Here is a 57,671-nt window from a genome sequence, read left to right on the forward strand (position 1 = left end):
GGTCAGGCCGCAGCATGCGCGCGGCGTGTTGCCGGTGTTCATGTTCTTCCACGGCGGTGGATGGATTCTCGGCGACTATCCGACGCATGAACGCCTCGTGCGTGACCTCGTGGTGCAGTCGGGCGCGGCGGCCGTGTTCGTCGAATACACGCCTTCGCCCGAAGCACGCTATCCGGTCGCGATCAACCAGGCCTACGCCGCAACGAAGTGGGTCGCCGCGCATGGCGAGGAAATCGGCGTCGATGGCGCGCGGCTCGCGGTGGTGGGCAACAGCGTGGGCGGCAACATGGCCGCGGTCGTCAGCCAGATGGCGAAGGACCGTAATGGCCCGGCGATCCGCTTCCAGGGCCTCATGTGGCCGGTGACGGACCACGCATTCGACAACGCCTCCTACGACGCTTTCGAAAACGGTTACTTCCTGAGCCGCGACATGATGAAGTGGTTCTGGAATGCCTACATCACCGACGCGACCGACGCAGGCGAGCGCAACCAACGCTACGCATCGCCGCTGCGCGCCACGCTCGACGAGTTGAAGGGCTTGCCGCCCGCGCTGATCCAGACAGCGCAGTTCGACGTGCTGCGCGACGAAGGCGAAGCCTACGGACATCGGCTCGACCAGGCGGGCAACGACGTGACGACGACCCAGTACAGAGGCACGATTCACGACTTCGGCCTGCTCAACGTGCTCGCCGCCGACGCCCCGACACGCGCCGCCATGCAGCAGATGGCGACGGCATTGAAGACGCACCTGCAATAACGCATCCACTAACACGGATATCGAGAGCCAATCATGAACAACGCCAGACAACTGCTTGCCGCTTACCTTGAGTCGATTCGCGACCCGCACGCGGCAGCCGCATTATTCGCCGACGACGGCGTGCTGGAACTGCCGTATCTGAAGTCGCTCGGCATCGACGGCCGTGCGCAGGGACCGGAAGCGATTGAAGGTTTTATCGCTTCACTGCTCGCGAAAGTACCGGATTTCGAATTTAAAAACGTGCGTTTTCTGATCGAAACGCCGGAGCAGGTCTTCGCCGAATATTAAGTGGAAGCGCTCGTGCCGTCGACGGGAAAAATCTATCGGCAGATGTACGCGGGGCGGCTCGCGGCGCGTGACGGCAAGATCGCGCTGTTGCGGGAGGCACTGGATACGGTAAGGGCAGCAGACGCGTTCGCGATGACCCGTGCCGTCTGATGACGACATTGATGAAAGGCCGCTTTGTCGCTGCGGTCCTTGGAGCTGGCATTCCCGATCGCCGGACTCCCGGGTCGCTTGTCTGCCGCGTAGCCGCGTAGTGGTAATCATTGAAAGGCCTCCTGGCCGCCCAGAGAAGGGGCGCAGGGGGCGCCATCTTCCGTGTATGCATGAAGGCCGGTTCAACGCCGGCATCAGCGTTCGTCGGCAGTCTGATAGCGTGTCAGGCCGGGGGGAAAGTGCAGGGCGAACACTCGCGGGTGCCCTGAGACGTTCAGCCGCTCGTTCACGAAGTCGATGTCATCCCGATCATCGACTGACGGCAGGCGGCGGCGCCGCAGTGACATGCGTACATATTCCGGATATCCGCGGTGACATCGCCATCGATTACGAGGCCGCAGTCGATGAAGAGTTCGTCCCCGGCCCGGATGGCGGCGACTGTATGAATAAAAACCCGATCGCCGGCTTCGATTGCTTCGCAGTTCGGTGTGCATGCATGGTTCAGGAAGCGCGCGCTGTTGCCGCCGCGGCTCCCATCAATCACCCGGCCCTGATCCGGATCTCGCATGATGGCGCGGCGCACGCCTTGTGAGCGGCGTGGGGTTCCGAACATGTGCAAGCCTGAACGGGCGGCGAGTCCGATTGCCAGGGAAGCCGTCAACTTGCGCGGGTTCTCAGCGTTTGGTGTGGAAGTCTATCCGGACGATCACGGCGTTTGTTGTGCGCGCAACCGTGCAATCTTCGGCGCAATCATGACGCCTTGGCATGGCGCTTCTGACAATCGTTGACAGTGGGGCAAAGCCAATGCGCATATCATTGAGCTATGCATGCATTGCCACAACAAATATGCTTCCGCTTCCCTTCGCTATCCTGGCCTCGATCCTTCTTGGCGCAGCCCTTTGTGTGCTCGGCCTTCTGCTGCTCGGTTGTCCGATGTAGGGTACCTCGGATGGTGGGGGAGCGAGCATGGCGGAACATGGCGTACAAGGAGCGAATGGGTCATATCGACCCAGAGCGGTCCTCCGATGCATCTTGCTACCAACGACTCGTTTCAAAGCTATTCCGGTCATTCCTTCGAACACCGATGATTCGTGAACGGAAGAGGTGTTGCCCGAAGCATTTGGCCGACCGCTGCCCCACAGCATCGCACGAAATCTACCCCTTGCGGTGGCTCACGGTCCTCCACGCGAACGGAAGCAACCGGCAGCACAGCGCTGCCGGCTCGCGCGAGTCACCACATTCGCGTACCTCGTTCACCCTTTGAGTTTCTCGAAGTCCGGTAGGCCCCAGGACTTGTCGAAGAACGCTTGCGTCGGCGCGTAAAAGCGGAAGTAGGCGAACCAGCCCTTGTCCGGTACGGTCTGTATCCAGTTCGCTTCCTTCCCGGGGGGCGCCGTCGGGCCAAAATAGACGTCGATGGAGCCATCCGCGTTTTTGACGATGTCTTCCTTGCGTGAAGACAGATCGGGCCGTCCCTGCGCGGCAACGACCATTTGCCGCGTGCCCTCGTCGTATGCGGTCACCGACCAGAATTGCTCGACTGGAGGATCAGGCGGAACGTGCAACTTGTAGGTATTGCCGCCACTCAGCCAGTTGCCGTCGCGATCGCTGTACGAGGCAATGTAACGTTGCCCGACGCCGGGTGTCTGCGTCAGCATTCCTTTTGAAACGGCCACTGCTTCGTAGAACCAGGCTGCCCGCTCGTCGAACTGGTCGCAGTCCGCCGCACGTTGATCCACAGAGACGACAAGCGCGTGCTTCCAGTGCGTACCAGGCCAGAAGTCGGGCTCTACCCGCTTGTCGGAAGTGTTCGCCTTGGCCATTGCTTCGCCTACGACCGCAGCGTCTTCGAGGATTTTCTTCTGGCGCGCATCCGGATTGAATGGCTTGCCCTTTTCGATTCCAAGGAAGCGGAGCTGCGGCAGGATCAGGCGATCTCTCTCCATGACGGGCTCGCTCTGAATCACGTTGTTCAGGCTCTCCCAATAGGCCATGCCATGCGGGGGCATTTGACTCCACACTTCGTCGCCGGCTGGACGCACGGCCATGGCCGGCCCTGCGCCACTGGGTGACCACTGGTAGGTCTTAATGCCGGGAACGATCTCGCGGATTTCCTTTTCCTTGTCAGCGCCCAGAAGTCTCACGCCGGCGAATACCGTCCTGCCCGCAGACTGGACGACATAGTAGCCTTCAGGGTCTACCGTCGAGTGACCGGGCGGCAGGATCAGATACTTGCCACCCTGGCCCTGGTCCGGGCCGACTACGCCAAGATCCGCGAGAACACGCTGCCACGCGTCCATGATCATGCCCGCCATCAGGCCCCGCGGAAGTTCCACGACCAATGGCCCGCTCTCCTGCAGATCGATCAGCGTGGCGATATAGGGTGTTGTGTAATTTGGCGTGAGAATGCCGAGTTTTTCCTTGAAGTCGAGATACGAGAGCATCTGGCCGTTTTGCGCCTTGAACACGTCGCGATGGGCCGATCGCCATTGCTCCATGCCGACCGCCGGAATGCCCCAGAGATACGCCTGGCAGGCGCGCTGGAAATCCATTTCATCGTAGAGCTTCTGCACTGTCTCCTGTGACGGATAACCGCTCTCAAAGGCGAGTTTGCCGATGCGCGTGTCGACAATTTCCTGGGCGACACGGCTTGCCGGGCTGCCAGGAAGGGCGCTGAACGTAAAGATGGATGAAAGCGATCTCACTGTAACCTCTTTCAACGAGCGTGTTCAGGGATGACTTCCTTCGCCGGTGAAGTTGCCAGTTAAGTCCTTGGCGGAGCACTCCATTGCGTGCGGCGCCGCTCGACCTTTGTTCCCGGAAGGAGCCGAAGGCAGGGGCAGGAAATCGAGCCTACTTTGCACGTAGAGGCCAGTGACGATCCATAGGGGTTAAGGGCAACTGGATTGCCCTTGAAGGCAATGCAACGTTATCGATCGTGCCGCCATGGACGAAAGGGGCAGATCCTGCATGATCGGGCAACTGAATTGCCCCAACTCCCTATCGCGTCCGTTTCAAACCTCGGTAACACTGCCAGACGACACTCGTCTGCGTGTCGAAAGCAGGATTCGGCCGTCGGCCGCACGCATCAATTGACCGGGTCGGGAACAACGACGTCGAATAGCAACGCAAATCGAGCGACGCTGTTCGCGTTGTCTGTTGCGTCAACTTTCGGAGGCCACACCATGGCACAAACGAGTCGATTCGATGCCCTCGCGAACAGCGCATTCGTCGAAGGACGGCCAACCGCCGAGACGGCGAGCTCGCTCAAGGACGAGTTACTGTTTCAGCGCGCCACCCAGACTTACCTCTGGGCCATGCCCTTGCTCAACACGATGGGCATGCGCGACGGCTTCGCCGACGCATACGGCACCGGCTACAACGTCATGGCGATCTGGGAAAAGCGTCTCGACGCAAAGACGCTGATCACGACGCCAAATTCCGACCTGATCTACGGCATGCTGTTCGTCAATCTCGCCGACACGGGGCCGCTGGTTTTCGATGCGCCGCCAAAGCTGCAAGGCATCCTGCTCGACATGTGGCAACGCCCGGTACCCGGGCCGACGGTCAATGGCATTGCCTACGCCGGCGACCTCGGCCTGCCGGGACCGGACGGTGGCGCGGGCGGCAAATTCCTGATTCTTCCGCCGGGCTACATGGGCGACGTACCTTCGGACTACTACGTATATCGCTCCGGGACGAACAACATCTTCATTTTCCTGCGCTCGTTCTATCAGTCGCTCGACAACATCGGCCCCGCGTCGGATCTCCTCAAGCAATCCGTGCTGTATCCGCTTGGCAAGAAGGACAGCGCGGAGAAGATGAAATTCGTCGACGCTTCGGGCGTGCCGCACGACATGCTGCCGCGCAGTGACGCCACCGCGTTCCGTGATCTCAAGTATCTGGTGGATACCGAAGGCGGCAGCCTCGCCGATCCGGACTGGTTGGGCATGCTTGCCGGCATTGGCATCGTGAAGGACAAGCCGTTCGAGCCCGACGCCAACACGACGAAGATTCTCGACGATGCCGCGAAAACGGGCTACAAGACGAGTCGTGTGATCGGGTTGCAGGCAGGCAGTGAACTTCGTGTCTTCGAAGACCGGCAATGGGTGAATCCGGTCAACAACGTTTCCGCGCGCTGGCCTAACGCCGTCAATGACCTCAGTTTCTCTTCGAACAGCGGCGGCCATCGCGACCTCGATGCGCGCATCTGGTTCTTCACGGACTACTACTCCATCAGTCCCGGCATGGTGTCGATGACAGCGGGTAAAGGCGCCTTCTACATGATCGCGTTCAACGATGAATCGGGCCAGCCGCTGGTGGGGACGCAGAGCTACAGGGTCACGCTGCCCGCGAATATCCCGGCGGAGCTCTTCTGGTCGGTGACGTTGTACGACGCCTCGAATGCATCGGGCCTCCAGAACGGTCAGCCATTCCCGTCGCTAGGCAAGCTCAATCATCCGAAGGAAAACGCGGACGGCAGCACGACGCTTTACGTCGGACCGGAGGCGCCCCAAGGTGAGGATGGCAACTGGCTGGCCACGGCGCCAGGGAAGGGCTTCTTTGCGATCCTGCGGCTCTATGCACCGGCCGAAGCCGCGCTCAACGGCAGCTGGAAGCCAGGCGACTTCGAACGCGTGAAGTGACAGATGCGCGGGCGTGGCCGCGCTGTCGTTGATCGCGTGCAGCCAATCGTCGCCGGGGCCGGGCGCGCGTGTGCGCCCGCGTCACGAGCACTAAAGCGTCAATCCGCCGGGTTCGACCGATACCGGTTGCGATACTCGCGCGGACTGATGCCATGCAGCCGTTTGAATCCGCGGCTGAAATTCGACATCTCGCTGAAGCCCGTGCGTTCCACGATCTCACCGATCGGTAAAGACGTTTGCCGCAGGTACCAGCACGCCAGTTCGCTGCGCACTTCGTCGATCAGGTCCTGGTAAGCGAGATTCTCGGCGCTCAGGCGGCGGGCGAGCGTGCGTTTCGATACCGCGAGTTGCGAGGCGACTTCCTCGAGCGTGGGCCACTGCGGCGCCTGGGCATTGAGCAGTTTGCGGATACGCGCGCCCACGTTGCCGGATATTCTCGTCAGCTCTTCTTCACCCGCCATTGTCATCAGGCGATACAGATCGACGTCGGCGGTCGGTGAGGGCTTGCGCGCCGCGTTGGCCGTAAAGCCGACGCTGAACGCTGCCTCGCCAAAGCGGAAGCACGGCGACATGACGTTGTGGACGCTTCCCAGATCGGCGGGGGCGTGCCACGGAAAGCCGATGAACCCCTCGCTCAATGTGAGCGGTTCGGAAATCGCCCGAAGGATGTTCAGGATCGCGACCGCCGTCGCGTACTGCAGAAAGCGTTCATAGGCGCGCAGGTCGAGGCGCGGGGTCATCTGGATCGTGACCAGCCGGTCGTCTTCGGCGAAACGATAGTTGAAGAGACCGTTGCGCATCGGCACGTAGCGCACGACGGCCTCCATCGCGTCCCGGATCGTCGGGCTCGAGATCGCGGCCATGCCCATCGGACCGTGCGCGCCGCCCGGGATCGCCATACCGACTTCAACACCGGAGAGTGGACGCGTTGCCGCGAGGATCGCGTCGAACGAAGGCAAAAAGTCGATGATCGGGAGAAGCCGCGCGAGTCCCGCCGGCGGCCGCGGACTGGGGAGGTCGCGCTCTTCGAGCAGCCTCGCGAAGATGTGGAAATAGGACGTGTGTATCGCCGGTTCGAACCAGCCCGCCGGCATGTCACGGGCCGCCACCCTGCGATTTCCCCTCCCAGCCGTGCTCATCTTGTCCCCACCCACCATTAATTTTGGCATCTTAGGATAAATTTATGGCACGTACAACCCTGTGCCTGTGCGGGGTGTCCCGTGAGAATGGCCGACAGTTGACCTCGCCCGATTCGCGGCGCGGTAAAGCAAAAACAAAGTCGGAGACACCATGCAATACCCGAGCGCCACGCTTTCGACGGAGGCAGACCATGTCGTCTAATGCCTCGTCCAAAAACCCCATCAAGATTCCCGCGGAAAAAAAGGCCGAACTCTACCGCCTGACGAATCCGCCTGCGCTCGCGTGGCCGACGTTGTGGCTCATGCTCTACATCGTGGTCGGCACCGTTGCCGTCGATGTGGCGGCCTTCAAAGGCTGGATTCCGATGTGGGCCGGCATGCTGCTGAACGTAGCCACGATGTGGCCGGTGTTCCATGTGGCGCACGACGCGCTGCATCGCGCCGCGTCGTCGAATCTCACGCTGAACGAATGGATCGGCCGCATCGGTCTCGTGCTCGTCGTGCCGCACGTCTCGCTCGAAGTGTTCCGCTACTCGCACATGATCCATCACCGCTTCACGAACGATCCGCAGGACCCGGATCATTACGTGCACGGCCCATGGTGGAACATCTGGCTGCGCTGGATGACCTTCGACCTGTACTACGCCTGGTACAACCTGCGCAGCGGCGATCCGCGTGCGAAGAAAACGCTGCGCCAGACCATGCCGTATGTAATCGCGACCATTGCCATCGTGGCCGCGCTCTGCTATTTCGGCCACGCTCGCGAAGTGCTGATGCTGTGGCTGATTCCGTCGCGCATCACGCTCGGTCTCATCGCATTCACGTTCCTTTGGCTGCCGCACCTCGACGGCGACGAGAACGGCAAGCTCGTGCACATCACGACGGCCGCATCGACGAGCAACAACCTGACTGCCGGCACGACCATGCGCCTTGGCCGCGAGCGCGTGCTCGAACCGCTGATGCAGTGGCACAACTATCACCTGATCCACCATCTGTGGCCGACGACACCGTCGTACAACCACCGCGCCGTATGGGAATTGATGGAGCCTGAACTGCGTGCGCGCGATCTGCGCATCCAGCACGGCTTCGACCTTATCCCAACGTTCCACCCCGGCGGCACGACCGCGGCCGGCACGCATTGATTCGAGGCTTCACGTGAAGAAATACCGCTGTTCCTATTGCGCCCATGTGTACGACGAAGCGAAAGGCGATCCGGATTCCGGCATTGCGCCGGGCACGCGCTTCGAAGATATTCCCGACGACTGGAGTTGCCCCGAGTGCGGCGCCGCAAAGTCGGATTACTTCCTGATTGAAGACTGAGACTACGTAGTCAGCAGTTCATAAGGCGAACGGACTGAGATCCGGCCCAAAAAATCGGAGACATCGAATGAGAATCGCAAAGGTAGTCATTGGCCTGCTGATCCTGATTGCAGCGGCTGGCGGGTTGGTCGTCTTCTGGGCGTCGTCGAAGCTCAAGCACGACGATCCGGCCACACCGCGCCCGGAATTCACGCGTTACGAACTCGATTCGGGCGTGGCGGACGGCAGCGCGAAACCCACGCCCGTGGGTTACGCCGTGGACAGCGCAGGCCGCCAGTGGATCCTGCCCGAGATGCCGAATGCGCGTGCGCTCGACATTCATACGGCGGCCAACACGAAGCACGACCTGAGCCTGCATACCTGCTTCTGGCCGGGCCCGCGCGCGCGCAGCGGTGTGTACACCAACGACCAGAACTCGTTTCATTTCGAAAACCAGTTCCCGGATACCGCCACGACCTACGTGCCTACCGCGTTCAAACTGCCGCCCGGCGCGAAGCTCGTGATCAAAGGCCAGTATCCGCACATGCGTCACTGGAACTTCAACACGTACAACGCGAAGGGCCAGCCGCAGGACTCGCTGAGCGACATCGACATCAATCCGGATGCGGGCTCGTCCAATCCGTTCCGCCCCGGCGTGCCGCGTAACGTCGCTGCGCGCAATTACACGGTCTATATCGTGAGCGGTCCGGCGCCCGGGCAACGTGCGGCCAACACGCTCTACACGAATGCGGATGCCGGTGAGGAAGTGTTCCTCTGGATGCGCAACTTTGTGCCCGACAACAGCGTCGATTACGCGGGCGCGGTGCCGCTGCCGGGCATCCAGCTTCAGATGGCCGATGGTTCGGTCCTGAACGAAGACGCCGCCTGCGCCGCCACCGACACGCCGATGCGCGGCAAGCAACTGCCGCACAACGTCAATCCGATCGCGTGGGAGGTGCTGACCCATCTGCCCTGGGTCGATTCGGAGAACCCGGGCGCGTCGGACGCGACCGTGCGTCCGCTGCAGGCCTTCTTCAATCGCAAGCAGGTCGTGCTCGACGCCTTCGTGCCCGCGCTCGCGCCGAAGGATCCGGAACTGCTGGGTGGCTGGTGGAGCAACAAGGCCACGCGCTACGGTTACACGTTCCTGAGCCGCAATTTCGGCAAGGTCTACGTCGTGACGGGGCGTTTGCCGACCACGCCGAAGACGTACAACGGCGAAACGAACAACGACGCCGACGCGCAGGTTCGCTACGTCTCGTTCTGCACGGGCGGATCGCTGGCCGCTGCCACGACGACCGATTGCCTCTACGACGAACAGGTGCAGCGCACGCTCGACAAGGCCGGGCACTATTTCATCGTGGTCACGCGTCCAGAAGATCGTCCGACGAACGCCACCGAGCAGTGCGGCGTGGAATGGATGGACTTCGGCAACGGCGACGGCCTCGTGAGCGGTTCGTCGGAGTGGGCGATCTTCATCAACCGCCACACGATGATCAATCCTTCGTTCAAACAAAGCTGGTTTGCCGTCAAGAAGCCGGGCACCGAAGCCGAAGCCATGGGCGACTATCTGCCGCGCGTCATCAACATGCGCGAGAAGGCGAAGTTCGAAGCGCTCGGGTGCCCGGTCGATACGTCGAAACTCACCGGCATGCTTGCCGCCAACTAATTGCGCCTGAACTGGGCACATCGAGGGGAACGGCTATGACGCATCGCGAGTTCGACTATGTGGTGATTGGCGGGGGCTCGGCGGGCAGCGTGATCGCCGGGCGGTTGAGCGAGGACGCGCGCACGAGCGTCCTCGTGCTGGAGGCGGGCGGCCGCGGCGACAGCGCCGTTGTACGCACGCCGGCAGGGGTCGTCGCGATGCTGCCGACCAAGGTGAACAACTATGGCTTCGAGACCGTTCCGCAGGTCGGGCTGAATGGCAGAAAGGGCTATCAGCCGCGCGGACGTTGTCTCGGCGGCTCCTCGGCCATCAACGCGATGGTCTACATCCGCGGACATCGTTCGGACTACGATCATTGGGCCGCGCTCGGAAATCATGGCTGGTCGTACGAGGACCTGCTGCCGTATTTCATTCGCAGCGAGAACAACGCGAACATTCGCGGCGCCCTGCACGGCAACGACGGGCCGCTGCATGTGAGCGACCTGCGAAGCGGCAATCCGTTCCAGCAGATCTATCTCGATGCGGCGCGCGAAGCCGGTTTTCCGCTGACCGCCGATTTCAATGGCGAGCAGCAGGAGGGCGTCGGCATTTACCAGGTGACGCAGAAGAACGGCGAGCGCTGGAGTGCAGCGCGCGGTTATCTGCATCCGCACATGGGCAAGCGCAGTAATCTGGACGTGCTCGATGGCGCGCAGGTCAACCGAATCGTGTTTTCGGGCAAGCGGGCGACCGGCGTCGAGTACGTGCGCGACGGCGAGACCTTCACCGTCAACGCGCGCAAGGAAGTCGTGTTGTGCGCGGGCGCCTTCCAGTCGCCGCAACTGCTCATGCTGTCGGGCGTGGGTCCGGCGGAGCATCTGCGCCAGCACGGCGTACGGGTGCTGCACGAGTTGCCCGGCGTGGGCGCGAATCTGCAGGACCACCCCGACTTCATTTTCGGGTATCGGGCAAAGAGCCTCGACCTCGTGGGCTTCTCCGCCGGCGGCACGCTGCGCATGGTGCGCGAGACGGCGCGCTATCTGCGCACACGTCAGGGCATGCTCAGCAGCAACTTCGCCGAAGGTGGCGCCTTCCTGAAGACGGATGCGTCGCTCGCGGCACCGGATATTCAGCTTCACTTTGTCGTGAGCCTCGTCGAGGATCATGCGCGCAAGCTGCATCTTGCGCATGGCTATTCGTGCCACGTGTGCCTGCTGCGCCCGCAAAGCCGCGGCACCGTGACGCTCGCCGGCAACGATCCGCGTTCGGCACCGCGGATCGACCCGGCGTTCCTTTCGCACGATGACGATCTCGAACGGCTCGTCGCCGGGTTCAAGATGACGCGCCGTTTGATGGACGCGCAGCCGCTGGCCCGTTTGCGCAGCGGGGATCTGTTCACGGCCGACGTGCGCACCGACGACGACATTCGACGCGTGCTGCGCGAGCGCGTCGATACCGTCTATCACCCGGTGGGCACCTGCAAGATGGGCGTCGACGATATGGCCGTGGTTGATCCGCAACTACGCGTGCGCGGCGTCGCGAACCTGCGCGTCGTGGATGCCTCCATCATGCCGACGCTGATCGGTGGCAACACCAACGCGCCGATCATCGCGATCGCCGAGCGCGCGGTGGATCTCATGCGGGCGACGGCGTAGTCGTCGTGGTCGCCTGCGATTTGAAGAACGCAATTGAAACTGGCTTAGCATCATGAGCAATCAACCCGAGCCCACCTACGTCATCGACCCGGACCGCTGGCCGAATCTCGTGGCGCTGTTCGAGCACGCCATGGAACGTTACGCGGACAAGCCCGCGTTCACGTGTCTCGGGCAAACACTGACCTATCGCGACGTCGATGCGCAGTCGCGCGCGTTTGCCGCGTATCTGCAATCGGAGCTGAAAGTCGGAGCGGGCGACCGCGTGGCCATGATGTTGCCCAACCTGCTCGCGTTTCCGGTCGCCATGATCGCAATCGCGCGCGTGGGCGCTGTGCAGGTCAACGTGAATCCGCTGTACACGGCGCGTGAACTCGAACATCAACTCAACGACGCCCTGGCGACGACGATTGTCGCATTCGGCGGCGTGGCGGCAACGGTCGTGCAGGTCGCGAGCCGCACCGCGCTGCGCAACGTCATCACGGTCGGTGCGCCGGGCGCGACGCCCGGCGTCGAACCCAGCTCGCCGATGGCGCGCGCGGTCGCGTTCGAGTCCGCCATCGAGATCGGCCAAAGCTTGCCGTTCAAGCCAGCCGAGATCGATCGCGACGACCTGATCTTCCTTCAGTACACGGGCGGCACGACGGGTGTGGCGAAGGGCGCCTCGCTCTCGCATCGCAACCTGCTCGCCAATGTCGAGCAATTCAAGTCGATCATCCCGGACAACCGCCGTGAAGGCGAAGAACGCGTCGTGACGGCGATTCCGCTGTATCACATCTTCGCGTTGATGGTGAATTTCATCACCTACTTCTCGCTCGGCGGTCACAACTGGCTCGTGCCGAATCCCCGCGACGTGAATGCGCTCATTGACGTGCTGAAGACTTCGCGCTGCTCGGTTTTTACAGGGGTAAACACGCTGTTCACGGGCCTCGTTGCGCATCCGCGCATCGGTGAAGTCGACTTCTCTTCGCTGCGCATGGCGGGCGGCGGCGGCTCGGCCATCATGGAAGCGACGTCTGCGAAGTGGAAGGCGTTGACCGGGGTGTTCATCCGGGAAGGCTACGGTTTGTCGGAAACGAGCCCTATCGTGAGCTTCAATCCGCCCGATGTGGACAGCTTTAACGGCACGACGGGCCGGCCTTTGCCCGGCACGCGCATCAAGATCCTCAAGGACGACTACGCCGAGGCTGCCAAGGGCGAGACAGGCGAAATCTGCGTGAAGGGTCCGCAGGTCATGCGCGGCTACTGGCGCAAGCCTGAGGCCAACCTGGTGGCCTTCACGGCGGACGGCTATTTCCGCACCGGCGATATCGGCCTGCTCGACGAACGCGGCTTCCTGAAGATCGTGGACCGCAAGAAAGACATGATCATCGTGTCGGGCTTCAACGTGTTTCCGAACGAAATCGAGTCCGTGGTGAGCGCGTGCGCAGGCGTGCAGGAATGCGCATGCGTCGGCGTGAAAGACGAGCGCACGGGCGAGGCGGTCAGCGTCTACGTGGTGCGCGCGCCGGGTTCGACGCTCGAGGCCGACGCATTGATTGCGTGGTGCCGCGAACAGCTCACGGCATACAAGGTGCCGAAACAGATTGTTTTCGTCGACGCCCTGCCGAAGTCGACCGTCGGCAAGGTGCTGCGCAGGGAACTGCGCGCGTAACACCGTGATCTCCAACCTGCGAGAGGAAAATAATGAATGCACCGATGATGCACGCGGACGCGCCGGCCATTCCCGCTGACTTCACTGCCTGCCACGATGCGCAGCGCGAGGCCCATCTTCAGAATCCCGAGCCGGACTATCGCGAGCGGCTCGCCGACCTCGCGTCCCTCGGCCGGCTCATCAAGGACAACCAGCAGGCAATCGTCGAGGCAATCAGCCGTGACTATGGCAACCGTTCCGAGTTCGAGACATTGTTCGGCGAGATCTTCGTCGTGCTCGAAGGGATCAAGTCAACTTCGAAGCACCTGAAGAAGTGGATGAAACCGCAACGACGTCAGGTCGACGTGCTGCTGTATCCGGGCGCGTCGAACACGCTGATTCCGCAGCCGCTCGGCGTTGTCGGCGTGATCGTGCCGTGGAATTTCCCGATCAACCTGACGTTCTCGCCGCTCACGGCCATCTTCGCGGCGGGCAATCGCGCGATGGTGAAAATGTCCGAGAATTCGCAGCATCTCGCGGACCTGCTCATGCGCGTGAGCCCGCGCTATTTTCCCGAGACGAAGCTGAAGTTCTTCGACGACGGCGGCGGTCGTGGACCCGCGTTCTCGTCGATTCCGTTCGACCATCTGCTGTTCACCGGGTCGGGCGCGACGGGCCGTGCGGTGATGGCCAATGCAGCACGCAATCTCACGCCGGTCACGCTCGAACTCGGCGGCAAGGCGCCGGCGATCGTCGGTCCCGACTTTCCCGTGAAGACGGCCGCGGAACGCATCATGTGGGCGAAGATGTTCAACGCGGGCCAGATCTGCTCGAACGTCGATTACGTGTTCCTGCCCGAAGAAGGCGTGACGGAGTTCGTCGGGCATTGCAAGCGGCTCTTCGCGGAACGCTTCCCTGACATCAATGCGAATGACTTCACGTCGATTATCGATGAGCGCTCGTACGAGCGCCTTCAGCACACGCTTGAAGACGCCCGCAACAAGGGCGCGACGCTCGTGAATCTGGCGCAAGGACAGCGGCCGGACCGGAGCGTACGTAAATTTGCGCCGCACCTCGTGCTCAACCCGACCGCTGACATGATCGTGTCGCAGCGCGAAATCTTCGGGCCGATCCTGCCGATCCGCACGTACCGCGACAAGACAGAAGTTGCGCGCTACATCAACGCGCACGACCGGCCGCTCGCGCTGTATCCGTTCACGCGCGACAAGCAACTGCAACGCTTTTATATCTCGCACGTGATGTCGGGCGGCGTGTCCGTGAACGAAGCGATGCTGCACATCGTGCAGCACGACCTGCCGTTTGGCGGCGTCGGCCCCAGCGGGATGGGTCACTACCACTCGCGCGAGGGCTTCACTACGTTCTCGAAGCTGCGACCGGTCTTCCGCCAGGGACCGATGTCGGGCATTCAGATGCTGCTTCAGCCGCCGTATCACGGCAAGGCACTGAAGCTGATCAAACTGCTGATCAAGTTGAAGGGGTAAGTGGGGCAATGGACGAAATGAGTGGGCAGCAAGGCGCGATCACGGTGATCGGTGCAGGCGCGGCGGGCTGGGGCACGATACGCGAGTTCAGAAAGCGCGACGCTGTGACGGAGGTCACACTGATTAGCCTCGATGATGCCGACTTCTATTCGAAACCGGCAATCTCGAACGCGCTCGCGCAAAAGCGCGCTCCCGCGGATCTCGTGACGACGCCGGGCGTGGACCTGGCGGCCACGCTCAACGTGAGGCTCGTCGCGCGGTCGCGGGTGACGTCGATCGATACAACCGGCAGGTCGGTGCAGGTCCAGACGCATGAAGCGGGCGTACTCACGCTGCCCTATAGCTGCCTCGTGCTCGCCACGGGTGCGCAACCGACCCGGGTGCCCGTCGCCGGCGACGAAGACCAGATCGTTTCGGTCAACAACCTCGACGACTACCGCCGGTTCCATGCGCTGCTCGGCTCGACGGCGAAGCGGGTCTTGATTCTGGGCGCGGGCCTTATCGGTTGCGAGTTCGCCGAGGATCTGCTCGCCGCGGGGCATGAAGTGCGGATCGTCGACCCCGCACGGCGTCCACTTGCTTCCATCCTGCCGGAGGCCGCGTCGAGACTCGTGCAGAACGCGCTTGCGCAGCGGGGCGTGCGATGGGATCTCGGCGCGACACTTGCGAAGGTCGAGCAAAAGGCCGGGGGAGCACTGTGCGCCACCCTCTCTACGGGCGAGGCGCATACGGCCGACCTGGTGCTGAGCGCGGTGGGCCTGAGGGCAGACATCGCGCTGCCGCAAGCCGCCGGCATTCGCTGCGAGCGCGGCGTGCTGGTCGACGACCATCTGCGAACGTCTGCGCCCGATGTCTATGCGCTCGGCGACCTCGCACAGTATGGCGCGGCCGGCAATCGCACGCTGCCGTACGTGATGCCGATCATGCACGCTGCGAGAGCACTCGGCGCGACGCTTGCCGGTGAGTCCACCGCAGTGACTTTTCCTGTCATGCCGGTGTTGATCAAGACGCCTTCCGTGCCCACGGTGGTCGTGTCTCCGCGACCGGGCAGCGAAGGCGCATGGCAATCGCTCGGTGAATCGAGCGCCTCGGCGTGGCGTTTCGTCGATGGGGCAGGCAAGCAGCGAGGGTTCGCCTTGCTCGGCGAAAGCGTGGGGCGCCGCATGGAAATGGTGAAATCGATGTCGCCTTGATCCGATCGCGCGTGTGACGGTCTCGATGGAAGTCGAGCCGCACGGGCAGGAACGGTTAAGGAGCGCAGAGTTAGCTGGGTGTTCTTGTTTAGTAGTAAGGATAACAAATCAAATGATCGGGCCTGTATGAAATTGCAGCTCGAATCAGATTGAAAACGAGAAAGACTATTCATCAAAAGAGGAGACGTTATGAGGCAGAAGATCGCCTTGGGCATCACGCTGGCCGCGATTGCGGGCGCGGTTCAGGCACAGTCGTCCGTCACACTGTACGGCACCGTGGATGCCGGCGTGTTGTGGCAGACCTCGTCGGCCGCTTCCTATAGCACGCTGGCAAAGAATCAGGGGGGTGTCGTGCGCTACAAGGACGGCGGCATCTATACGAGCCTTTGGGGTATGCGCGGCGTGGAGGATCTGGGCGGCGGCTACCAGGCGACGTTCCAGTTGCAGGGGAGTTTCGACAGCGGCACCGGCAAGTTCGGCATCGGCGATACCAGCGCACCAACGACGTCGATCTTCAATATGGCCGCGAACTTGGGCATTTCGGGCGGCTTCGGCTCGGTGAAAATCGGTCGGCAGTACGCCCCGATGATCCTTGCGCTGGCCGATACCGATGCACAACATGCCCAATACTTCGGCAGCATCCTCACGGCGCTCCTCGGCCTGAACTCGGCCACGGGCTGGGTGGGTGCGAGCAGCAACGGCTCGATCGGCTCCGTGTACGAAAGCAACGCGATTGTCTATGCTTCGCCGACGTTCGCAGGGTTCAAGGCGACGCTCGAATATGCGCCCGGCGGCGTGGCAGGCAGCATTCAGGGCAACACACGCGAATCGGCGGTGCTTCAGTACAGCAACTACGGACTCAAGGTTGCGGCAATCTACTACGAGGGCCATGACACGAATCCGGGCGCGACCACGGTACTTTCCGGGCTCGCCAACAACCGGTTCATGTCGCTGAGCGCGCTCTATACGATCAAGGGCTTTACGATCAGCGGCGCGCTGGCGAATGGGCGCAATCCTTCGAATACGGCGGCTGGAAATCTCAATCTCTATTCGGGCGGCCTCGGGTATCAGTTCACTCCGGCGTTCTCGGTGTCGTCCGGTGTGTATTACCTCAAGGACATGAACCACTCGTCGAACCGCTCGATCGCGTACGCGATGAACGCGAGCTATAGCCTCTCGAAGTCCACGCTGGTCTATGCGAACGTCGGCTACGTCGACAACCGCGGCACGATGAACCAGGGGCTGGAGTATGGTGCGCCCGTCGCACCGGGTATCGGCACGACGGCGGTCATGGCGGGTTTGCGGCACCGCTTCTGATCGCAGGTGGTTGGATGGACGCGGACCCGATGCATGTGGGGTCCGCGTTCGCGAGAGAGCATGTGCGTTATTGTGCGTGAGTGGGCCGCCATCTTGTGGATATCCACTTCGACTGGCGAACGGCGCACGGAGTGCTGACGAGGCACGTGTGCGCTCCGCACGCCGAACGGCCGCTTTTTCCGGAAGAGCAGCCGCCTGAGCGTCTGGGTTTCGAGCCGCATGAACGGCTCTTACTGGCCGAGAGTACCAGTTCGACGAGTCTCCACTGACCGGACATTGCAATCTTCGAAGGCAGCTTTCGGGTGACTTCTGTGAACGAGTACATTCGGCCACGAAGGGCCACTCGCTCTCGGGCTGTCGGCGACGTTCGAATGACTCACCCGTCCCGTACAGTGTGATAGCCTGGACTCAATCTGACAGTGTTCGGTTTCTCGTGCTGTTGCTCACGGGGCCGAACGGGAGCGTGGCCGCCCGTGTCGCACGCTTGTCTGCCGGCACGCGGACATTGATCTACGAGCCACGCAATAAACAATCGATATCCGGGGGCAATGGAGCGTGCGTCGGCTACGCTCCTCTCGCAGCGCGGCTAGATCGTGATGCTCTTGTACTCGAGATATTCGGCGAGGCCATGGACGCCCAACTCGCGGCCGTTGCCCGACCGCCTGTAGCCGCCGAACGGTGCGGCTGGATTCGCCGCGGCGCCGTTGATGCGCACCGAACCCGCACGCAGGCGTTGCGCCACGCGGCGCGCCCGGTCCGTGTCGCCTGACCAGACGTACGCGGCCAAGCCATATTCGGTATCGTTGGCGATAGCGATGGCTTCTTCCTCGGAGTCGTATGGGATCATGACCAGCACCGGGCCGAAGATCTCTTCGCGTGCGATGGTCGCATCGTTGCTCACGTTGGCGAAGATGGTCGGGCGAACGAAGTAGCCCTTGTTGACACCCTCGGGCAGACCAGGGCCGCCGGCCACCAGTTGTGTCCCATCCTCAATGCCGATTTCGATCATGCGCTGCACTTTCTCGAACTGAGCCCGGCTGGCCATCGCACCCACCTTGCTGTCGGGCGACGCGGGATCGCCGATCGGTAGCGCTGCCGCCGTCGCTGCCGCGATGGCCACCGCCTGGTCCATCAACGTGCGCGGCACCAGCATGCGGGTCGGCGCGACGCACGTCTGTCCGGAATTGATCATCACATTGATCACGCCATCGGATACGGCGGCTTTCAGGTCGGCGTCTTCGAGAATCACGTTCGGCGACTTGCCCCCGAGCTCCTGGAGTACGCGCTTGACTGTCGGCGCGGCATCGGTAGCGACCTGTACGCCTGCGCGTGTGGAACCGGTAATCGAAATCACATCCACGTCGTCGTGCCGGGACAGCGCGGCGCCCACGACGGGCCCCTCGCCGAAGATCATGTTGAACGCGCCAGCCGGTGTGCCGGCTTCATGAATGATTTCGGCGAAGATGCGCGCGTCGAGCGGCGTGACTTCCGATGGTTTCAGCACGACAGTGCAGCCGGCCGCGAGAGCGTAGCCGACCTTGCCCGCGATCGTTCCTGCCGGCCAGTTCCAGGGGGTGATGAGGGCGGCCACGCCGATCGGCTCGCGAGTCACTTCGGCCGAACCGAGCTGCTCGACGAATTCCATCTTTTGGAGGGCCGCGAGCGCGGACTGCAGAATCTGCAGTCCGAGCGGCGCCTGACGGGCCTTGCATAGCCACAGTGGTGCGCCGATGCTCTCGTGGATGGCGTTGGCGATATCGTCGAGCCGGGTCGAATAGTGTTCGATGATGCGCGTGAGTAGCGCCTCTCGCTCTTTGCGGGTGGTGGCCGACCACGCGGGGAACGCGGCCCGTGCCGCGGCTACCGCGCGGTCGACGTCTGCCGTGCTACCCATTGTGAGCTTGCCGATGACCGACTCGGTCGCGGGGTTGACGATGTCGATCGTCGAGCCGCCCACGGCGGGTGCGACCCACTGGCCGCCGATGTAAAACTGATCGAGTTGATGCATGAGAGATTGTTCTCCGGGGATGTCCGCGCGCCGCGTGTTGCGACGGAACGTTGCGGACTATTGGTGTTATTCGTCGAAGACGATGACCGAGCGTGCCAGTTCGCCGCGGCGGAGTTCGTCGAACGCCTCGTTGATCTGGTCGAGCCTGAGGCGGCGCGAGATCATCTGGTCGAGATGCAGCTTGCCCGACAGGTAGAAGTCCACGAGTCGCGGCATGTCCACAGGGAAGCGATTGTGACCCATCGGCGAGCCCTGGACGCGGCGGCCTTGCAGCAACTGATACGGGTCGATTTCAATTTTCTCGCCGGGCTTGACCATGCCGATTACGGTCGCCGAACCCCCGCGGCGCAGCATCGCGTAGGCCTGCTCGACGGTCGTCTTGAGGCCAATGCACTCGAAGGCGTGATGCACGCCACCGTGGGTCATCTCGCAAACAGCCTTGACCGCATCGGCGTCTTTCGCGTTGATGGTGTCCGTGGCGCCGAATTCGCGCGCCAGTGCGAGCTTGCTATTGAGCATGTCGATGGCGATGATCCGGCCGGCGCCGGCTAGCGCGGCCCCGTTGACCGCTGCCAGCCCGATACCGCCGCAACCGATGACAGCCACCGTTTCTCCGGGCGAAACGCGCGCTGTGTTGAATACAGCGCCGGTGCCGGTGGTGACGCCGCAGCCGATCAGCGCCGCGCGATCGAACGGCATATCGCGGCGGATCGCTACGCACGCATGCTCGTGAACGAGCATCTGCTCGGCAAATGCTGAGAGGTTCGCGAATTGCGGGATCGGCTTCTGGCGGTAGGACAGACGCGACTCATCGCCGTCCTTGCGCCTCGTGTCGGGTGATACGCACAGCGAAAGGACGCCGGTCACACAATGCTCGCAATGGCCACAATACGCGGAGAGGCAGGTCACGACGTGATCGCCGGGTTTGACGGTTCGGACTTCCGAACCGACCTGCTCGACGACGCCGGCAGCTTCGTGCCCGAGCACGGCCGGCACGGCGAAGGGATAGATACCGTCGACAAAGTGCAGATCGGAATGGCAGACGCCGACGGCGCGCGTACGGATCAGCACTTCGTGCGGCCCCGGCTTGCTGATCGACACGTCTTCGATCGTCAACGGCTCTCCCGGACTGTGAAAGACTGCTGCCTTCATTGAAGTCTCCTGAATATTATTGGTCGGAGCAATGCGGAGACGGATGAAGTCGCCGGCATCCGTCGTAAGCGTGGGTTGGAGGCACCCCGCGGCATGCTTGTTCAGCACATGTTCCGCGTTCACGTTATCAAATCGCCTCTTCTGTAGAACCTACTCGCCACGGGGGGCAGGACACAGGCAAGACGAACCGCTCTTGCCTCCCTGCTATGGGGGGGAGGGGGCGCGCGTGGAGGGCAATACGATGCTCCGACGCACTGCGTCGATCCGGGCCCGCTTTCCAGAGCACTTTGGCGACGGTACCAGGCGTTGCGTCCAGCGTGCACAAGCCGCGTTGCAAGGCACCCGTGCACCCGGCGCCTGCGGCGCATGGGTCGATTGAGCCTGGCAGATCATCGTATTCTCGAGTCGATAGCCGAACTGACGACTCTCACATTGAAACGGACGTCTCGATATGAAAAAGATAGAAGAGAGACTGGAGATTGGGGCCGTTGTGGGGCAAGAAGGTATCGCGAGTATCGCGGTCACGATTTTCCTGCCTGACGTAAGCCTGTTGCCGGCGCGGCCGGTCGTGATGTTTGCCTTTCCAGGCAGCGGTTACTCGCGTGGATATTTCGACCTGCATATGCCAGGGCACAGCCACTATAGTCAGGCCGAGTACCACTGCCAGAAGGGCTGCATTTTCGTCGCGGTGGATCATCTCGGGGTCGGGGAGAGCGTTGTGACCAACCCTGAGGCGTTGCGGATCGAACAGGTCGTGCAGGCCAACCACGAGACTGTGCAAGCCGTGTTGAAGCGGCTTGCGAGCGCAGACGTGGCACCCGGCTTTCCGCGCGTCGTGAAACCGCTTTGCGTCGGGGCCGGTCAGTCAATGGGAGGCGCATTCGTGATCGCTATGCAAGGGCGGTGCCGGACCTTCGATGCCATCGCAGTGCTCGGATACAGCGTGCCGCGAATCGCGATTCCAGCAAAAGACGGATTTGTCTTCGCCGAGCAAATGCCCACGCAGGATCAGTATCGCTTTGGATTCCACTGGGACGACGAGCCTGAAGAAGTCGTCCGCGTCGATTTCGCGGGCGGCTATCCGATCCGGCAGGTGACACCGGCGTTTGGGAGCAAGACACGCCCGGGTGAGGCGATACGATTTCGTATTCCAAACGTTCTTGGAGAAGACGCTGCGCGGATAGCGCAACCGGTCTTCCTGGCGTTTGGCGAACGAGACGTTAGTTTGAATCCGCATGCGGATCCTGCTTCTTATACGACGAGCCGCGATGTCTCTCTCAATGTGATCTCCTGCATGGCACACATGCACAATTTCGCAAGCACGCGGGAGATTCTGTGGTCGTTGCTGCAAGCCTGGGTGCAGCGACTCGCCGGCGACTTGTGAGGTTTTGCAAGTGCCCCGACTGGGGAAGCTGAAATTCGAAGTGGGTCGCGGCTAAGGATGACCCGATTATCCATAAGAGTCGCGGAAAAGACGCGCGCGAGGAGACAATTCAATGTATTTGACACAAGGCTTGCAGCGTTCCCTCCAACAGCGGCCGAATGAAATCGCCGTGCGCTATCTCGGCCGCAGCCTGACTTTCGCCGAGTTCGGCGAGCGTGTCGCGAGGCTCGCAGGCGCGCTACTTCAGCTTGGCGTGAAGATGGGTGATCGGGTGGCGCTCCTTTCGCTCAACTCTCAGCGCTACCTGGAGTATTCCATGGCGGTGCCCTGGTGCGGTGCCGTCCTCAATCCAGTGAATACCCGCTGGAGTGTGGCCGAGATCGCGTACTCGCTGGATGACTCGGGCACCGCTGTCCTGATCGTTGATGACACATTCAAGGACATTGCGTTCAAGGTGGCAGCGGCGTCGAAGGTGGAATTCCGTCTGGTCTACGCCGGTGACGGGGCTCTGCCTGAGGGCATGATGTCCTACGAGGTGCTGATCGAACAGGCTGAGGCGGTTGAGGATGCATACCGGCACGGTGACGACCTTGCCGGGATTTTTTATACAGGCGGCACGACTGGTTTTCCCAAAGGGGTCATGCTTAGTCACGCGAATCTCGTTTCCGGAGCTGTCAATACGCTGATCAACGGCGCATTCGGGAAGGACGCAAGTTATCTCCACGTGATGCCGATGTTCCATCTGGCGGACTTTGCCGTAACCGTGGCGCTATTCATGACGGGTGGCACACATGTCGTCGCGCCGTCGTTCGATCCAGGTCGCACGCTGGAAACCATCTCGCAGGCGCGCGTGACGAACGCGATGCTTGCACCCACCATGATCCAGATGTGCCTCGACTGGCTCGAGCGCCATTCGGAGCTTGGGGCGCAACTCGACCTTTCGTCGCTGGTAGGGCTGATCTATGGAGCGTCTCCCATGTCGCAGACACTGCTCGCGCGCACGCGCAAGGCCTTTACCAGTGTCCAGCTGATGCAGGGCTATGGCATGACCGAGCTTGCGCCGCTCGCGACGGTGCTGATGCCGGAGCATCACTCGGAGGCGGGAGTCGCGAGCGGCAAGATCCGGTCGGTGGGCACGCCCGTGCCGACGGTGGAACTCAGGATCGTCGACGTCGACGATCGCGAAGTGACGCGTGGCGTCGTTGGCGAGGTCACGGTGCGCGGTCCGAACGTGATGCTCGGGTACTGGAATCGCCCGGAAGCCACGGCAAGTGCGATACGCAATGGCTGGATGCATACCGGCGACGGCGGTTACATGGACGAGGACGGGTTCGTCTATCTCGTGGACCGTCTCAAGGACATGATCATCAGCGGCGGTGAAAATGTCTACTCGGTCGAGGTCGAGAATGCCTTGGGAAGCCATCCTGCGGTCGCCCAGGTGGCAGTGATCGGCGTGCCGCACGAGAAGTGGGGTGAGTCCGTCCATGCCGTCATCGTGCTCAAGCCGGGCACGAATACGACGCTGGAGTCCATTCAGACTCATTGCCGCGAGCTGATTGCCGGATACAAATGTCCGCGCAGCGTTGAATTCGTCAGATCGCTCCCGCTGTCCAGTGTCGGCAAGGTCCTCAAGAGCGAGCTGCGCAAATCCTGGCGAAACGGTCAAGGCAACACTGCGCAGGAAAAGCGATGACTCCGATTCACAGCGAGCTTGCCGTCATTACTGACACCGCTTCAAGCGTGGGCACGGTGAATCCCTCGGAGCGCTCGCGCACTGAACTTCAACGCTCGAGTGTGCGCGGTGTTGCGCGCCAGTCCTACATCGTCACGCCGCTTGGCGAGTGGTTCCGCGAGGACGTGCTGGCCCACCTGCTCTCACTCGACGCAAGCTCTCGCACGCTGCGCTTCGGCGATGCCGTGCGCGACTACACGATCAAAGCCTATGTCGACGCGATGGATTTCGCACGCGACATCGTGCTCGGCGCCCACAACACACACCTGAATCTGCTTGCGGTAGGGCACCTCGTCTTCAGTGGTGAAGCTGGCCAGCCGCCGCCTGTGGCCGAACTCGGTTTGTCGGTCCGATGCGAGTCGCGAGGGCGCGGCATCGGCACCGCGATTTTTCGCAGCGCACTTGAAATTGCACGCGCTCGAGGCGCACGCACGTTTTCGATGCATTTCAGCGTCGAAAACGCGGCGATGCTTCACATCGCCCATCGGGCTGGCATGACACCGAGTTACCAGTACGGCGAGTTTCATGGCGAACTCGACCTGCGCCCTTGCGTCACACCATCCACACCCCCCACCAGTCACCCGCGTACGTGAATGATCTGATGGCGTCGCGCGAGAAGACCATCTACTACTTCTCGTTCCCGCTTTGTGTGCAGCGCCCGTTTTTAATCTATCCTCCGGCGTACCCATTGGGAATGGAAGTAGAGTCGGGCGCGGCGCAGCTGTTCTGGCCGATTGTCCGCAGAAAGAACGCGGTGGTGGAACTGGCGATCAACCTGTCGCCGAGTTTAGAGGCCGAGTTGGCCGCCGCCGTTGCTGCGGCCATCATCGTCATGGCGAGCGGCGTTGCCATTGCCGTCGAGCACCGGGCGGGATGCCACGGATCAGGCGGTTTGCAACGCGTCCCTGGCGTTGAGCCTGAAGAGCGAAACCGCGGCGACTAGATCGGCGGCCTGACCACGCAAAGCCGTGGCCGCTGCCGACATCTCCTCGACGAGCGCGGCATTCTGCTGGGTCGCGAGATCCATCTGCGAAACAGCCTCGCCGACCTGGACTACGCCGACGCTCTGCTCGCTGCTCGCCGCACTGATCTCGCTCATGATCGTGGTGACGCGCTGGATGCTGGCTACCACCGCTGCCATCGTCGCGCCGGCCTCATCGACCTGCGCGCTACCTTGCTCCACACGCTCGACACTGTCGGAGATCAGCACCTTGATTTCCTTCGCGGCTTCGGCCGTCCTGCCTGCGAGACTGCGAACCTCACCCGCGACCACTGCGAAGCCGCGTCCTTGCTCGCCGGCACGTGCTGCTTCCACCGCTGCGTTGAGAGCGAGAATATTCGTCTGGAACGCGATGCCGTCAATCATGTTGATGATGTCGGCGATTTTGCGGCTTGCCTCCGAGATGCCCTTCATTGTGTCCACTACCTGACTTACAACCTGACCGCCCTGCACCGCGACGGTGGACGCGTCCTGTGCGAGCTGGTTGGCTTCGCTCGCATTGTGCGCGTTCTGGCGCACCGTGGCGCCCAGTTCCTCCATGGAGGCGGCAGTCTCCTCCAGTGCGCTGGCCTGGCTCTCGGTACGCCCGGAGAGATCTGAATTGCCCGAGGCGATCTGCGCGCTGGCGGAGGCCACCGTTTCCGAGCCTTGCCGCACGCTGCGCACCACTTCCCGCAGGCTGCGCTGCATGTGATCGAGCGATGCCAGCAGGCTGGCTTCGTCGCCGGACTGCAACGGAATGCTCTGACTCAGGTCTCCGGCCGCCACGTGACGCGCCACCGCCATCGCGATTGCGGGCTCGCCGCCGAGCTCCCGCATGATGCCGCGCACGATGCGCGCAGCGAGGATTGCGGCTGCGGCTGCACCTGCCAGTACGAGGCAGATAACCAGAGCGCGTGCACGTTGGTAGGTTTCCTGTGCATCGGCGTGGGCCGCAATGCCGCCTGTCCTGTTGATTGCGATCAGTTGCTCGACGTCCCCGAGCACCCCTGCAAATGCCTTTCGATCCGAAGTGCGATAGGAGGCCACCGCGTCGTGCTGCCTCGCGATGCCCTGGCGCGACAGCTCCAAAAAGCTTTCCCTCGTTCCGTCGAACGCGGCGAGATCAACCTTCATGTGCTCGAAAGTCCGCTGCTCATCGCCCGGCGTGACCATGGCCGCATAGGCCGTCAACAGGTCGGACAGGACATCGCGCGCTTTCTCGATACGTGCTTCGGCTGCTGTCATGTCCTCTGCGTTGTCGCCGGAGATCAGATGATCGGCCTCCGCACGACGTATCTCATTCAGGGAACCGCGTATCGAAGCGAGCGTTTCGATCGAAGGCATCCAGTTCGTTGCGATGTCCTCGGTATTGGTGTTGATGCGCCCCATTTCGACGACGCCTAACGTCCCGAGCACGAACGCCAGCAAGATCAGCGATCCAAATGAGGAAATGAGCCTGGTTTTTAAACGCATCTCGGCCCCAGCAACATAAACAGCTTTCATGACTCTCAATCCCCCGTTACGTCAATCAGATGAAACTCGCGCGACTTCATGTCTGGCGTAGAAGCTGCAGAAAACCAAGCTTGCTAAAGGCAATGACGATGGCGTGAGATTTTTTAACATGAGGCCCACATCCTGCCCCTCCCCAACGGGGGGGGCATGGAGGCAGGAGTCCTGGAGCTTGCCGACAGTGTGGCTCTGGCGGCCAAGACCATCCGCACCTTTTGCGTTGTTCTCTCTCCCATCGGAAAATTCAAAGCTCGCGGCGACTCCGCTCGTTATCGGTATCGGGATTGGAACGATCGTGAGTGGCAGTGGCGAGACTTGGGGCGGGTGTGCGATGCTTTACGTGCGCCCGGCACCGTGCAATTGCCGGATGAAGCCAACGAGAGGGCCTTTACCATGAACAGCAATGGAGAACAACGTTCCGACGTATCGATCCGGGCAAGCCTTGCGACTTCCGAGTTCCTCAAAGTTATCTGGCACTTGCGCAGTATTGTGCTGGGTCTCACGGGCCAGATTCTCGTGATGTCCGTGTTGATGTTCTACGTTGGCCGTCCCATCGATGTCGCGACGCGCACGCCGGCAAGCATGGGCGAAACGCTCTATTTCTGCGCGGTGACTGCGCTGACGATCGGCTATGGCGATGTGATCCCAACGACCTCGCTTGGCCGCCTCATCGCGGTGCTACTGGGTATGTTGGGCATCGTGATCACTGGCGTGACCACTGCCGCTGCCGTCTATGCGATACAGACGGCGGCAAGGAAAGCGCATTTGTAACGATAAGAGCGGGGTGCAGCAGTTGGTCGCGGCCCGATCGTTGGAAGAGATTTCGCCTGTCGTCGCGCCGCGAGACAGACGTCGTAGAGGCCGATGCACGCCAGCCCACGGTCTTTGGATCGGGCGGCCTCCGGAAAGCGGGTGGCCTCGTCCTGAGCCGCGAAGGCGTCGCATAAATTCAGGCGGCGGATAGGAGTTCACAACCTGGCGGCCGTGTCGAAGTGCTTTGTGCTGCTGCTGAATCACCCGGCGTCGAGAATCCCGGCAGCGAACGTCCGGGAACGGCCTGCGGCGCAGAGGCCAATTGACATCGTTGCCGTCGTCATCACCGCCGGGGTTGGCCCGGCGTTCACCCCAAGTTCTCCTCACTTGCCGCGGAATACTGGCACGCGGCGCTGCATCATCGCGGCCTTGCCTTCCTGAAAGTCTTCCAGCTGGAATTGCCAGCTCTGCTCAACGAATTCGCGTTCGGTCGCGGCTTCGACGGCGTCGGCGAGCCCACGGCGCAGCGTCTCCCGCACCGACATTACCGAGGCGGGCGCCGACGCGGCGATCTCGGCCGCGAGTTGCTGGGCGGCGCGACGCACCTCGTCTTGTGGCACGAGCATGTCGGCGAGTCCGATGCGCACGGCCTCGGTGCCGTCAATGCGGCGGCCCGTGTAGAACAGCAGTGCGGCTTGCTGGGCACCGACCAGACGCGGCAGCGTAGCGGTGGTCCCGAACCCGGGATGCGTGCCGAGGCGGGAGAAGTTTGCGCAAAAGCGGGCTTCGTTACAGGTCACGCGGAAATCGGCGACGAGCGCGAGGCCGAAGCCGCCGCCAACGGCTGCACCCTGGATCGCGGCCACGACCGGCTTGCGCGTGCGGAACAGGCGTATGCCGCGTTTGTAGAGCATGCCGGCGTTGAGCGCGCGGCCGTCGTTGAGTTCGGGCGCGGCGAAGTCGGCGCCCGCGCAGAACACCTTGCCTTCGGAGGCGAGGACGACGGCGCGGCACGCGTCGTCTTTGTCGAGCGCCTCCATTACGTCGGCGATTGCGCTGATGAGGTGCTCATCGAAGTGGTTATTAGGCGGTCGGGAGAACTCTACGGTTGCCACGTATTGCTCGATCTGGACGCGGACGTCGCCGGTAGTCGGGTAGCTGTGCATGGATGTCGATGGGTTGAATGCACGGCGGCGCCATGCATGCGTGAGCAGGAGCAGCACGTCGAAGCGTGCCATTGAGACTGCATGTTGACGACGCCGCCCACAACAGACCCACCCCGTCGCGGGGGGCTGGGCGCGCACCCGAATCCCCCCCGCGACGCACGGTGCGCGCAGATGCCGCCAGCCGTTACCTTCGGGTACATCCCTAGATTTGCGATCAGGAGACACGATGTTTGAAAACTATCAGCCGGCCTGGATGACCGACGATCTGTTGCAGTTCCGCGATGCCGCACGGCGTTTCGCGCGAGAGCAACTCGAAACGACCGACCTGCAATGCCGCGAGGTCAAGCGGACTTCACGCGAGGCGTGGCGCGCCATCGGCGCACTGGGCATGATCTTGCCGGACGTGCCTGAGGAGTACGGTGGCTCCGGCGGCACGCCGGCCCATGCAGCGATCGTGTTCGACGAATTCGGCTACAGCGGCAACACGGGGTTGGGGCTTGGCATCGGCATGAACCATATCGTCGCCCATTATGTGCTGCGCTATGGTACCGAGGCCCAGAAGCAGTGCTGGCTGCCCGGCATGGCGAGTGGCGAGCTGATCGCCGCTATCGCGATGACGGAGCCCGGCACGGGTTCCGATCTGCAGGGCGTGCGAACACGCGCCGAACGCCGCGGCGAGAGCTATGTCATCAACGGGGCCAAGACGTTCATTTCGAATGGCCAGCAGTGCGACGTGGTGCTCGTCGTCACCAAGACCGACCCCACGCTCGGATCGAAGGGCATCTCGCTGGTTCTGGTCGATGCGAACACGCGCGGTTTCCGCCGCGGCAAGGCGCTCGACAAGATCGGCCTGGAGAGCCAGGACACGTCCGAGATGTTCTTCGACGACTGCACGGTTTCAGCCGACTGCCTGCTTGGCGGCGTGGAGGGGCAGGGCTTCTACCAGCTCATGCAGCAGCTTCCCTATGAGCGCGCTCAACTCGCACTGAACGCCGTTGGCGCGATGCGCCGCGCCTTCGACCTGACCGTGGACTACGTGAAAGAGCGCAAGGCGTTCGGCAAGGCGATCGGCGACTTCCAGAACACGCGCTTCGTGCTGGCCGACGTCAAGGCCACGCTGACGGCTTCGTGCGCCTTTGCCGATCAGATCGTGCAGCAATGGGTGGATGGCAAGCTCGACCCCGTCACGGCCTCGATGGGCAAATTCTGGATCACCGAGCGCCAGGGCGAGGTCATGGACAAGTGCCTGCAATTGTTCGGCGGCTACGGCTACATGAAGGAATACCCGATTGCCCGCATGTACGCCGACGCGCGCGTGCAGCGCATCTACGGCGGCACCAATGAGATCCAGCGCGAACTGGTCGGCCGGTCGCTTTGATCCAAATTTAAACCCCCAGCAAGGAGATACGACATGTCCAAGGTAGTAGTGGCCGGCGTCGGCATGGTGCCGTTCAAGAAGCCCGGCGCGAGCGGTACCTACATCGAAATGGGCGCCGAAGCGGCGCGCCTTGCGCTCGCCGATGCAGGCATCGGCTACGGCAAGGTTCAGCAGGCTTATGCAGGCTACGTCTTTGGCGATTCCACCAGCGGTCAGGCCGCGCTGTATCCGGTCGGCATGACGCAGATTCCGATCGTCAACGTCAACAACAACTGCTCGACCGGGTCGACTGCGCTGTTTCTCGCCCGCCAGGCCGTCGAAAGCGGCGCGGTGGACTGCGCCATCGCACTCGGCTTCGAGCAGATGCAGCCGGGCGCGCTCGCCTCGGTGTTCACCGACCGTCCGGGCCCGATGGACCGCGCGCTGGTCCTCACGGCCGAGCTGAACCCCGAAGCCGTCGAGGCGGGCGTGCCGATGGCGCTGCTGCAATTTGGCGGTGCCGGCAAGGAGCACATGGACAAGTACGGCACGAAGCTCGAAACCTTCGCGAAGATCCGCGCGAAGGCGAGCCGTCATGCCGCCAACAATCCGCTGGCCGTATTCCGCAACGTGGTGACGCCGGACGACGTGATGGCTGCTCCGGTGATGTGGCCCGGCGTGATGACGCGTCTGATGGCTTGCCCGCCGACTTGTGGCGCGGCTGCCGCCATCATCTGCTCGGAAGACTTCGCGAAGAAGCACGGCCTGAAGCAAGACGTGCGTATCCTCGCGCAATCGATGACAACCGACAGCCCGGCCCTTTACGAAGATCGCTCGATGATCCAGGTGGTTGGCTTCGACATGGCGAAGGAGGCCGCGCGCCAGGTATACGAGCGTGCTGGCGTGAGCCCTTCGGATATCCAGGTATTGGAGTTGCACGACTGTTTCGCGCACAACGAACTCCTGACCTACGAGTCGCTGGGCCTGTGCCCGGTCGGCGGCGCGGAGAAGTTCGTCGAAGACGGCGACAACACCTACGGCGGCAAGTTCGTCACCAACCCGTCGGGCGGCCTGCTTTCGAAGGGACACCCGCTCGGCGCGACGGGCCTTGCGCAGTGCTACGAGTTGACGCGCCAGTTGCGCGGCACCGCCGGCAGCACCCAGGTGGACGGCGCGAAGCTGGCGTTACAGCACAACCTCGGCCTTGGTGGCGCCTGCGTGGTGACGCTGTACGGCCGCGCCTAACCGGTCGTGCCTAACCGGCCGTGCCTGATCGGCTTCGCCCGGCGCCGCCGGGCGAAGCGCTTCTTCGACTACCCATATGGCAAACAAAAGCGATATCGGCCGCGTATTGTCGCGCGGCTCGGCCGACGTGGAGAGAGGGCGTTTGCGCTTCTTCGCCAAGGCGACGGGCGAAACCCGGCCTGTCTACACCAAGGTGGCCGCCGCGCGCGACGCGGGATACCCCGACCTGCCGGCGCCGCCGACCTTCCTGTTCTGCATGAACAGCGAAGTGGGAAGCTTCGAGGAGGAGTTAACGACGCTCCAACTGGATCTCGGCCGCGTCTTGCACGCGGAGCAGGCGTTCGACTACCACCGCATGGCGTTCGCTGGCGACACGCTTTCGTTCGAGACCCGCGTCTGCGGCGTCTACGACAAGAAGGGTGGTGCGCTGCATTTCGTCGAGCAGATCACCCGGGTTGAAAACCAGAGGGGCGAGCACGTAGCCGATTTGCGCCTCACCATCGTCGAGCGGCGAGGCTGAGGCAGTTCCATTTATTGCATTACACGACAGAAAAGTAAGGAGTCCAATCATGACCAAACTCGCAGGCAAGGTAGCACTCGTCACCGGCTCGGGCCGTGGCATCGGCCGCTCGCTGGCCCTCAAGCTCGCTTCGGAAGGTGCGCGCGTGGTCGTCAACGATCTCGATGCCGATCCGGCGAACGAAGTCGTCGAACTGATCAAGTCGCAGGGTGGCGAGGCCGTGGCGTGCGCCGGTAGCGTAAGCGCACCGGACTTCGCTGATCGGTTCATCAAGACGGCGGTCGATCACTACAAGGGAATCGACATCATCGTCAACAACGCCGGCTTCACCTGGGACAACGTGCTCCAGAAGATGACCGACGAGCAATGGTACGCAATCATCGATTGCCACCTGACCGCACCGTTCCGCATCCTGCGCGCCGCTTATCCGGTGATCTCGGCCGCCGCCAAGGCCGAAGCCGCCGAAGGGCGTGAAGTGTGGCGCAAGGTGGTGAACATTTCGTCGATCGCTGCCGGCGGTAACGCGGGGCAGACCAACTATTCGTCGGCCAAGTCGGGCATCCTCGGCATGACCAAGACGCTGTCGAAGGAGTGGGGGCGCCTGAAGGTCAATGTCAACGCTGTTGCCTTCGGCCATATCGAAACGCGCCTGACCGTGCCGCTCCAGGGCACCGAGAGCAAGACCGTGAATATCGAGGGCCGCGAGATCAAGGTGGGCATCGGCGAGGCGCTGGTCGAAGCCTCGAAGAAGATGATCCCCGCTGGCCGCCCTGGCACGCCGGAAGAAGCGGCCAACGCCGTGTACCTGTTCTGCCAGCCGGAGTCGGATTATGTATCCGGCCAGGTCGTGATCTGCGGCGGGGGCTTCGGCAACGTCTGACCGGCGCGCCGCCCGCGCCACGCGCGCGGGCGCGTGACAAGCCGACCGTTACGCGAGCCGCACCCCAAAGGCTGGACGCCGATCCGCCTTTGGGGTGTTTTGTTTTTCGGGGCTGTGTTTCGAGGCAGCGTCTGGCGAACAATCGTTGCCAGGACAACACTGCGGGGAAGGCCCGGCTGTATGCGGATGGGAGAGCGGGACGGTGAATGGCTTTATCGGCGTCGATCGGTTGCGGGACGCGCGCAAGCCGTCTTCGCCAATGCCTCGACGCAAAGCGAACGCCCCGGGTCCCGGGCGAAGCGGAAGCCGGTGCGCAGATGTCGACCTCCGACCCGCACGGGGACCGTCAAGCCTAGCGCACCTGGTTTAGCGCGCGGGCCGTCTTCGATTCGTCAGAATCGTCATGTGAGGTAGGCGCGCAGAGCTTACGGCGCGAGCGCTCTGTGTGCAGCCAGCGCAGGCAGCCGATGGCGGCACAGAAGATCACGCCGGCCGCGCCCATGTAGCCCAGTTCGTAGCCGTGCGGGTTCGCTGCTCCCGCCGCCTGGACCAGATGCCCCGTCGCGACCGCCGCCACCGCGGCCGCAATGTTGCCGATGGCGGTGAATATTGCGAGCATGACGGGTTGCTGGCCGAGCGGTGTGACCTCGGCGAGCAACACCGGGCCGAACGCGGTGGCCAGGGCGCCGAGTCCGGACGACAGCGCGATCACGACGGTCTTTTGTATCGGCGCGAGCGGAAGCTTGCCCAGCGCGACCAGCAGCAGCGCCGAGATGATCATTGCCGCGCCCAGCAGCTTCGCGCGTGCGTTGCGGCTCGATGTGCCGCGTCGCATCAGGCGCTGTGACAGGCCGCTCAGGAAAACCTGCACCGGCATGAGGATCAGCACGACGACGGTGAACCAGCGCCCGGCCGATGCGGCGCTGTAACCCAGCCCCCGCTGCAGGTAAAGCGGCAGCCAGGTCATGGTGATGCCCAGCACGGTGTAGCCGGCAATCGCCCCGCCGTAGATGGCGAGCACCGAACGGTCGGCGAAGAGCGTGCGATAGGGCAGTGCATCCGGCAGGCGGTATCCTGCGTTGCCGCGTGCGTCGGCGGAGCGGCCTTCGCTGCTGCCGCGAATCAGGCGCGGATTGCAGCCGATGCCGAGCCAGAGCAAAGACCAGAGCGCGCCGATCGCGGCGAGAATTGCGAAGTTGCTGCGCCAGCCCCACGCCGCCGTGATCGACGGGATCAGCAGCCCCGCGAGTACCAGCCCGATCGATGCTCCGGTGCTGACGACCGCGACCGGCAGGTTGCGCTTCTCGTCGGGGAACCATTGGAACAGGGCGACCACGGTGAACGGGAATGCCGGCCCTTCAGCGGCACCGAGCAGCATGCGCGCCCACAGCAACTCGTGCGCATTGGTGGCGAATAACACCGGAATTTGCAGGGCCGCCCACGCTATTCCCATGACGAGGAGCAGCCAGCGCGCGGCGAGTCGTCGGCACGATAATCCGACGAGAATGCCGGATAGGGAGAAGAGCCAGTAGAAGCTGCCGGAAATCATGCCGAACTGGGCGGCGGACAGGTTCAACTCGCTCATCAACGGTACCGCCGTCATGCTCAGGGCGATCTTGTCGAGGAAGTTGACCAGCATGTAGAGCTGCAAGAGGACCACGATGGTCCACGCAGGTCCGCGTCGGAAAATCTGGGAATCAGTCATGGAGATGTGAGGGCGGATTGCTGCGGTAGGAGGACGCCGAGGCGTCTCGCGGTATGGCCGGCGAGACGCGGCGGCTTCGGCGAGTGATGACGAAAGTCCGCCCGGAGTCAGAACGGTTTGTCGCCGACGACGGTGGCGCGCATCATGCGGCGCGTCGCGGGGAAATAGTCCTGGATCGCGTAGTGCTGGGTCGCGCGGTTGTCCCAGAAGGCGATGGTGTGAGGGCGCCATTTCAGGCGGACCTGATACTCCGGCGCAGCCGCCTGCGTATAGAGATACTGCAGCAGGTTCATCTCCTCGAACTGATAGTCGAAGCCGAAGCGGTATCTGCGGAAGCTTTCGAAGTTGAGGATATGCGTCGTGAAGGCCTGGTTGACGTAGAGGATCTTCTCGCCGCTTTCCGGGTGAGTGCGCACGACCGGATGGTGCTGTGCCGGGAACTGCCTGCGCAATTCCTCGCGGCGCTCGGGCGTCACGTCGTTGCCGAAGGTGGGCAGGATGTCGTGCACAGCGATCAGGCCATCCAGGCGCGCCTTGATGTCGTCGGGCAGGTTTTCGTACGCGGCGACCATGTTGATGAAGAGCGTGTCGCCGCCGATCTCTGGGCATTCGACGCAGCGCAGCATCGAACCGAGCGAGGGAATTTCGCGCCATGAGACATCGGTATGGAAGATGTTCTCGCGGGCCTTCCTGTCCCTGCTGCCGCCGAGCAGCACCAGTTCGGGATGATCGGGGTGATGCGGGAAAACGGGATGCACTTCCAGTTCGCCGAAGCGCCGCGCGAAAGCCACATGCTGCGCCGGCGTAATGTCCTGATCCCGGAAGAAGATGACCTTGAACTCCACGAGCGCACGGCGGAGCGCCTTGATGGTGGTTTCGTCCAGGCTCTCGCGCAGGTCGATGTCACCGATTTCGGCGCCGATGCCTGGCTGGCATCGCGTCAAGGAGAAGGGCCAGTCTCCCGATACGGTGGCGATTGTGCGTGGTCCTTCAATGGTATTCATGCTGAAGTTGTCTCCTGGGGCGGCTCACGAAAGAATTTCTCGTTGCAGGCGGCATCGTCGGCGAGCAACGTACGCCGTTGCGCGCACTGCACGGGTGCCATCGTGCGCCGGTGCCGCCTGGGGCATCCCACCCCACGGCGGGGGGGCATTTCGCTCTGCGAAGGAACGCAACATGGATCGTCCGGGTGGATTGCATTGCGACGCCCTGATGTGGCGCCGCCCCCTCGCCAGGAGGGGGCGCACCGCCTGGCCGCGCCCCCCCGCGTTGGGGGTGACTCCGCCTCCCGCGCGACGCGATCATGGGGTCACAGCCCAGCCGGCACCGCGCCGGTCAATATTCGAAGCGGAGATCCGATTGAACATCAGCCGAAACGTATTTCGTGAAGATCACGAGCAATATCGCAACACCGTGAGCCGGTTCTTTGAACGTGAATGCGTTCCGCGCCAGGAGGCGTGGAACGCCGCCGGCCAGGTGGATCGCGAGACCTGGCTGAAGGCCGGACGCGAAGGCCTGCTGTGCGTCACCATTCCGGTGGAGTATGGCGGCGGCGGCGGCGACTTCGGCCATGCCGCGGTGCTCGTCGAGGAGAACGCTCGTGCGGGCGTCAGCGGCTTTAGCTTCGGCGTGCACTCGTTCGTGGTCGCGCCCTACATCAACCGTCTCGGCACGGAAGAGCAGAAGCAGCGTTGGCTGCCGAAGGCGTGCTCGGGCGAAACCATCATGGCCGTCGCCATCACCGAGCCCGGCGGCGGCTCCGACGTGAAGGCCTGCCGCACCACGGCCGTTCGCGATGGCGACGAATGGGTCATCAACGGCAGCAAGACCTTCATTTCGAACGGCGTCATTGCGGACCTCGTCATGGTCGTATGCAAGACCGACCCGTCCGCCGGTGCCAAGGGCGTGAGCCTCATCATGGTCGAGACCGACCGCGAAGGCTTCCGCCGCGGCCGCAAGCTGCAGAAGGTCGGCATGCATGCCCAGGATACCGCCGAGCTGTTCTTCGACAATGTGCGCGTGCCCGCGAGCAATCTGCTGGGCGAGGAGAACAAAGGCTTCAGCTACCTGATGCACGACCTGACCCAGGAGCGCATGGGCATTGCGCTGAATGCTGCGGCGCAACTGGAGCGCGCGCTCGATCTCACGCTGCAGTACGTGAAGGACCGTAAAGCCTTCGGCCAGACAGTGTGGGACTTCCAGAACACCCGGTTCAAGCTCGCGGACGCCAAGGCGGGTGCCGTGGCTGTGCGCACGATGGTCGACCACTACCTCGGCAAGCATATGCGCGGCGAACTGACCGGCGAGGAGGCCGCCATCGCCAAGCTCTACGCCACCGAAACGATGTGGAAGCACGTGGACGACATGGTTCAGTTGCACGGCGGATACGGGTACATGCTGGAGTATCCGATCGCGCGCATCTTCGTCGATTTTCGTGTGTCCCGAGTCTATGGCGGGAGCAACGAGGTCATGCGCGAGGTCATTTCCCGCAAGCTGTGAGCGTTGCGGAGCAATTCGAGGAGAAAAACATGGCAGAAAAGAACATGATCGGCACTGTGCTCGGCACGGGTTCAGTTGAAATCGAAAAGGGGCGCTTGCGATTCTTCGCCAAGGCGATCGGTGAAAACGACCCCATCTATACCGACGACGCCGCAGCCCACGCGGCGGGACATCCCGCATTGCCCGTGCCGCCGACCTTCCTCGCCTGCATGGTCAGCGAGACGTCGAATGTCATCGAGCGCATGAAGGTGCTTCAGATGGATCTCGGCCGCATCCTGCACGCGGAGCAGGCCTTTGACTACCATCGTATGGCCTACGCGGGGGACACACTGCACCTCGAGACGAAGCTGTCCGATGTGTACGACAAGAAGGGCGGTGCGCTGCATTTCGCGGTCATGGAGACGCGGGTTACCAATCAGAACGGCGAACATGTTGCGGACCTTCGCGGCACTCTGGTCGAGCGCCGCGGCTAACAGAAAGCAAGGAGAAAGAGAACATGCAAGCCCCCCGTTTCAGCGATGTCAACGTCGGCGACAAACTGCCCCCGTTGGCCCTGCCGGCGATCAACCGTACGATGCTCGCGCTCTACTGCGGCGCTTCGGGCGACCACAATCCGATCCACATCGATATCGACTTTGCGCGCAAGTCGCGCATGCCGGACGTATTTGCGCACGGCATGCTTTCGGCGGCCTGGCTCGGGCGGCTGCTGACCAGCTGGGCGCCGCAGACCGCGCTGCGCAATGTCTCGGTCCGCTTCACCGGCATCACGCACCTGGGCAACCAGCCGACCTGCACCGGTGAAGTCGTCGAGAAGCTCGAGGCCAATGGCGAGAACCGCGTCAAGGTCGCGATCAGGTGTACGAACCAGTACGGCGAAGACAAGCTGGTGGGCGAAGCCACCTTGGCGCTGGACTGACGGGAAGGACCCCGCGGTCGGCTGCGCGTGAGGGAGCCGTGGCGGGGAGCATTCGGAATCAGGAGCCGGTGGCGAGACAGTCGAACTGCCTCATGCCGCGGCCCGCGGAGATCAACATGTACATGACCCAGGGACTGCACCGGTCCCTCCAGCAACGTCCTGGCGCCGTTGCGATCCGCTTTGGCGACCACAGCGTCACCTTCCGGCAGCTCGGCGCGCGCGTGGCGCGTCTGGCCGGCGCGTTGCGCCAGTTCGGCGTGATGGACGGCGAGCGCGTTGCGATGCTCTCGCTCAATTCGGCCCGCTATCTCGAGTACAACCTGGCCGTGCCTTGGGCGGGAGGCGTGCTGAATCCGGTCAACATCCGCTGGAGCCAGGCGGAAATGCTCTACGCGCTCAACGATTCGGGCACCAGCATCCTTATCGTCGACGAGACCTTCAAGGGCCTCGCCGCCGCGCTGCAGGCCGGCGCGCCGAGCGTGCGCCACGTGATCTACGCGGGGGACGGCCCCGTCCCCGATGACATGCACGGATACGAAACGCTGATCGACGCCAGCGAGCCGGTGGAGGACGCCTGGCGCCACGGCGACGACCTTGCCGGCATCTTCTACACCGGCGGCACGACCGGCTTCCCCAAGGGCGTGATGCTGTCGCATGCGAACCTGACGACGACGGCGATGGCCGCCATCCTCGCGGGACGTTGCGGTGCGGAAGCCGTGTTCCTGCACGTAATGCCGATGTTCCACCTGGCCGCCTTTGCCGCGGCCAACGCACTGTTCGCCTCGGGCGCGCAGCAAATCGTGATGCCGGGCTTCAATCCGCAGGCCACGCTCAACGCCATCGCCCGCGAGCGCGTCAACCAGATCGGGCTCGCGCCGACCATGATCCAGATGCTGGTCGACTGGATGGCCGGGAACCCGGCCGAAGCGGCGGAACTGGACCTAAGCTCGCTTCGGCTCATTGCCTATGGCGCCTCGCCCATCTCGCAGACGCTCTTGCGGCGCGTTGGGGCCGCATTTCCAGGCGTCGCGTTCATGCAGGGCTATGGCATGACCGAGCTGTCCGCCACGTGCACGATTCTCGGACCCGAGTTTCACACCGAAGAGGCTTTCGCGAGCGGCAAAGCGCGCGCCGCTGGCAAGCCGCTGATGTCGGTGGAGGTGCGTATCGTCGGGCCGGACGGCGCGGAGCTGCCGCGCGGCGGAGTCGGCGAGATCGTCGCGCGCGGCGGCACGGTGATGCTCGGCTACTGGAACAAGCCCGAAGCCACGGTCGAAGCGATCCGCAATGGCTGGATGCATACCGGCGACAGCGGCTACATGGACGAAGAGGGCCTCATCTACGTGGTCGACCGGCTCAAGGACATGATCGTCACCGGCGCGGAGAACGTGTATTCGGCTGAGGTCGAGAACGCGGTCTCCAGCCACCCGTCGGTCGCCATGTGCGCGGTGATCGGCGTGCCCAACCAGAAGTGGGGCGAGTCGGTGCACGCGGTCGTCGTGAGCAAGCCCGGCATGAACGTGAGCGCCGAGGAAATCATTGCGCATTGCCGCGAGCGCATTGCGGGCTACAAGTGCCCGCGCAGCGTGGAGTTTCGCGACACGTTGCCGTTGTCGAGCGTCGGCAAGGTGCTCAAGGGCGAGTTGCGCAAGCCTTTCTGGAGCGACCGCGCGCGCAGCGTTGCGTGATGCGCAGCATTCCTGATCAATCATTCCAGGAGCTACTTTGACTTCTCTACTTTCGACGCTGTCGCTGGCGAGCATTCCGCCGGAAGACGAAGCGTTGCGCGCACCCGTGCGGGCATTCCTGCACAGCGAGCTGCGCGACTATCCCCCGCATTTGCGGGCTCGCAGCATTGGCGCCTACGATGCCGACCTCACCCGTGCGCTCGGCGCGAAGGGCTGGATCGGCATGAACCTGCCGCCCGAAGTCGGTGGCGACGGGCGTAGCCACTTCGCGCGCTTCGTGTTCACCGAGGAAGTGCTGGCGTTCGGCGCACCCGTCGTCGCGCACTGGACCGCCGACCGCCAGACGGCGCAGCTGATCGCGCGCTACGGCACGAGGGAGCAGCAGGCACGCTACATCCCCGGCATTCGCGCCGGCGAGATCGTGTTCGGCATCGGTCTGAGCGAGCCCGATACCGGTTCCGACCTCGCCAGCGTGCGCACACGCGCAGTGCGCACCGAAACCGGCTGGCGCATCAACGGCCGCAAGATCTGGACGACCAACGGCCACCGCGCGAGCCACATGTGCGCGCTGGTGCGCACGTCGGGCACAACCGAGGACCGCCACAAGGGCCTGTCGCAACTGATCTTCGACATGAAGACGCCAGGCATCAGCGTGCGCCCGATCCTCAACATCGTCGGCGAGGATGAGTTCAGCGAAGTGCTGTTCGAGGACGTGGACGTACCGGTTGACGCGCTGATCGGCGAGGAAGGCGACGGCTGGAGCCAGGTGACCGCCGAGCTGGCCTTCGAGCGCAGTGGCTGCGAGCGTATCTATTCGAGTGTGGTGCTTGCCGACATCTGGCTGGACGAGATGCGCGCGATCGAGAACCCGCCGTCCATCGTGGTCGATGTCGCGGGTCGTATCGCGGGTCGCCTGGCCGTGTTGCGCGCCATGTCGCTGGGTGTTTGCGCATGCCTCGACGCCGGCAAGAACCCCGAGCTCGAAGCATCGCTGGTCAAGGATCTCGGCACCGAGTTCGAGCAGGAGGTGCCCAGCTGGATCGCCGAGGCCAACGCAAGCATTCAGAGCTTCCGCCCGTCGCGCGAACTGGCTCTGGCGCTTGCCTACGTGACGCAGTACGCGCCGGTCTTTTCGATCCGCGGCGGCTCTCGCCACATCATGCGCGGCATCATCTCCCGCGGCCTTGGACTTCGTTGATTGAGTGACACCATGACTGATTCCATCCTGGGCGGCTTCGAGCGCCCGCTACGCGAACTGTGCACCGTCGAGGCGCTGCGCCGTGTCGAGGCAGGCGAAGGGGCCGAGGCGCTGTGGCAGAGCATCGACGCGCTCGGCTACACCGATGCGCTGGTGCCGGCTGAATCCGGCGGCGCGGGTCTGTCGCTCGCCGACATGCACGCGCTGTTCTTCGCCGCCGGCCGCGCCGGACTGAGTCTGCCGTTCGCAGAGACGGCCGTGGCGCGCGCGCTGCTGGCGTCGGCCGGGCATCAGCCGGGCGGCGGCTGCATCGTCGTTGCGCCGGCGGCCGAAGCCGATGGCGAGGCCGTGGTCTGCCATGACGTGCAGGATGCCGCGCTGGCCGAGTTCGTGCTGGTCAGCCGCGCCGGCGAATGGCTGCTGCTCGTGCGCGACGCGGCGCATTTCACGCCGGGCGCGTACCGTCCGACGATGTCGGCGGACACGCTGCGCTGGAGCACGGGGCGAGAAGCACTCGTGCGCTTCCCGGTGCAATGTGCCGACGGCGAGGCCATCCGCAACGTGCTGCAAGCTACGGCGATGGCCGGCGCAATGGCCCATGTGACCGACCTGACGGTGCGCTATGCCAACGACCGCAAGCAGTTTGGGCGCCCCATCGGCAAGTTCCAGGCAGTGCAGCAAGATGTGGCCGTGCTGGCATCGCAGGCCGCCACCGCCGAGATGGCTTCGCGCATCGGTTGCTCGAGCGCGAGCTTTCTGCCCGATCCGTTGCTGGCGGCCACGGCCATGCTGCGTGCGTCGGAGGCAGCGGCCCGCGTGGCGGCGATCTCACATGCGGTGCACGGTGCGATCGGCATGACCGAGGAGCACGAACTGGGCTTGTTCACGCGACGCCTGCATGAATCCCGGAGCAGCGGCGCCGGCGTGCGTTGCGCGGAGCAACTCGGGCGCACCGTGCTGGCGGAAGAGGGCCTGCCGGTGGTGGACTTCGTTCGCACGAGGCTCACCGCCGGCGCAGCGGCCGCGTGAGTTCATTCGAGGCCGCTGCTGACCGGCGCAGAGGGCTTGCCGACCCCGCGCCGGTCGTATTGCGCCACAGTGCGTCCCGCGCAGAGCCGGACGCAGCCGCCAAGCTATAATTGCGGGGGCGTTTCTGCGGCGCCATCGTTTTCGCATCACTGTTCTGAACCTGCCATGTCCGCATCCGATACCGTGACCGGCATCTCGCCGGAGGCCGGTAATACCGGTGCCTGCGATGCCTCTTCCTTCGCCGGCTCGCGGCTGCTTCCCCCGCGCGGAGAGCGCCGGCTGATGCCGCGCGACACGCTGATGAATCGCCTGATGGAGGCGCGCGAACGGCGTGGCATCGTCGTGCAAGGGCCTGCCGGAAGCGGCAAGACCAGCACGCTCCTCGCTTGGCGCAAGCGCCTTCTGGGACTCGATACGGACGTCGCGTGGCTGACATTGACCCCCGCGGACAATGACTCCAGCCGATTCTTCGATGATTTGCTAACGAGCATCGCCGAGGTCGACCCTGGCCTCGTGCGTGACGCCGCACTGCTGGTGGGACGCGACAGCGACGAGGCGGCGAGCGAGCGGCTGATGCTCGCGCTGCTGGCGGGTGTCGGACGGCATTGCCGCGACGTGGTGCTGATGCTGGACGATGTGCATTACCTGCACAACCCGTCTATCGTGGAGGCCCTGCGCTGCGCGGTCGAATATGCACCGCCCAACCTCCGTCTGGCTTTCGGCACGCGCGCGGCGTTGCCGCTGCCGTTGGCCGCCCTGAATGCGCGTGGCCAGATGCTGGAGATCGGCGCTCGCGACCTGGCCTTCAGCCCGGACGAGTCGGAGCGGTACCTGCAAAACTACGTGAGCGACATCGACAAGCGCGAAGCACGGCGGCTGCACGATCTCACGGAAGGCTGGGTGGCCGGCCTGCAGTTGTTCGCGGTCGATCTCAAGACGCAGCGCCGGCAGCGCGGCGAGCGGGTGCCGGTGCGCGATACGCAGACATTTGCGAGGTACTTCGAGCATGAGGTGCTTGGCAGCCTGCCTGAAGAGGATCTGCAGATACTCGTACGCATCTCGGTCTGCGAGAGCGTCAGCCCGGCGCTCTGCGCGACACTGATGGGGATGCCGCACGCCGTTGCGAGGATGATGCGGCACCTGATGCATCTCGAGGGGGGCGGCCTCTTCCTGACGCGGCATGACACGCGCGACCACGAGGTGTGGTATCGGCTTCATCCTCTGATACGCGAGGTGCTGCAGGCGCGTTGCCTCGAATGGCCCGAAGCCGATCTGCGGGCCATGCATGCGACCGCGTGGCGCTGGTTCGAAGCGCGCGGCTACCTCGACGAGGCGGTGCGCCACGCGGTGGAAGCGGGCGAGTGCGAAGCGGCGGCCGATCTGGTCGAGCAGCGGATCCCCGAACTGATGGAACACGGCCACTTGTCGCAGATGGCCGCGCTCATGCGCCGCTTGCCGCCCGAACAGGTGCGGCGGCGGTTCAGATTGCGCATCTTGCGATCGTATTTGCGGCTGTTCGCTCACGATTTCGAGTTGGTCACGGAGACGCTCGATGAACTGGAGCGCGAGGCGGCGCGCGGCCAACTCGACGAGCGCCAGCGCTACGCCGTCACCCTGTTGCGCGCAGCCTTCGCGCTGTATTCGGACGATGTGAGCGCGCTCGCCACGCTGCTCCCGCAGGTTCAGGACACGCCTGATGGCCTCGATCAAGTGGAGGCCGCCACGCGGGCCAATCTGCTCGGAATGATATACATCTTCTGCGGCGATTTTGCCCACGGCCGGCGCGTGTTGCAGGATGAATCGTGGGCCGAAAAGTCGATCCGCGCCGGGCTGATTGCCGATTGCGTGACCGCCATGAGCTTCGTGCTTGAAGGCCAGATCGCGCGGGCCGGTACCATCTTGCGCACGGTCCTCGACAGCGCTGAGAAGTTCGGCCCCGGCTATATCGGCGTCGCGAGCCTCGCAGCGGGACTGCTGGCCGAGATCCTGTACGAACTCAGCGATATCGACGCGCTGTGCAGCCTGCTCGGCACACGCATCGACGTGCTCGAGCGCGTCTCGATGCCCGACACGGTGCTTCGCGCACTGGCCCCGCTGGCCCTCGGGCACTGGATCGCGGGCCGTCCGCTAGACGCGCACGCCACGCTGGAGCGTCTGGAAGACTACGCGCTGCGCAACCGGCTGGACCGCTTGCAGGCCTACGTGCTCGCCTTGCGCGTGCGCATCTACCTTCAGGAAGGGGAGCCGGACTTTGCGGAGGGCTCGCTCGATCGCCTCGATTTGCTCGCCGCGCAATACACCGATGCTTCGCACAACTTCACGCTGGATCTGTGGCTTTGCGCCGGCCGCGCGCATCTCGATCTCTGCATGCATCGCAACGACCATTTCCAGATGCGCGCCCGAGCGCTGTCGTTGCTCGCCGTCGCTGAGAAGGCTGGGAGATGGCGGTTCGTCGCGACCCTGCACGTCCTGCTGGCGATCGCCGAACAGCACTGCGGTAATGCGCTGTCGTCCGACGAGCATCTGCTCGAAGCGGTGAGGCTCGGTCATCGGCTCGGCCTCGTGCGCACGCTGATCGACGCTTCGCCGCAGGCTCCGGCACTGCTGTCGGCATTGAGGCAGCGCGAGAACCTCGACCCCGTCCTCTGCTTCTATCTTCAGAGATTGATGGATGCCACCGGTGTACCGCAGGCGCGCAAGGCGGCACCCGCGGCAGCGCCTCGGGTTTTGCGCGAAGCGCTGTCCGAGCGCGAAAGCGAGATCCTCGAACTGGTGGCGCAGGCCATGCCCAACAAGAAGATCGCGGCCATGCTCAACATCACGCCCGAAACGGTCAAGTGGCACTTGAAGAACATCTTCAACAAGCTGGAAGTGGGTAGCCGCAACGACGCGGCCGCCCGGCTGCGGGCGCTGAAGGCTGAATCCCAGGGATAGGCCCCGCTTCCCGTTCGCCATTCCCGACGATTGGCGCCGAACTCCCGCAGTGCTCCGGGATGCCCGCCATGAATCCCGTCCGGGTCGGCCGCCGACCGGACGGAGCGCGAACCTGCGGCGACGGCTGACGGTCGCCGTCTGAAGTCGGGACAGCCAACGACCTGCTGCATGGACGGCCATCCGTCCATCCCGGCTGCGCGATTCTCCATTGGCCGATCCTGGCCACCCCCTCGATGCCCTATGGCGGCAACACCCCCCAAGCCCCCCGGCTTCCCCCCCACGGTGGGTTGCTCCCAATGTCCCGGTCGTCATTGAAGATGCCATCACGGTCGCCGCGCCTTCGCAAGAGGCCGGCGGACGCTTCTGATCCGGCAGCCGATGCGGTGTCCACTCCCGGCCCGCAGGCTGCCCTACCCGAGAGACATCAAGATGAGCGACAAAGTCATTGTTGGCGGCGTCGGCATGATTCCCTTCAGCAAGCCGGGCGCGAGCCCGAGCTACACCCAGATGGGTGCCGAGGCCGTTCGCCTTGCGCTGAAGGATGCCGGCATTGGCTATGAGTTGATCCAGGAAGCCTACGTCGGCTATGTGTACGGCGACTCCACGTCGGGCCAGACCGCGCTGTACGAGGTCGGCATGACGGGCATTCCGGTGGTCAACGTCAACAACAACTGCTCGACGGGCTCCACGGCCCTGTGGCTCGCCCGCAAGGCCGTCGAGAGCGGCGCGACCGACTGTGCGCTGGCGCTTGGCTTCGAGCAGATGCAGGCCGGCGCGCTGAAGAGCCACTGGGACGACCGCCCGCCCACCCGCGAGCGCTTTCTGCCGGTCCTGTGGAACCTGACGGCCGACGCGGAAGGCGTGCCGCAGGCCTTGCGCGGCTTCGGCGGCGCGGGCCGCGAGCATATGCGCAAGTACGGCACCAGCATGCGTACCTTCGCCGAGATCCGCGCCAAGGCTAGCCGCCACGCCGCCAATAATCCGCTGGCGCTGTTCAAGAACGTGGTGACGGCCGATGACGTGATGAACGACAAGGTGGTGTGGCCGGGCGTGATGACGCGCCTGATGGCTTGTCCGCCGACCTGCGGCGCGGCCGCCGCGCTGATCGTGTCGGAGCGTTTCGCGAAGAAGCACGGCATCCGCACCGACGTGCAGATCCTCGCCCAGTCGATGACGACCGATCCGGCCGAGTCGTTCGATCCACCCTCGCTGATCTCCTACGTGGGCGGCTACATGACGCGTGCAGCCGCGAAGGAAGTGTACGAGAAGGCCGGCGTCGGCCCCGAAGATATCAAGGTGTGCGAACTGCACGACTGCTTCGCGCACAACGAACTGCTGACCTACGAAGGTCTCGGTTTCTGCCCGACTGGCGAGGCCGAGAAGTTCGTCATGGACGGCGGCAATACCTATGGCGGCAAGGTCGTGACCAACCCGTCCGGCGGCCTGCTGTCGAAGGGCCACCCGCTCGGCGCCACGGGCCTCGCGCAGTGCTACGAGCTGACCCATCAACTGCGAGGCACGGCCGACCGGCGTCAGGTGGACGGCGCGAAGCTCGCGCTGCAGCACAACCTTGGCCTCGGCGGCGCCTGCGTGGTGACGCTGTACGGCAAGAACTGATTTTCCCCGCGGCCCCCGCGCGTCGCCTGTCCAGGGCTCGGAGGCGGGGACGCCGACCATTGCTGGTCACGGGCTCCCAGCGGCGGCCCGATATATACGCATGAAAGGAGATACGCAATCATGAACAGAACCCTCGAAGGCAAGGTTGCCATCGTCACTGGCGCTGGCCGCGGCATCGGCCGCAGCATCGCACTGCTTTTCGCATCGAAGGGCGCGCGCGTGGTCGTCAACGACCTCGACGCCGCGCCCGCGAACGAAGTCGTGGCCGAGATCGAAAACGCGGGAGGCCAGGCGCTGGCGTTTGCGTGCAACGTGACGGCCCCGGACTTCGGCACGCGCCTCGTCAACGCCACGCTCGACAAGTTCGGCGCCATCGACATCATCGTCAACAACGCCGGCTTTACCTGGGACAACGTAATCCAGAAGATGACCGACGAGCAGTGGGACGCGATCATCGACTGCCACCTGAAGGCGCCGTTCAACCTGTTGCGCGCGGTGCAGCCCTACTTCAAGGAGGCCGCCAAAGCGGACGCCGAGGCCGGTCGCGAAGTGTTCCGCAAGGTGGTGAACATTTCGTCGATCGGTGGCACGCAGGGCAACCCGGGCCAGGTGAACTACTCGGCTGCCAAAGCGGGCATCATCGGCATGACGAAGACACTCGCGAAGGAGTGGGGCCGCCTGAAGGTCAACGTCAACGTGGTAGCCTACGCCGCCATCGAGACGCGTCTCACGCAGGCTGTGACGCAAGACACCTACGTGGATGTCGATGGTCGTCAGATCAAGGTGGGTGTTCCCGCGGACAAGCACGCCGCCGGGCAGGCAACGATTCCGTTCGGTCGCATGGGGACCTGCGAGGAGGCAGCCGGCTCGGTGTATATGTTTTGCATCCCCGAGTCGAATTATGTGACGGGCCAGACGCTGATCTGCGGAGGCGGCCGCGGCGGCTTCTGACGCGCCCACCTTCCAGCGCGGCCGTAGCTCAAGCGCAAAGAGAACGCCACACCTTCGCGGTGTGGCGTTTTCGTTTGGTGGCGCCGCGTCGCGTGAGGTGAGCCGGCCCACGGTTGTGCGGTCCGCTTCCGTCGACGGCAGCGGACCGCGCCGCGTGGGCACGGGGCGTATCAACGTGCGCTTGCCGCGTTGAACGGCACATCCTTGTCCACGCGCACGTCTCCCGGCAGCCCGAGCACGCGCTCGGCGATGATATTGCGCAGGATCTCGTCGGTGCCACCCGCCACGCGCGAGCCCGGCGCGTACAGCATGGCCGTCTGGTACCAGGCCTGCATCGGCGCGAGTTCGGCGTCCATTACGGCGCCGGCCTGACCGGCGAGGTCCATGCCGAAATCGGCCATCTCCTGCAGCAGCCCGACGCTGACCACCTTGCACACCGACGCCTCGGGCCCCGGCGTCTGTCCGCGCGAAAGGCGCGTCATGGTGCGAAAGCGCGTGTACTTGACGCCCTGCGAACGGACGTACCAGTCGGCGAGTCGCCCGCGCACCGCGGCGTGCTCGAGCGCGGGCATGCCGTCGACGTCGCACTGGCGCGCCAGTGCGAGCATGTCGTCGATGTTCGGACGCGGCGCCTCGCCGACGGCGAGACGCTCGTTCATCAGCGTGGTCAGCGCGACTTTCCAGCCGCCGTTGATCTCGCCGAGACGCTGGGCGTCCGGAATGCGCACGTCGGTGAAGAACACTTCGCAGAAGTGCGAAGGGCCCGAGATCTGGCGGATGCGGCGCACCTCGATGCCCGGTGACTTCATGTCGACGAAGAACGCGGTGATGCCTGCGTGCTTGGGCGCGTCCGGATTGGTGCGCGTGAGCAGCAACCCGTAGTCGGCGTGGTGAGCGCCGGAGGTCCAGATCTTCTGCCCGTTGACGATCCACTCGTCGCCGTCGCGCTCGGCGCGCATGCGCAGTCCGGCCAGATCGGAACCGGCGGACGGCTCCGAGAAGAGCTGGCACCAGATTTCATCGCCGCGCAGCGCCGGAGCGACGTGCCGATCGAGCTGGGCCGGCGTCGCATAGGCAATCATGGTCGGGATGCACATGCCGAGGCCGATGCCGAACGGCGTCGCGTTGACGTCGTAAGCGGCTTCCTCTTCGTTGTAGATCACCTGTTCTATTGCCGTGCCGCCGCGGCCGCCCCAACGCTTGTCCCAGGTGATGGCGGCAAAGCCTGCTTCGGCCTTGCGGCGCTGCCAGTCTTTCGCGCGGGCGAGGCCCTCGGTGTCCGCCACGTAACGCTGGCGTGACTGCACCACGTCGTTGCGGCGTCGCGGCGCGCCGGCTTCGAGGAAGCGGCGGGCCTCGGCCCGGAATGCGGCTTCCGCGGGGGTATCGTTGAAATCCATGGCAGTCCTCAGTTGGCGGTGGCGGCCACGTCGTGCGCGGCCCACTGCGTGACCAGCAGGTCCTTCCAGTACGTCACGCTGCCCAGTTGCGTGGCGAGCATGCCGGCGCGGCGCAAGTACAGGTGGCAGTCCAGTTCCCAGGTGAAGCCCATGCCGCCGTGGGTCTGGATGTTCTCGCGCGATGCGAAGCGGTACGCGTCGGTGGCGCAGACGCGCGCGGCCGCGGCGGCCAGCGGCAGTTCGGGCGCATCGGCCTCCAGCGCCCAGGCGCCATAGTAGGCGTTCGAGCGCGCCAGCTCGGCCGCCGTGTACATGTCCGCGAGCTTGTGCTTGATGGCCTGGAACGAGCCGATCGGACGGCCGAAGGCGATGCGCTCCTTCGCGTACGCAGTACCCATCTCGACGCAGGCACTGGCGCCGCCGATCTGCTCGAAGGCGAGCAGCACGGCCGCCTTGCACAGCAGGCGCTCGACTGCCGCCCAGCCGGACTTGCCGCCCGCGAGCTTCTCGGCCGGCGCGGCGTCGAAGACGATCTTTGCCTGCGGGCGGGTCGGATCGACGCTCTCGAGGGGTGAGCGCGCGACGCCTTCGCCCGCGAGATCCACGAGGTAGAGTCCCGGAGCGCCAGCTTCGTCGTTGGCGACCACGACGGCGAAGTCGGCGATGCCGCCGTCCACCACGGGCCATTTCGTTGCGTAGAGGCGTCCGCCTTCGACATGCGCACGCACAGCAGAGGCGGAGGGATTGCCCAGCCCTTCAGCGAGCGCGAACGTGCCAATGACCTCGCCGCTGGCGAGGCGCGGCAGCCATGCGGCTTTCTGCGCGTCGCTCCCATGGGTCAGGATCGCTTCGGTGGCCTGATAGACCGACGATGCGAAAGGCACCGGCGCCAGCACGCGGCCGAGTTCCTCGGCCAGGACGCACAGTCCCTCATAGCCGAGACCGGCGCCACCGAACTGCTCGGGGATCGCCGCGCCGGTCCAGCCGAGCTGCGCGATTTCCTGCCAGAGTTTGCGGTCGAAAGCATCCTTGCCTTCGAGCACCTGCCGCACGGCGGTCGCCGGGCACTGCTGCTGTAACATCCTGCGCGCCTGTTCACGCAGCATGTGCAGGTCTTCGTTGAAGTCGAAGTTCATGCTTGCCTCAGGCCACGCTGACGACAGCTTCGCCGCTGATCTTGACTTCGCCATTCTGGTTGGCGCAATTCACTTCGATGCGCAGGCGCGTTTCGCCGTCCTGCTCGAAGCGTTCGACGACCTTGCCTGACAGATGCGGCTGGTCATGCACATGGGTGATGCCTGAAAAGCGCACGGAAAGCGAGCGCACGCGCTCCGGGCCGGCCCAGTCGGTGACGAGGCGCCCGACGTAGCCGCACGACAGCATGCCGTGCGCGAACACGTCGTCGAGCCCGGCGTTGCGCGCGAAGTCGATGTCGATGTGCATGGGGTTATGGTCGCCGGATGCCCCGGCATACAGCGCCAACGTGGTGCGCGAGATCGGTGCGAGTTGCAGGGCAGGGATGGCGTCGCCGGCGTTGAGCGAGTCCAGGTTCGATTGCATGCGAGGTCTCCTTAAAGCGGGCGTTGCACGAGCGATTTGCGCACGTTGGCGACATGCACGCCGTTCTGGTTGGTGATGCGTGACTCCGTGACGAAGAATTCGAGCGCGCCGCCCTTCTTGTCGTAGATGTCGACGAGCTTCGTTTCGAAGGTCAGCGTGTCGCCGGCGAAGGCGGGGGCGTGATACTCGAACGACTGCTCGGCGTGCAGGATGCGGCGCACGTCGAAATTGAGCAGTTCCTTGACCTTGACTGCAATGCCGAGCTTGCTTTCGAGGCAGAAGAAGTAGGCCGGCGCCACGCGCACCGACGGATAGCCGGCATTGCGGGCGGCGGCCACGTCGAAGTGGACGGGGTTGGACTCGCCGATGGCTCGGGCGTAGTCCTGCACAGCACCGGTTTCCACGGTGATGCTGCGCTGGCCAAAGCAATGGCCGATCAGGTTTTTGTCAAACACGTTGTCTCCAATTGATTCAATGATGGCGAGCGCTTCGCGGCGCGTGGGCCTTAGACGGACTTGCCTGCCGCTTCCCAGTAGCGCTTGCGCAGCTCCTGCTTGTAGAGCTTGCCGGTTTGCAGGCGCGGTAGCTTCTCGATGAAGTCCACGGACTTCGGAACCATGTAGCGCGCAACCTTGCCGCGCAGGTAGCGGATCAGTTCCTCGGCCAGTTCCGGCGACGGAACCACGCCGGCGGCCGGCTCGATGACGGCCTTGACCGACTCGCCCATCTCCGCGTCGGGCACGCCGATGACCGCCGCGTCCTCTACCTTCTCGTGCGTGATGAGCGCGTCCTCGATGGCCTGTGGATAGATGTTCACGCCGCCCGAGATGATCATAAAAGTCTTGCGGTCGGTCAGGTACAGGTAGCCCTCGTCGTCCACGTAGCCCATGTCGCCCACGGCGGTCCAGCTGGGATGCCGGGGATGCTGGGCGCCCTTCGTTTTTTTCGGATCGTTGTGGTAGATGAAAGGCTGCCGGTCCCGCTCGAAATAGATCAAGCCGCTCTGGCCCGGCGGCAGTTCGTTGCCGTCGTCGTCGCAGATGTGCAGCTTGCCCACCCTCGCTCGGCCGACCGAGCCAGGATGCGCCAGGTACTCGGCACTGTCGATCATGGTCATGCCGTTGCCTTCGGTCGCTCCGAAGTATTCGTGGACGATGTGCCCCCACCAGTCGATCATGGCGAGCTTGACGTCCTTCGGGCACGGCGCCGCCGAATGCGTGGCAAAGCGCAGGCTCGACAGGTCGTACGCGTTGCGCGTTGCGTCGGGCAGCTTGAGCAGGCGCACGAACATCGTGGCCACCCACTGGCTGTGCGTGACGTGGTAGCGTTCGATCAGCGCGAGCGCCTGTTCGGCGTCGAACTTCTCCATGTACACCACGGTGCCGCCGACTGCCCCGATCTGCAGCGCCCAGCCGAGCGGTGCGGAGTGATACAGCGGCGCGGTGGACAGGTACACCATGCCGTCGAAGAATCCATATTCGGTGAACTGCTTGCGGCGGAAGGGGTCGACGAACTCGCGCACGTCATACGACGGCTGGTCGCGCAGGATGCCCTTGGGGCGGCCGGTGGTGCCGGAACTGTAGAGCATCAGTGCGCCCAGCACTTCGTTGGCCAGCGGTTCGGCGGAGCAGGGCGCCACGGCATCCTCGTAGCTGGCCCAGCCGTCGATGGTGCCGTCGACCATCAGGCATCCCAGGCAATCGGGCATGCGGCTGCTAAGCCCCTCGGCCAGTTCGCGCATGCCGTACGAGCTGATGACGAGCTTCGACTCGCTGTCCGCGATGATGTATGCGGCCTCGTCTGGAGTCACGAAACGATTGACGGGCGTCAGTTTCAGACCCGAGCGCAATGCCGCCCAACCGATCTCGAAGCAACGCATGTTATTTTCCAGCACCATCGCGATGTGGTCGCCGGGGCGCAGGCCGATACCCCACAGGTAGTGGGCGAGCCGATTGGAGCGCTGGTCGAGTTCCGCGTAGCTCAGGCTGGCGCCGGTGCCGCCATTGATGACGGCGAGACGCTCGGGGTGCAGGCGGGCACGGTCGCCCAGATAAGACCAGTTCTGGTCGGTCATGGAAAGTGTCTCCATTGTGCGCCGGCGGCCCCTATCCGTGCTCACGGACATGGGGCCGCAACGCGCGATCTTCTCTTCGTGTGCTAGTTGAGCTGGTTCGACAGCACCAGCGATGATGCCGCCGTGAACATGCCGCCCACACCCTGCACGAAGCTCGTGCGGACATTGTCCACCTGGCGGAACGCTTCGCCGCGCAACTGGCGCACCGCTTCAAGGATGGCGAACATGCCGTACATGCCAGTGTGCGTGTAGAGGATGCCGCCGCCGTTTGTGTTCATCGGCAGCTTGCCGCCCGGACGCGTATGTCCTTCCTGGACGAAGCGGCCGGCCTCGCCGTGCTCGACGAAGCCGCAGTCGGCGAGGCCGTACAGCGGCAGGTGCGCGAACGCGTCGTAGACCATCAGGTGGTCAATGTCCTTCGGCGTCAGCCCGGCTTCGGCGAACGCATGCCGGCTCGAGTCGCGGAATGCGCGTGAGTGGCTGAAGTCCTCCATCTGCGAGATCAGCGACGACTCGCCAGCCTCGCCGGTACCGAGGATGTAGACGGGCTTGCCCGCCGTGTTCAGGTCGCGCGCACGCTCGGCCGAGGTGATCACGAGCGCGCCGCCGCCGTCGGTCACCACGCAGCATTCGAGCTTGGTGAACGGCCAGGCGATCATCGGTGCGGACATCACCTCGTCGACCGTCAGGCGCTTGCCGCGCGCGGCAAGCGGATTGCCCTCGGCCCAGTGGCTCTGTGCCACCACCACTTCGGCGAGCTGCTCGAGCGTCGTGCTGGTTTCCTTCGCATAGCGAAGGAACGGCAGTGTGAACGTGTTGGGCGGACCACCCGAGCCGTATGGCAGCTCGAACTGGCCTTGCATGGAGAACGGCGCCACCGAGCGCGGCGGCCAGCCCACGCGCGATCGGCCCGACTGGCCATGCGTGACGAGCACGACCGATGCGTGGCCCGCGCGGATCGCCGCCACGGCATGGCGCACGCTCATCATGAACGAACAGCCGCCGACGTTCGTGCCGTCGAACCAGCGCGCCTCGATGCCGAGGTAGTGGGCCACGTCGATTGGGTTGTCGACGGCGCTCGTCACGCCATCTACGTCGGCCAGCGTCAGGCCGGCCTCGGCCACGGCGCGGTGCGCGGCGATGGCTCGCAACTCCATCTCGGAAAGTTGCGGCAGCACGCCCAGTTCGGTTTCGGCTGCGCCGACGATCGCGATGGTCTGGGTCGAGCGGCTCATTGAACGTTCTCCTTGCCGCCGCCGGCCGGGCGGAACATTGGCAGCATCATTTCGCCGCGGGCCTCGAACACCACCTCCAGCGGCATGTCGAGTTCCAGGTGCCGCGGATCGACGGGCACGCCGACCAGGTTCGACATCATGCGCGGCCCTTCCTCGAGCTGGACCACGGCGATTACGTAGGGCGTCTCGCCTTGCCAGCCGGGCATCGCCATGTGGCTGATGACATACGAGTACAGCGTGGCGCGGCCGCTCACGCTCACCCACGACAGCGCTTCTGCACCGCACGACGGGCAATGCGTGCGCGGATAAAAGACATGCTTCGCACAGCTGGCGCAGTGTTGCAGGCGCAATTCGCCCGCCTGTGTGCCCGCCCAGAACGGCAGGGTGCCGGGAATGGGCACGGGCGCCGGCTTGGCCGGCGCGGACTTCGGGGCCGTCATCGTTCAGGCCTCCTGCTTTGCGGACGGGCGCTTGCCAGACGTATTGGCGTTTGCGGCGGCTCGGGCGACGAGGCCCGGAACCACGGCGCCGAGTTCCGACGGCTCCCAGCGGCTGCCCTTGTCGATCGACGGGCCCGCCGACCAGCCCTCCGCTACGGTGATGGAGCCGCCACGCACGCCGAACACACGGCCGGTCACTTCCGACGATTCCGCGCTGCCGAGCCAGACGATCAGCGGCGCCACGTTGGCCGCATCGAACGCGTCGAACTTGCCCACTTCGGCAACCATGCCGGCCTTCTTGAACACTTCCTCCGTCAGGCGGCTCGTCGCGGTCGGATAGATCGCGTTCACCGTCACGCCGAAGCGGCCCATTTCCTGGGCAGCCACGATCGACATGTTGGCGATGCCGGCCTTGGCCGCGCCATAGTTCGTCTGGCCTACGATGCCGTAGAGGCCCGACGACGAACTCGTGTTGATCACGCGTGCCGCACGCTGGCGGCCAGCCTTGGCCTCGTCGCGCCAGTAGGCGGCGGCATGGCGCATCGGGCAGAACGTGCCGCGCAGATGCACGCGGATCACCGAGTCCCATTCTTCGATGCTCATGTTGACGAGGGTCTTGTCGCGCAGGATGCCGGCATTGTTGACCAGCACGTCGAGGCCGCCGAACGTGTCGATGGCTGACTGGATGAGGCGCTGTGCGCCGTCCCAGTCAGAGATGTCGTCGGTATTGGCGAGCGCCTCGCCACCGAGCGCGCGGATTTCCTCCACCACCGCCTGGGCGGGACCGACATCGTTGCCGCTGCCGTCTCCCGCTACGCCGAGGTCGTTGACGACGACCTTTGCGCCCTGGCGCGCGAATTCCAGCGCGTACTCGCGGCCGATGCCGCGGCCGGCGCCCGTGATGATGACGATGCGATCCTTGCAAAGCTGGGTCATGCTGATGCTCCTCTGTTGTTCCTCTGAATGCCGTGACAGGCTGATCGGGTGCACGCAGGCGGCGCCCGAAGCGGGTCGGGGCTTGCCAAACGGCGCGATTCCAGTATTGACCGCCGCACTTGGCGGTCGCAATAATCGCGTTTCAATAATCGAAACATCGGAGACTGACCGCTTCCGTGCCGGACGGCCGAAACAGCCATGAAATCGGAGAATGAAACAGACGGAGATGCCTTCAGCCGCATGACGCCGGGCAGCCAGACGCTCGCGCGCGGCCTCGGCCTGTTGCGCGTGTTTCTCGGGGGCGCCCCGATGCTGAGCAACGCGCAAATTGCCGAGCGTACGGGGGTGCCCAAGGCCACGGTGAGCCGGCTGACGCATTCGCTGGTGAATGAGGGATATCTCGAGTACGACCCCGCCTCACGGGGCTACCGCCTCGCGCCGGTTTGCCTGAGCCTCGGGCGCTCGTTCGAGGTTGGGCGCACCGAACTGGCGACTGTCCTGCCGCTGTTGCGTGAAGTGGCGGTGTCGCAGCGTGTGAACGTGTCGCTGTCGGCGGCAGACGGCCTGTCGATGGTTTACCTGGCAACGATCCGCGAGGGCCGCGGGCCCCTGCGGCGGACAGCTGCGCCAGGCACACGCTTTGCCATGGAAACCAGTTCGATCGGCCATGCCTGGCTTGCCGCATTGCAGGCGCCACGGCGCAAGACGGTGCTGGCGGCGCTCGCCGACGAATGCGGTGCGGAGTGGCCCAGGTACTCGGCGGCGATCGACGAATCGATCGCCCTTTACGCATCACGCGGCTATTGCCGTTCGGGCGCGATGCTGGGCGCGGAGGGGATTGCCACGGCGGTGGCGGGGCCGTATGGCGTCATCTACACGCCGGGCATCAGCTTTTCGGCCGCGGACAACGATTACACGACGCTCATCGCGCACTTCGTGCCGGTGCTGCTCGGCCTGGCCGACGCCATGCGCGCGGCGTGGGCCGATTTCGCGGCAGCGTAGGTTCTCTCCGCTGCTGCCATGATCGCCCGCACGCACCGACGGCGGTACGGATCAGCGCGGCCTGTCGCCGATGATCGTCGCCCGGTTCATATGCCGCACAGCCGGGAAGTAGTCCGACACGGCATAGTGCTGCGTCGCGCGGTTGTCCCAGAATGCGATCGTGTTCGGACGCCACTTCAGGCGCACCTGGTATTCGGGCTGGCTGGCCTGGCGATACAGGTAGGCCAGCAAGTCGAGTTCGCCGAAGCGGGCATCGGAGCCCACGCGATACGGTTCGAGCTGGAGGAAGTTCGCGAGGTGCGTGGTCCAGCCTTCGTTGACGAACAGAATCTTCTCGCCGGTTTCCGGATGGGTGCGCACGACCGGGTGGGTTTGTGGCGGAAAGTCGTTGTGGAAGGTCTTGCGACGCTCGGGCGTCAACGTGAAACCAGGCAGGCCATCGTGCACGGCCTGGAGGTTCGCGATGCGGGCCTTCACGGCCTCGGGCAGGTTCTCGTAAGCCGCGACCATGTTGACCCACAACGTGTCGCCGCCGACCTTCGGGCATTCAATGCAACGCAGGATCGACCCCATCGACGGAATTTCGCGCCACGAGACGTCGGAGTGCCAGACGTTCTCCCGGCCGCGTGTGGTGCCGTCTCGGCCGAAGACGACCAGTTCCGGGTGCTCGGGATGGTGCGGAATCGTCGGGTGAATTTCCAGTTCGCCGAAGCGGCGCGCGAGCGCAACGTGCTGCTCGGCCGTGATGTTCTGGTCGCGGAAGAACAGAACCTTGTACTTGAGCAGTGCGCGGCGGATGGCCTGCACCGTCGTCTCATCGACCTGGCTCAGGTCGATGCCGCCGATTTCGGCGCCGATCACCGGCGTGACCGGCTCGACCGAGAACGGCCACGATTGCGCATCGGGGGCGGACAGCGGAACTGGCGTGAGCGTTACGGTGGGCTGCATGTTTTTGTCTCCTGTCGGTGTTCATTGCGGTTGCATGAACATGGTCGCTGTGGGCCGCCCCGGGGACAAGGCGCGAATTTCGCTCGTTGAAATTCTCGCGGTCCGCACACGCTGGGCCGGATAGTGGGGTGGCTTACCCCCCTTTGACGGGGTGGGGAGTATCAGGGCGACAGGGTGCATGCTGTAACGGCAGCGGCATGCCATTGCCATGCCGTGATTCGATTTGTCCGGCCCGCCTTTTCCAGCGTGATGCCGGTCCAGGAAGACAGAGACAAGGCTCAGAACATGTACAAGCTCAGCGAGTTCTATATCGATGGCGCCTGGCAGGCGCCCGCCCCAGGTGCGGCAACGACCGAGATCGTCAATCCGGCCACCGAGGCTGTGATCGGCACGCTCGCGCTCGGCACCGTAGTAGACGTTAATCGCGCCGTTAGTGCGGCGCGCGCGGCGTTCCCGTCGTGGTCGTCGACCAGCCGCGAGGAGCGCCTCGCTTTGCTGGCGCGCATTGTCAGATGCTACGAGGCACGCATCGACGACATCGCGACCGCGATCCACGAGGAAATTGGCGCGCCGATGTGGCTTTGCAAGACGCGTCAGGCTCCGCTCGGGCTGATGATGCTCGAGTCGGCCATCGCGGCGCTCAAGGAGATGGAGTTCGAGCGCAAGATCGGCCGCGCGGAGGTGGTGAGCGAGCCCATCGGCGTCGCGGCGCTCATCACGCCATGGAACTGGCCGGCCGGCGCGATCATGGGCAAGGTCGCTTACGCGCTGGCGGCCGGCTGCACGGTGGTGCTCAAGCCGTCGGAGCTGGCGCCGCTGGACGCACGCATCATTGCGGAGGTCATGCATGACGCCGGCGTCCCCGCCGGCGTTTTCAACATGATCTATGGTCTCGGCCCGGATGTCGGCGCTGCGCTCTCGGCACACCATGACGTCGACGTTATTTCGCTGACCGGTTCAACCCGCGCGGGCACTGCCGTCGCGGCGGCGGCGGCCAATAGCGTGAAGCGCGTGCTGCTGGAGTTGGGCGGCAAGTCGCCCAACGTGATTCTGGACGACGCCGACCTCAAGGCAGCGGTGACCGATGGCGTAATCAGTTGCATGATCAACTCGGGCCAGACCTGCGTGGCGCCCACACGGATGCTGGTGCCGCGCCACCTTCACGACGAGGCGGCGGCTATCGCGGCGGCGGTGGCGGACTCGCTCAAGGTGGGCGACCCGATGCAGGACGACAGCAAGGTCGGCTCGGTCGCCAACCGCGCACAGTTCGAGAAGGTGCAGCGCATGATCGGCATCGGCATCGAGGAAGGTGCGCAGGTGGTGGCCGGGGGCATTGGCCGCCCGGTTGGCATCGATAAAGGTTATTTCGTACGCCCGACTATTTTCGCGAACGTCAGTAACGAAGCAGTCATCGCGCGCGAGGAGGTTTTCGGCCCGGTGCTGACCATGATTCCCTACGACGGAGAGGCGCAGGCCATCGACATCGCCAACGATACAGAGTATGGCCTCGCGGCCTACGTCTGGTCGAAGGACGCGGCGCGCGCGCGCCGCGTGGCCGGCAAGTTGCGTGCCGGAACGGTGCGCATCAACGGCGCGTCTGCCGATTACGCAGCGCCGTTCGGTGGCT

At 64.0% G+C, this 57,671-nt stretch carries 49 protein-coding genes and 1 pseudogene (1 of these 50 running past the window's edge); 32 read left to right on the forward strand and 18 right to left on the reverse strand.

The genetic code is table 11. The annotated features are described in order from the left end of the window. The 3 genes from U5A57_RS34205 to U5A57_RS34215 all read left to right on the forward strand — a co-directional run. Positions 1 to 757 (forward strand): alpha/beta hydrolase (locus tag U5A57_RS34205; RefSeq protein WP_321916091.1); only part of this gene is annotated, 757 nt, incomplete at its 5' end. Positions 758 to 790: 33 nt separating this feature from the next. Continuing rightward, the gene (locus U5A57_RS34210) at positions 791 to 1,045 is read left to right on the forward strand and encodes a nuclear transport factor 2 family protein (protein WP_321916092.1); all 255 of its coding nucleotides are present in this window, start codon (positions 791 to 793) and stop codon (positions 1,043 to 1,045) included. Further along, positions 1,046 to 1,195: a hypothetical protein gene (locus U5A57_RS34215; protein WP_321916093.1), complete on the forward strand. Its 150-nt coding sequence runs from the start codon at positions 1,046 to 1,048 to the stop codon at positions 1,193 to 1,195. A gap of 286 nt (positions 1,196 to 1,481) precedes the next feature. Here the strand turns inward: U5A57_RS34215 and U5A57_RS34220 are convergent. Together U5A57_RS34220 and U5A57_RS34225 are read right to left on the reverse strand one after the other, a co-directional pair. Next, positions 1,482 to 1,745 (reverse strand): annotated as a pseudogene (locus U5A57_RS34220) (SET domain-containing protein-lysine N-methyltransferase); the annotation flags it as partial. Positions 1,746 to 2,448: 703 nt separating this feature from the next. Continuing rightward, complete coding sequence (locus tag U5A57_RS34225; RefSeq protein ID WP_321916094.1) at positions 2,449 to 3,900, reverse strand: DUF1254 domain-containing protein; 1,452 nt, start codon at positions 3,898 to 3,900, stop codon at positions 2,449 to 2,451. Between the two features lie 480 nt (positions 3,901 to 4,380). On the opposite strand from U5A57_RS34225, the gene U5A57_RS34230 reads away from it, so the two are divergent. Then, on the forward strand, positions 4,381 to 5,841 hold the full coding sequence (locus U5A57_RS34230) for a DUF1254 domain-containing protein (RefSeq protein ID WP_321916095.1): 1,461 nt from the start codon (positions 4,381 to 4,383) through the stop codon (positions 5,839 to 5,841). Positions 5,842 to 5,939: 98 nt separating this feature from the next. Here the strand turns inward: U5A57_RS34230 and U5A57_RS34235 are convergent, their stop codons facing one another. Next, complete coding sequence (locus tag U5A57_RS34235; protein ID WP_321916096.1) at positions 5,940 to 6,950, reverse strand: helix-turn-helix transcriptional regulator; 1,011 nt, start codon at positions 6,948 to 6,950, stop codon at positions 5,940 to 5,942. A 221-nt stretch (positions 6,951 to 7,171) separates the two neighbouring features. Between U5A57_RS34235 and U5A57_RS34240 the strand changes: the two genes are divergently transcribed. The 8 genes from U5A57_RS34240 (at position 7,172) to U5A57_RS34275 (ending at position 17,224) form a co-directional block, all read left to right on the forward strand. Then, positions 7,172 to 8,122 carry a fatty acid desaturase gene (locus tag U5A57_RS34240; protein WP_321916097.1) on the forward strand — a complete coding sequence of 317 codons (951 nt, stop codon included), beginning with the start codon at positions 7,172 to 7,174 and terminating at the stop codon, positions 8,120 to 8,122. A 13-nt stretch (positions 8,123 to 8,135) separates the two neighbouring features. Further along, positions 8,136 to 8,300, forward strand: coding sequence for a rubredoxin (gene rd, locus U5A57_RS34245; RefSeq protein ID WP_321916098.1), 165 nt, complete (start codon positions 8,136 to 8,138; stop codon positions 8,298 to 8,300). A gap of 67 nt (positions 8,301 to 8,367) precedes the next feature. Then, complete coding sequence (locus tag U5A57_RS34250; RefSeq protein WP_321916099.1) at positions 8,368 to 9,948, forward strand: hypothetical protein; 1,581 nt, start codon at positions 8,368 to 8,370, stop codon at positions 9,946 to 9,948. 35 nt (positions 9,949 to 9,983) lie between these two features. Next, positions 9,984 to 11,582, forward strand: coding sequence for a choline dehydrogenase (locus tag U5A57_RS34255; RefSeq protein ID WP_321916100.1), 1,599 nt, complete (start codon positions 9,984 to 9,986; stop codon positions 11,580 to 11,582). A gap of 52 nt (positions 11,583 to 11,634) precedes the next feature. Continuing rightward, positions 11,635 to 13,233, forward strand: a complete 1,599-nt coding sequence (locus U5A57_RS34260) for an AMP-binding protein (RefSeq protein WP_321916101.1) — start codon at positions 11,635 to 11,637, stop codon at positions 13,231 to 13,233. 32 nt (positions 13,234 to 13,265) lie between these two features. Next, the gene (locus tag U5A57_RS34265) at positions 13,266 to 14,714 is read left to right on the forward strand and encodes a coniferyl aldehyde dehydrogenase (protein ID WP_321916102.1); all 1,449 of its coding nucleotides are present in this window, start codon (positions 13,266 to 13,268) and stop codon (positions 14,712 to 14,714) included. A gap of 8 nt (positions 14,715 to 14,722) precedes the next feature. Further along, complete coding sequence (locus tag U5A57_RS34270; protein WP_321916103.1) at positions 14,723 to 15,907, forward strand: NAD(P)/FAD-dependent oxidoreductase; 1,185 nt, start codon at positions 14,723 to 14,725, stop codon at positions 15,905 to 15,907. A 189-nt stretch (positions 15,908 to 16,096) separates the two neighbouring features. Next, the gene (locus U5A57_RS34275) at positions 16,097 to 17,224 is read left to right on the forward strand and encodes a porin (protein ID WP_321916104.1); all 1,128 of its coding nucleotides are present in this window, start codon (positions 16,097 to 16,099) and stop codon (positions 17,222 to 17,224) included. Positions 17,225 to 17,810: 586 nt separating this feature from the next. Here U5A57_RS34275 and U5A57_RS34280 read toward each other — a convergent pair. Then, the gene (locus U5A57_RS34280) at positions 17,811 to 19,232 is read right to left on the reverse strand and encodes an aldehyde dehydrogenase family protein (protein ID WP_321916105.1); all 1,422 of its coding nucleotides are present in this window, start codon (positions 19,230 to 19,232) and stop codon (positions 17,811 to 17,813) included. Positions 19,233 to 19,298: 66 nt separating this feature from the next. Further along, positions 19,299 to 20,384: a Zn-dependent alcohol dehydrogenase gene (locus tag U5A57_RS34285; protein WP_321916106.1), complete on the reverse strand. Its 1,086-nt coding sequence runs from the start codon at positions 20,382 to 20,384 to the stop codon at positions 19,299 to 19,301. A 451-nt stretch (positions 20,385 to 20,835) separates the two neighbouring features. Between U5A57_RS34285 and U5A57_RS34290 the strand changes: the two genes are divergently transcribed. The 4 genes from U5A57_RS34290 (at position 20,836) to U5A57_RS34305 (ending at position 24,443) form a co-directional block, all read left to right on the forward strand. Continuing rightward, entirely contained in the window at positions 20,836 to 21,768 is a 933-nt protein-coding gene (locus tag U5A57_RS34290) for a hypothetical protein (RefSeq protein ID WP_321916107.1), read from the forward strand. A gap of 112 nt (positions 21,769 to 21,880) precedes the next feature. Further along, the gene (locus U5A57_RS34295; protein ID WP_321916108.1) at positions 21,881 to 23,461 is read left to right on the forward strand and encodes a long-chain fatty acid--CoA ligase; all 1,581 of its coding nucleotides are present in this window, start codon (positions 21,881 to 21,883) and stop codon (positions 23,459 to 23,461) included. Next, a complete protein-coding gene (locus U5A57_RS34300; protein ID WP_321916109.1) occupies positions 23,458 to 24,093 on the forward strand; it encodes a GNAT family N-acetyltransferase in 636 nt (211 codons plus the stop codon). Before U5A57_RS34295 ends, U5A57_RS34300 begins: the two co-directional genes overlap by 4 nt. After that, a complete protein-coding gene (locus tag U5A57_RS34305) occupies positions 24,090 to 24,443 on the forward strand; it encodes a hypothetical protein (RefSeq protein WP_321916110.1) in 354 nt (117 codons plus the stop codon). Before U5A57_RS34300 ends, U5A57_RS34305 begins: the two co-directional genes overlap by 4 nt. On the opposite strand, the gene U5A57_RS34310 is transcribed toward U5A57_RS34305, so the two are convergent. Further along, positions 24,384 to 25,985: a methyl-accepting chemotaxis protein gene (locus U5A57_RS34310; protein WP_321916111.1), complete on the reverse strand. Its 1,602-nt coding sequence runs from the start codon at positions 25,983 to 25,985 to the stop codon at positions 24,384 to 24,386. The two genes, U5A57_RS34305 and U5A57_RS34310, sit on opposite strands and share 60 nt — an antisense overlap. Before the next feature lie 156 nt (positions 25,986 to 26,141). On the opposite strand from U5A57_RS34310, the gene U5A57_RS34315 reads away from it, so the two are divergent. Beyond that, positions 26,142 to 26,762, forward strand: a complete 621-nt coding sequence (locus U5A57_RS34315; RefSeq protein WP_321916112.1) for a potassium channel family protein — start codon at positions 26,142 to 26,144, stop codon at positions 26,760 to 26,762. 365 nt (positions 26,763 to 27,127) lie between these two features. Here U5A57_RS34315 and U5A57_RS34320 read toward each other — a convergent pair whose 3' ends face one another. Next, the gene (locus tag U5A57_RS34320; RefSeq protein WP_321916162.1) at positions 27,128 to 27,910 is read right to left on the reverse strand and encodes an enoyl-CoA hydratase/isomerase family protein; all 783 of its coding nucleotides are present in this window, start codon (positions 27,908 to 27,910) and stop codon (positions 27,128 to 27,130) included. Between the two features lie 226 nt (positions 27,911 to 28,136). Here U5A57_RS34320 and U5A57_RS34325 point away from each other — a divergent pair, with 226 nt between their 5' ends. The 4 genes from U5A57_RS34325 to U5A57_RS34340 all read left to right on the forward strand — a co-directional run bounded on the left by U5A57_RS34325 (position 28,137) and on the right by U5A57_RS34340 (position 31,912). Next, positions 28,137 to 29,288 (forward strand): acyl-CoA dehydrogenase family protein, encoded by a 1,152-nt coding sequence (locus U5A57_RS34325; RefSeq protein ID WP_321916113.1) that lies wholly within the window; start codon positions 28,137 to 28,139, stop codon positions 29,286 to 29,288. Positions 29,289 to 29,321: 33 nt separating this feature from the next. Further along, positions 29,322 to 30,512, forward strand: coding sequence for a lipid-transfer protein (locus U5A57_RS34330; RefSeq protein ID WP_321916114.1), 1,191 nt, complete (start codon positions 29,322 to 29,324; stop codon positions 30,510 to 30,512). A 76-nt stretch (positions 30,513 to 30,588) separates the two neighbouring features. Next, complete coding sequence (locus U5A57_RS34335) at positions 30,589 to 31,032, forward strand: MaoC family dehydratase N-terminal domain-containing protein (RefSeq protein ID WP_321916115.1); 444 nt, start codon at positions 30,589 to 30,591, stop codon at positions 31,030 to 31,032. 49 nt (positions 31,033 to 31,081) lie between these two features. Then, a complete protein-coding gene (locus U5A57_RS34340) occupies positions 31,082 to 31,912 on the forward strand; it encodes an SDR family NAD(P)-dependent oxidoreductase (protein WP_321916116.1) in 831 nt (276 codons plus the stop codon). A gap of 352 nt (positions 31,913 to 32,264) precedes the next feature. Here U5A57_RS34340 and U5A57_RS34345 read toward each other — a convergent pair whose 3' ends face one another. After that, positions 32,265 to 33,617, reverse strand: a complete 1,353-nt coding sequence (locus U5A57_RS34345) for an MFS transporter (protein WP_321916117.1) — start codon at positions 33,615 to 33,617, stop codon at positions 32,265 to 32,267. 107 nt (positions 33,618 to 33,724) lie between these two features. After that, positions 33,725 to 34,621, reverse strand: a complete 897-nt coding sequence (locus tag U5A57_RS34350; RefSeq protein ID WP_321916118.1) for a TauD/TfdA dioxygenase family protein — start codon at positions 34,619 to 34,621, stop codon at positions 33,725 to 33,727. A 355-nt stretch (positions 34,622 to 34,976) separates the two neighbouring features. On the opposite strand from U5A57_RS34350, the gene U5A57_RS34355 reads away from it, so the two are divergent. From U5A57_RS34355 to U5A57_RS34395, 9 genes are all read left to right on the forward strand, one after another. After that, the gene (locus U5A57_RS34355; protein WP_321916163.1) at positions 34,977 to 36,116 is read left to right on the forward strand and encodes an acyl-CoA dehydrogenase family protein; all 1,140 of its coding nucleotides are present in this window, start codon (positions 34,977 to 34,979) and stop codon (positions 36,114 to 36,116) included. A gap of 29 nt (positions 36,117 to 36,145) precedes the next feature. Continuing rightward, a complete protein-coding gene (locus U5A57_RS34360; protein ID WP_321916119.1) occupies positions 36,146 to 36,589 on the forward strand; it encodes a MaoC family dehydratase N-terminal domain-containing protein in 444 nt (147 codons plus the stop codon). A 23-nt stretch (positions 36,590 to 36,612) separates the two neighbouring features. Further along, complete coding sequence (locus U5A57_RS34365) at positions 36,613 to 37,032, forward strand: MaoC family dehydratase (protein WP_321916120.1); 420 nt, start codon at positions 36,613 to 36,615, stop codon at positions 37,030 to 37,032. Between the two features lie 116 nt (positions 37,033 to 37,148). Continuing rightward, entirely contained in the window at positions 37,149 to 38,720 is a 1,572-nt protein-coding gene (locus U5A57_RS34370) for a long-chain-fatty-acid--CoA ligase (RefSeq protein WP_321916121.1), read from the forward strand. Between the two features lie 37 nt (positions 38,721 to 38,757). Next, a complete protein-coding gene (locus U5A57_RS34375; protein ID WP_321916122.1) occupies positions 38,758 to 39,918 on the forward strand; it encodes an acyl-CoA dehydrogenase family protein in 1,161 nt (386 codons plus the stop codon). 12 nt (positions 39,919 to 39,930) lie between these two features. Continuing rightward, a complete protein-coding gene (locus tag U5A57_RS34380) occupies positions 39,931 to 40,947 on the forward strand; it encodes an acyl-CoA dehydrogenase family protein (protein ID WP_321916123.1) in 1,017 nt (338 codons plus the stop codon). 165 nt (positions 40,948 to 41,112) lie between these two features. Beyond that, a complete protein-coding gene (locus U5A57_RS34385; RefSeq protein WP_321916124.1) occupies positions 41,113 to 43,881 on the forward strand; it encodes a LuxR C-terminal-related transcriptional regulator in 2,769 nt (922 codons plus the stop codon). A 429-nt stretch (positions 43,882 to 44,310) separates the two neighbouring features. Next, positions 44,311 to 45,498, forward strand: a complete 1,188-nt coding sequence (locus U5A57_RS34390) for a lipid-transfer protein (RefSeq protein ID WP_321916125.1) — start codon at positions 44,311 to 44,313, stop codon at positions 45,496 to 45,498. Positions 45,499 to 45,618: 120 nt separating this feature from the next. Continuing rightward, a complete protein-coding gene (locus U5A57_RS34395) occupies positions 45,619 to 46,449 on the forward strand; it encodes an SDR family NAD(P)-dependent oxidoreductase (RefSeq protein ID WP_321916126.1) in 831 nt (276 codons plus the stop codon). 170 nt (positions 46,450 to 46,619) lie between these two features. Here U5A57_RS34395 and U5A57_RS34400 read toward each other — a convergent pair whose 3' ends face one another. From U5A57_RS34400 to U5A57_RS34435, 8 genes are all read right to left on the reverse strand, one after another. Continuing rightward, positions 46,620 to 47,849 (reverse strand): acyl-CoA dehydrogenase family protein, encoded by a 1,230-nt coding sequence (locus U5A57_RS34400; RefSeq protein WP_321916127.1) that lies wholly within the window; start codon positions 47,847 to 47,849, stop codon positions 46,620 to 46,622. Positions 47,850 to 47,857: 8 nt separating this feature from the next. Next, the gene (locus tag U5A57_RS34405) at positions 47,858 to 48,985 is read right to left on the reverse strand and encodes an acyl-CoA dehydrogenase family protein (protein ID WP_321916128.1); all 1,128 of its coding nucleotides are present in this window, start codon (positions 48,983 to 48,985) and stop codon (positions 47,858 to 47,860) included. 7 nt (positions 48,986 to 48,992) lie between these two features. After that, positions 48,993 to 49,409, reverse strand: a complete 417-nt coding sequence (locus U5A57_RS34410) for a MaoC family dehydratase (RefSeq protein ID WP_321916129.1) — start codon at positions 49,407 to 49,409, stop codon at positions 48,993 to 48,995. Positions 49,410 to 49,420: 11 nt separating this feature from the next. Further along, a complete protein-coding gene (locus U5A57_RS34415) occupies positions 49,421 to 49,864 on the reverse strand; it encodes a MaoC family dehydratase N-terminal domain-containing protein (protein WP_321916130.1) in 444 nt (147 codons plus the stop codon). Positions 49,865 to 49,914: 50 nt separating this feature from the next. Further along, positions 49,915 to 51,483, reverse strand: coding sequence for an acyl-CoA synthetase (locus tag U5A57_RS34420; protein ID WP_321916131.1), 1,569 nt, complete (start codon positions 51,481 to 51,483; stop codon positions 49,915 to 49,917). 83 nt (positions 51,484 to 51,566) lie between these two features. Next, entirely contained in the window at positions 51,567 to 52,718 is a 1,152-nt protein-coding gene (locus U5A57_RS34425) for a thiolase C-terminal domain-containing protein (protein ID WP_321916132.1), read from the reverse strand. Continuing rightward, complete coding sequence (locus tag U5A57_RS34430; RefSeq protein ID WP_321916133.1) at positions 52,715 to 53,158, reverse strand: Zn-ribbon domain-containing OB-fold protein; 444 nt, start codon at positions 53,156 to 53,158, stop codon at positions 52,715 to 52,717. Before U5A57_RS34430 ends, U5A57_RS34425 begins: the two co-directional genes overlap by 4 nt. A gap of 3 nt (positions 53,159 to 53,161) precedes the next feature. Continuing rightward, the gene (locus tag U5A57_RS34435) at positions 53,162 to 54,094 is read right to left on the reverse strand and encodes an SDR family oxidoreductase (protein WP_321916134.1); all 933 of its coding nucleotides are present in this window, start codon (positions 54,092 to 54,094) and stop codon (positions 53,162 to 53,164) included. Positions 54,095 to 54,292: 198 nt separating this feature from the next. Between U5A57_RS34435 and U5A57_RS34440 the strand changes: the two genes are divergently transcribed. Next, positions 54,293 to 55,096: an IclR family transcriptional regulator gene (locus U5A57_RS34440; protein ID WP_321916135.1), complete on the forward strand. Its 804-nt coding sequence runs from the start codon at positions 54,293 to 54,295 to the stop codon at positions 55,094 to 55,096. 51 nt (positions 55,097 to 55,147) lie between these two features. On the opposite strand, the gene U5A57_RS34445 is transcribed toward U5A57_RS34440, so the two are convergent. Then, positions 55,148 to 56,044, reverse strand: coding sequence for a TauD/TfdA dioxygenase family protein (locus U5A57_RS34445; RefSeq protein WP_321916136.1), 897 nt, complete (start codon positions 56,042 to 56,044; stop codon positions 55,148 to 55,150). Between the two features lie 285 nt (positions 56,045 to 56,329). Between U5A57_RS34445 and U5A57_RS34450 the strand changes: the two genes are divergently transcribed. Beyond that, a protein-coding gene (locus U5A57_RS34450; RefSeq protein WP_321916137.1) for an aldehyde dehydrogenase family protein crosses the window boundary here: on the forward strand, positions 56,330 to 57,671 show its 5' portion. Its footprint extends 80 nt past the window's final position; only the first 1,342 of its 1,422 coding nucleotides appear in the window; it begins with the start codon at positions 56,330 to 56,332; its stop codon lies off the right edge, out of view.

The organism is Paraburkholderia sp. J11-2 (genome assembly GCF_905220185.1).
Classification (GTDB): domain Bacteria; phylum Pseudomonadota; class Gammaproteobacteria; order Burkholderiales; family Burkholderiaceae; genus Paraburkholderia.

What these genes read in the sequence shown, in the direction of transcription:
- U5A57_RS34430 (WP_321916133.1), bottom strand. Translation starts at nt 53,158, where the DNA reads ATGACGGCCCCGAAGTCCGCGCCGGCCAAGCCGGCGCCCGTGCCCATT.
- U5A57_RS34265 (WP_321916102.1), top strand. Translation starts at nt 13,266, where the DNA reads ATGAATGCACCGATGATGCACGCGGACGCGCCGGCCATTCCCGCTGAC.
- U5A57_RS34310 (WP_321916111.1), bottom strand. Translation starts at nt 25,985, where the DNA reads ATGAAAGCTGTTTATGTTGCTGGGGCCGAGATGCGTTTAAAAACCAGG.
- U5A57_RS34325 (WP_321916113.1), top strand. Translation starts at nt 28,137, where the DNA reads ATGTTTGAAAACTATCAGCCGGCCTGGATGACCGACGATCTGTTGCAG.
- U5A57_RS34390 (WP_321916125.1), top strand. Translation starts at nt 44,311, where the DNA reads ATGAGCGACAAAGTCATTGTTGGCGGCGTCGGCATGATTCCCTTCAGC.
- U5A57_RS34320 (WP_321916162.1), bottom strand. Translation starts at nt 27,910, where the DNA reads ATGCACAGCTACCCGACTACCGGCGACGTCCGCGTCCAGATCGAGCAA.
- U5A57_RS34365 (WP_321916120.1), top strand. Translation starts at nt 36,613, where the DNA reads ATGCAAGCCCCCCGTTTCAGCGATGTCAACGTCGGCGACAAACTGCCC.
- U5A57_RS34300 (WP_321916109.1), top strand. Translation starts at nt 23,458, where the DNA reads ATGACTCCGATTCACAGCGAGCTTGCCGTCATTACTGACACCGCTTCA.
- U5A57_RS34230 (WP_321916095.1), top strand. Translation starts at nt 4,381, where the DNA reads ATGGCACAAACGAGTCGATTCGATGCCCTCGCGAACAGCGCATTCGTC.
- U5A57_RS34260 (WP_321916101.1), top strand. Translation starts at nt 11,635, where the DNA reads ATGAGCAATCAACCCGAGCCCACCTACGTCATCGACCCGGACCGCTGG.
- U5A57_RS34400 (WP_321916127.1), bottom strand. Translation starts at nt 47,849, where the DNA reads ATGGATTTCAACGATACCCCCGCGGAAGCCGCATTCCGGGCCGAGGCC.
- U5A57_RS34370 (WP_321916121.1), top strand. Translation starts at nt 37,149, where the DNA reads ATGTACATGACCCAGGGACTGCACCGGTCCCTCCAGCAACGTCCTGGC.
- U5A57_RS34380 (WP_321916123.1), top strand. Translation starts at nt 39,931, where the DNA reads ATGACTGATTCCATCCTGGGCGGCTTCGAGCGCCCGCTACGCGAACTG.
- U5A57_RS34240 (WP_321916097.1), top strand. Translation starts at nt 7,172, where the DNA reads ATGTCGTCTAATGCCTCGTCCAAAAACCCCATCAAGATTCCCGCGGAA.
- U5A57_RS34435 (WP_321916134.1), bottom strand. Translation starts at nt 54,094, where the DNA reads ATGACCCAGCTTTGCAAGGATCGCATCGTCATCATCACGGGCGCCGGC.
- U5A57_RS34410 (WP_321916129.1), bottom strand. Translation starts at nt 49,409, where the DNA reads ATGCAATCGAACCTGGACTCGCTCAACGCCGGCGACGCCATCCCTGCC.
- U5A57_RS34210 (WP_321916092.1), top strand. Translation starts at nt 791, where the DNA reads ATGAACAACGCCAGACAACTGCTTGCCGCTTACCTTGAGTCGATTCGC.
- U5A57_RS34285 (WP_321916106.1), bottom strand. Translation starts at nt 20,384, where the DNA reads ATGAAGGCAGCAGTCTTTCACAGTCCGGGAGAGCCGTTGACGATCGAA.
- U5A57_RS34360 (WP_321916119.1), top strand. Translation starts at nt 36,146, where the DNA reads ATGGCAGAAAAGAACATGATCGGCACTGTGCTCGGCACGGGTTCAGTT.
- U5A57_RS34425 (WP_321916132.1), bottom strand. Translation starts at nt 52,718, where the DNA reads ATGAGCCGCTCGACCCAGACCATCGCGATCGTCGGCGCAGCCGAAACC.
- U5A57_RS34345 (WP_321916117.1), bottom strand. Translation starts at nt 33,617, where the DNA reads ATGACTGATTCCCAGATTTTCCGACGCGGACCTGCGTGGACCATCGTG.
- U5A57_RS34255 (WP_321916100.1), top strand. Translation starts at nt 9,984, where the DNA reads ATGACGCATCGCGAGTTCGACTATGTGGTGATTGGCGGGGGCTCGGCG.
- U5A57_RS34295 (WP_321916108.1), top strand. Translation starts at nt 21,881, where the DNA reads ATGTATTTGACACAAGGCTTGCAGCGTTCCCTCCAACAGCGGCCGAAT.
- U5A57_RS34405 (WP_321916128.1), bottom strand. Translation starts at nt 48,985, where the DNA reads ATGAACTTCGACTTCAACGAAGACCTGCACATGCTGCGTGAACAGGCG.
- U5A57_RS34330 (WP_321916114.1), top strand. Translation starts at nt 29,322, where the DNA reads ATGTCCAAGGTAGTAGTGGCCGGCGTCGGCATGGTGCCGTTCAAGAAG.
- U5A57_RS34280 (WP_321916105.1), bottom strand. Translation starts at nt 19,232, where the DNA reads ATGCATCAACTCGATCAGTTTTACATCGGCGGCCAGTGGGTCGCACCC.
- U5A57_RS34315 (WP_321916112.1), top strand. Translation starts at nt 26,142, where the DNA reads ATGGAGGCAGGAGTCCTGGAGCTTGCCGACAGTGTGGCTCTGGCGGCC.
- U5A57_RS34395 (WP_321916126.1), top strand. Translation starts at nt 45,619, where the DNA reads ATGAACAGAACCCTCGAAGGCAAGGTTGCCATCGTCACTGGCGCTGGC.
- U5A57_RS34340 (WP_321916116.1), top strand. Translation starts at nt 31,082, where the DNA reads ATGACCAAACTCGCAGGCAAGGTAGCACTCGTCACCGGCTCGGGCCGT.
- U5A57_RS34270 (WP_321916103.1), top strand. Translation starts at nt 14,723, where the DNA reads ATGGACGAAATGAGTGGGCAGCAAGGCGCGATCACGGTGATCGGTGCA.
- U5A57_RS34275 (WP_321916104.1), top strand. Translation starts at nt 16,097, where the DNA reads ATGAGGCAGAAGATCGCCTTGGGCATCACGCTGGCCGCGATTGCGGGC.
- U5A57_RS34385 (WP_321916124.1), top strand. Translation starts at nt 41,113, where the DNA reads ATGTCCGCATCCGATACCGTGACCGGCATCTCGCCGGAGGCCGGTAAT.
- U5A57_RS34290 (WP_321916107.1), top strand. Translation starts at nt 20,836, where the DNA reads ATGAAAAAGATAGAAGAGAGACTGGAGATTGGGGCCGTTGTGGGGCAA.
- U5A57_RS34445 (WP_321916136.1), bottom strand. Translation starts at nt 56,044, where the DNA reads ATGCAGCCCACCGTAACGCTCACGCCAGTTCCGCTGTCCGCCCCCGAT.
- U5A57_RS34335 (WP_321916115.1), top strand. Translation starts at nt 30,589, where the DNA reads ATGGCAAACAAAAGCGATATCGGCCGCGTATTGTCGCGCGGCTCGGCC.
- U5A57_RS34420 (WP_321916131.1), bottom strand. Translation starts at nt 51,483, where the DNA reads ATGACCGACCAGAACTGGTCTTATCTGGGCGACCGTGCCCGCCTGCAC.
- U5A57_RS34440 (WP_321916135.1), top strand. Translation starts at nt 54,293, where the DNA reads ATGAAATCGGAGAATGAAACAGACGGAGATGCCTTCAGCCGCATGACG.
- U5A57_RS34250 (WP_321916099.1), top strand. Translation starts at nt 8,368, where the DNA reads ATGAGAATCGCAAAGGTAGTCATTGGCCTGCTGATCCTGATTGCAGCG.
- U5A57_RS34350 (WP_321916118.1), bottom strand. Translation starts at nt 34,621, where the DNA reads ATGAATACCATTGAAGGACCACGCACAATCGCCACCGTATCGGGAGAC.